Origin of the sequence: Erwinia sp. V90_4 (assembly GCF_029967685.1) — a bacterium.
GTDB classification, from domain to species: Bacteria; Pseudomonadota; Gammaproteobacteria; order Enterobacterales; family Enterobacteriaceae; genus Erwinia; species Erwinia aphidicola.
In genome coordinates this window covers 1-55849 of the sequence record NZ_JASCAQ010000037.1, presented here as the reverse complement: position 1 = coordinate 55849, position 55849 = coordinate 1, and the positions used below count along the sequence as shown (strand labels likewise).

At 57.1% G+C, this 55849-nt stretch carries 56 protein-coding genes (1 of these 56 cut by a window edge); 26 read left to right on the top strand and 30 right to left on the bottom strand.

Annotation, left to right across the window (positions count from 1 at the left end):
* Positions 1 to 63, bottom strand: partial view of a hypothetical protein gene (locus QLG07_RS05775; protein ID WP_048915856.1) — the beginning only. 231 nt of this gene lie to the left of the window's left edge; only the first 63 of its 294 coding nucleotides appear in the window; it begins with the start codon at positions 61 to 63; its stop codon lies beyond the left edge, outside the window.
* Between the two features lie 200 nt (positions 64 to 263).
* Here QLG07_RS05775 and QLG07_RS05770 point away from each other — a divergent pair, with 200 nt between their 5' ends.
* Together QLG07_RS05770 and QLG07_RS05765 are read left to right on the top strand one after the other, a co-directional pair.
* Entirely contained in the window at positions 264 to 1058 is a 795-nt protein-coding gene (locus tag QLG07_RS05770) for a spermidine synthase (RefSeq protein WP_282468728.1), read from the top strand.
* Between the two features lie 102 nt (positions 1059 to 1160).
* Positions 1161 to 2279: an AI-2E family transporter gene (locus QLG07_RS05765; protein WP_048915854.1), complete on the top strand. Its 1119-nt coding sequence runs from the start codon at positions 1161 to 1163 to the stop codon at positions 2277 to 2279.
* A 102-nt stretch (positions 2280 to 2381) separates the two neighbouring features.
* On the opposite strand, the gene QLG07_RS05760 is transcribed toward QLG07_RS05765, so the two are convergent.
* On the bottom strand, positions 2382 to 2624 hold the full coding sequence (locus QLG07_RS05760; protein WP_282468727.1) for a hypothetical protein: 243 nt from the start codon (positions 2622 to 2624) through the stop codon (positions 2382 to 2384).
* A gap of 287 nt (positions 2625 to 2911) precedes the next feature.
* Between QLG07_RS05760 and QLG07_RS05755 the strand changes: the two genes are divergently transcribed.
* The 3 genes from QLG07_RS05755 (at position 2912) to QLG07_RS05745 (ending at position 3937) form a co-directional block, all read left to right on the top strand.
* Positions 2912 to 3064: a Hok/Gef family protein gene (locus QLG07_RS05755; RefSeq protein WP_187498869.1), complete on the top strand. Its 153-nt coding sequence runs from the start codon at positions 2912 to 2914 to the stop codon at positions 3062 to 3064.
* A gap of 221 nt (positions 3065 to 3285) precedes the next feature.
* Entirely contained in the window at positions 3286 to 3636 is a 351-nt protein-coding gene (locus QLG07_RS05750) for a type II toxin-antitoxin system RelE/ParE family toxin (protein ID WP_282468726.1), read from the top strand.
* A 1-nt stretch (position 3637) separates the two neighbouring features.
* Entirely contained in the window at positions 3638 to 3937 is a 300-nt protein-coding gene (locus QLG07_RS05745) for a helix-turn-helix domain-containing protein (RefSeq protein ID WP_048915850.1), read from the top strand.
* Positions 3938 to 4255: 318 nt separating this feature from the next.
* On the opposite strand, the gene QLG07_RS05740 is transcribed toward QLG07_RS05745, so the two are convergent.
* The 3 genes from QLG07_RS05740 to copC are packed head-to-tail and all read right to left on the bottom strand — an operon-like array spanning position 4256 to position 5890.
* The gene (locus QLG07_RS05740) at positions 4256 to 4591 is read right to left on the bottom strand and encodes a YebY family protein (RefSeq protein WP_133623790.1); all 336 of its coding nucleotides are present in this window, start codon (positions 4589 to 4591) and stop codon (positions 4256 to 4258) included.
* 52 nt (positions 4592 to 4643) lie between these two features.
* Entirely contained in the window at positions 4644 to 5525 is an 882-nt protein-coding gene (gene copD, locus QLG07_RS05735; protein ID WP_282468725.1) for a copper homeostasis membrane protein CopD, read from the bottom strand.
* The gene (copC, locus tag QLG07_RS05730; protein WP_048915848.1) at positions 5525 to 5890 is read right to left on the bottom strand and encodes a copper homeostasis periplasmic binding protein CopC; all 366 of its coding nucleotides are present in this window, start codon (positions 5888 to 5890) and stop codon (positions 5525 to 5527) included. Before copC ends, copD begins: the two co-directional genes overlap by 1 nt.
* A 166-nt stretch (positions 5891 to 6056) precedes the next feature.
* Between copC and QLG07_RS05725 the strand changes: the two genes are divergently transcribed.
* The 3 genes from QLG07_RS05725 (at position 6057) to exoX (ending at position 7791) form a co-directional block, all read left to right on the top strand.
* On the top strand, positions 6057 to 6287 hold the full coding sequence (locus QLG07_RS05725; RefSeq protein WP_048915847.1) for a DNA polymerase III subunit theta: 231 nt from the start codon (positions 6057 to 6059) through the stop codon (positions 6285 to 6287).
* A 67-nt stretch (positions 6288 to 6354) separates the two neighbouring features.
* Positions 6355 to 7113, top strand: a complete 759-nt coding sequence (locus QLG07_RS05720; RefSeq protein WP_048915846.1) for a carbon-nitrogen hydrolase family protein — start codon at positions 6355 to 6357, stop codon at positions 7111 to 7113.
* Positions 7114 to 7125: 12 nt separating this feature from the next.
* Positions 7126 to 7791, top strand: coding sequence for an exodeoxyribonuclease X (exoX, locus tag QLG07_RS05715; RefSeq protein ID WP_099755032.1), 666 nt, complete (start codon positions 7126 to 7128; stop codon positions 7789 to 7791).
* Here exoX and QLG07_RS05710 read toward each other — a convergent pair.
* Positions 7788 to 9848 (bottom strand): prolyl oligopeptidase family serine peptidase, encoded by a 2061-nt coding sequence (locus tag QLG07_RS05710; protein ID WP_282468724.1) that lies wholly within the window; start codon positions 9846 to 9848, stop codon positions 7788 to 7790. The two genes, exoX and QLG07_RS05710, sit on opposite strands and share 4 nt — an antisense overlap.
* Positions 9849 to 9981: 133 nt before the next feature.
* On the bottom strand, positions 9982 to 10632 hold the full coding sequence (locus QLG07_RS05705; protein ID WP_048915843.1) for a DUF533 domain-containing protein: 651 nt from the start codon (positions 10630 to 10632) through the stop codon (positions 9982 to 9984).
* A 170-nt stretch (positions 10633 to 10802) separates the two neighbouring features.
* On the opposite strand from QLG07_RS05705, the gene QLG07_RS05700 reads away from it, so the two are divergent.
* Positions 10803 to 11615 (top strand): sugar phosphate isomerase/epimerase family protein, encoded by an 813-nt coding sequence (locus tag QLG07_RS05700; RefSeq protein WP_282468723.1) that lies wholly within the window; start codon positions 10803 to 10805, stop codon positions 11613 to 11615.
* Positions 11616 to 11695: 80 nt separating this feature from the next.
* Here the strand turns inward: QLG07_RS05700 and QLG07_RS05695 are convergent, their stop codons facing one another.
* A complete protein-coding gene (locus tag QLG07_RS05695; protein ID WP_099755035.1) occupies positions 11696 to 11992 on the bottom strand; it encodes a YebG family protein in 297 nt (98 codons plus the stop codon).
* Positions 11993 to 12130: 138 nt separating this feature from the next.
* Here QLG07_RS05695 and purT point away from each other — a divergent pair, with 138 nt between their 5' ends.
* Positions 12131 to 13309, top strand: a complete 1179-nt coding sequence (purT, locus tag QLG07_RS05690) for a formate-dependent phosphoribosylglycinamide formyltransferase (RefSeq protein WP_282468722.1) — start codon at positions 12131 to 12133, stop codon at positions 13307 to 13309.
* A gap of 59 nt (positions 13310 to 13368) precedes the next feature.
* On the opposite strand, the gene QLG07_RS05685 is transcribed toward purT, so the two are convergent.
* Together QLG07_RS05685 and zwf are read right to left on the bottom strand one after the other, a co-directional pair.
* Positions 13369 to 14007: a bifunctional 4-hydroxy-2-oxoglutarate aldolase/2-dehydro-3-deoxy-phosphogluconate aldolase gene (locus QLG07_RS05685; RefSeq protein WP_048915839.1), complete on the bottom strand. Its 639-nt coding sequence runs from the start codon at positions 14005 to 14007 to the stop codon at positions 13369 to 13371.
* A gap of 225 nt (positions 14008 to 14232) precedes the next feature.
* Positions 14233 to 15708 carry a glucose-6-phosphate dehydrogenase gene (gene zwf / locus QLG07_RS05680; RefSeq protein WP_048915838.1) on the bottom strand — a complete coding sequence of 492 codons (1476 nt, stop codon included), beginning with the start codon at positions 15706 to 15708 and terminating at the stop codon, positions 14233 to 14235.
* Positions 15709 to 16094: 386 nt separating this feature from the next.
* Between zwf and QLG07_RS05675 the strand changes: the two genes are divergently transcribed.
* From QLG07_RS05675 to QLG07_RS05650, 6 genes are all read left to right on the top strand, one after another.
* The gene (locus QLG07_RS05675) at positions 16095 to 16967 is read left to right on the top strand and encodes a MurR/RpiR family transcriptional regulator (protein ID WP_282468721.1); all 873 of its coding nucleotides are present in this window, start codon (positions 16095 to 16097) and stop codon (positions 16965 to 16967) included.
* 128 nt (positions 16968 to 17095) lie between these two features.
* On the top strand, positions 17096 to 18538 hold the full coding sequence (gene pyk / locus QLG07_RS05670) for a pyruvate kinase (RefSeq protein WP_048915836.1): 1443 nt from the start codon (positions 17096 to 17098) through the stop codon (positions 18536 to 18538).
* Positions 18539 to 18972: 434 nt separating this feature from the next.
* Complete coding sequence (locus QLG07_RS05665; protein ID WP_048915835.1) at positions 18973 to 20514, top strand: aspartate aminotransferase family protein; 1542 nt, start codon at positions 18973 to 18975, stop codon at positions 20512 to 20514.
* Positions 20504 to 21796, top strand: coding sequence for a lysine N(6)-hydroxylase/L-ornithine N(5)-oxygenase family protein (locus QLG07_RS05660; RefSeq protein WP_282468741.1), 1293 nt, complete (start codon positions 20504 to 20506; stop codon positions 21794 to 21796). Before QLG07_RS05665 ends, QLG07_RS05660 begins: the two co-directional genes overlap by 11 nt.
* A 1-nt stretch (position 21797) precedes the next feature.
* Positions 21798 to 24152, top strand: a complete 2355-nt coding sequence (locus tag QLG07_RS05655) for a GNAT family N-acetyltransferase (RefSeq protein ID WP_282468720.1) — start codon at positions 21798 to 21800, stop codon at positions 24150 to 24152.
* 104 nt (positions 24153 to 24256) lie between these two features.
* Complete coding sequence (locus tag QLG07_RS05650) at positions 24257 to 25483, top strand: MFS transporter (RefSeq protein ID WP_048915831.1); 1227 nt, start codon at positions 24257 to 24259, stop codon at positions 25481 to 25483.
* A gap of 76 nt (positions 25484 to 25559) precedes the next feature.
* Here the strand turns inward: QLG07_RS05650 and lpxM are convergent, their stop codons facing one another.
* The 3 genes from lpxM to znuA all read right to left on the bottom strand — a co-directional run bounded on the left by lpxM (position 25560) and on the right by znuA (position 28952).
* The gene (lpxM, locus tag QLG07_RS05645; protein WP_282468719.1) at positions 25560 to 26531 is read right to left on the bottom strand and encodes a lauroyl-Kdo(2)-lipid IV(A) myristoyltransferase; all 972 of its coding nucleotides are present in this window, start codon (positions 26529 to 26531) and stop codon (positions 25560 to 25562) included.
* 136 nt (positions 26532 to 26667) lie between these two features.
* Positions 26668 to 27993 (bottom strand): murein DD-endopeptidase MepM, encoded by a 1326-nt coding sequence (mepM, locus tag QLG07_RS05640; protein WP_048915829.1) that lies wholly within the window; start codon positions 27991 to 27993, stop codon positions 26668 to 26670.
* A gap of 11 nt (positions 27994 to 28004) precedes the next feature.
* On the bottom strand, positions 28005 to 28952 hold the full coding sequence (gene znuA / locus QLG07_RS05635) for a zinc ABC transporter substrate-binding protein ZnuA (protein ID WP_048915828.1): 948 nt from the start codon (positions 28950 to 28952) through the stop codon (positions 28005 to 28007).
* Between the two features lie 77 nt (positions 28953 to 29029).
* On the opposite strand from znuA, the gene znuC reads away from it, so the two are divergent.
* Positions 29030 to 29788: a zinc ABC transporter ATP-binding protein ZnuC gene (gene znuC, locus QLG07_RS05630; RefSeq protein ID WP_048915827.1), complete on the top strand. Its 759-nt coding sequence runs from the start codon at positions 29030 to 29032 to the stop codon at positions 29786 to 29788.
* On the top strand, positions 29781 to 30566 hold the full coding sequence (gene znuB, locus QLG07_RS05625; RefSeq protein WP_187497920.1) for a zinc ABC transporter permease subunit ZnuB: 786 nt from the start codon (positions 29781 to 29783) through the stop codon (positions 30564 to 30566). The genes znuC and znuB overlap by 8 nt, the downstream gene beginning before the upstream one ends.
* A 67-nt stretch (positions 30567 to 30633) precedes the next feature.
* Here the strand turns inward: znuB and ruvB are convergent, their stop codons facing one another.
* The 6 genes from ruvB to aspS all read right to left on the bottom strand — a co-directional run bounded on the left by ruvB (position 30634) and on the right by aspS (position 35970).
* On the bottom strand, positions 30634 to 31644 hold the full coding sequence (gene ruvB / locus QLG07_RS05620; protein ID WP_048915825.1) for a Holliday junction branch migration DNA helicase RuvB: 1011 nt from the start codon (positions 31642 to 31644) through the stop codon (positions 30634 to 30636).
* Between the two features lie 9 nt (positions 31645 to 31653).
* Positions 31654 to 32268 carry a Holliday junction branch migration protein RuvA gene (gene ruvA, locus QLG07_RS05615; protein WP_048915824.1) on the bottom strand — a complete coding sequence of 205 codons (615 nt, stop codon included), beginning with the start codon at positions 32266 to 32268 and terminating at the stop codon, positions 31654 to 31656.
* Between the two features lie 92 nt (positions 32269 to 32360).
* Positions 32361 to 32882, bottom strand: coding sequence for a crossover junction endodeoxyribonuclease RuvC (gene ruvC, locus QLG07_RS05610; RefSeq protein WP_048915823.1), 522 nt, complete (start codon positions 32880 to 32882; stop codon positions 32361 to 32363).
* Between the two features lie 31 nt (positions 32883 to 32913).
* The gene (locus tag QLG07_RS05605) at positions 32914 to 33657 is read right to left on the bottom strand and encodes a YebC/PmpR family DNA-binding transcriptional regulator (RefSeq protein WP_048915822.1); all 744 of its coding nucleotides are present in this window, start codon (positions 33655 to 33657) and stop codon (positions 32914 to 32916) included.
* A 91-nt stretch (positions 33658 to 33748) separates the two neighbouring features.
* Positions 33749 to 34183, bottom strand: a complete 435-nt coding sequence (nudB, locus tag QLG07_RS05600) for a dihydroneopterin triphosphate diphosphatase (protein WP_282468718.1) — start codon at positions 34181 to 34183, stop codon at positions 33749 to 33751.
* A complete protein-coding gene (gene aspS / locus QLG07_RS05595; RefSeq protein WP_282468717.1) occupies positions 34183 to 35970 on the bottom strand; it encodes an aspartate--tRNA ligase in 1788 nt (595 codons plus the stop codon). The genes nudB and aspS overlap by 1 nt, the downstream gene beginning before the upstream one ends.
* Positions 35971 to 36236: 266 nt before the next feature.
* On the opposite strand from aspS, the gene QLG07_RS05590 reads away from it, so the two are divergent.
* The 6 genes from QLG07_RS05590 (at position 36237) to cmoB (ending at position 40790) form a co-directional block, all read left to right on the top strand.
* Positions 36237 to 36830 (top strand): hypothetical protein, encoded by a 594-nt coding sequence (locus tag QLG07_RS05590; RefSeq protein ID WP_099753929.1) that lies wholly within the window; start codon positions 36237 to 36239, stop codon positions 36828 to 36830.
* Between the two features lie 207 nt (positions 36831 to 37037).
* Positions 37038 to 37604 carry a hydrolase gene (locus tag QLG07_RS05585; protein WP_282468716.1) on the top strand — a complete coding sequence of 189 codons (567 nt, stop codon included), beginning with the start codon at positions 37038 to 37040 and terminating at the stop codon, positions 37602 to 37604.
* A 101-nt stretch (positions 37605 to 37705) separates the two neighbouring features.
* Positions 37706 to 38530, top strand: coding sequence for a DUF72 domain-containing protein (locus QLG07_RS05580; RefSeq protein ID WP_099753931.1), 825 nt, complete (start codon positions 37706 to 37708; stop codon positions 38528 to 38530).
* Positions 38531 to 38597: 67 nt separating this feature from the next.
* Positions 38598 to 38993 (top strand): MAPEG family protein, encoded by a 396-nt coding sequence (locus QLG07_RS05575; RefSeq protein ID WP_048915816.1) that lies wholly within the window; start codon positions 38598 to 38600, stop codon positions 38991 to 38993.
* Positions 38994 to 39084: 91 nt separating this feature from the next.
* Positions 39085 to 39825 (top strand): carboxy-S-adenosyl-L-methionine synthase CmoA, encoded by a 741-nt coding sequence (cmoA, locus tag QLG07_RS05570; RefSeq protein ID WP_133623809.1) that lies wholly within the window; start codon positions 39085 to 39087, stop codon positions 39823 to 39825.
* Entirely contained in the window at positions 39822 to 40790 is a 969-nt protein-coding gene (gene cmoB, locus QLG07_RS05565; protein WP_282468740.1) for a tRNA 5-methoxyuridine(34)/uridine 5-oxyacetic acid(34) synthase CmoB, read from the top strand. Before cmoA ends, cmoB begins: the two co-directional genes overlap by 4 nt.
* Before the next feature lie 123 nt (positions 40791 to 40913).
* Here the strand turns inward: cmoB and QLG07_RS05560 are convergent, their stop codons facing one another.
* Together QLG07_RS05560 and cutC are read right to left on the bottom strand one after the other, a co-directional pair.
* On the bottom strand, positions 40914 to 41744 hold the full coding sequence (locus QLG07_RS05560; protein ID WP_282468715.1) for a hypothetical protein: 831 nt from the start codon (positions 41742 to 41744) through the stop codon (positions 40914 to 40916).
* A gap of 172 nt (positions 41745 to 41916) precedes the next feature.
* Positions 41917 to 42672 (bottom strand): copper homeostasis protein CutC, encoded by a 756-nt coding sequence (gene cutC, locus QLG07_RS05555; RefSeq protein ID WP_133623812.1) that lies wholly within the window; start codon positions 42670 to 42672, stop codon positions 41917 to 41919.
* 103 nt (positions 42673 to 42775) lie between these two features.
* On the opposite strand from cutC, the gene QLG07_RS05550 reads away from it, so the two are divergent.
* Positions 42776 to 43921, top strand: a complete 1146-nt coding sequence (locus QLG07_RS05550; protein WP_282468714.1) for a PatB family C-S lyase — start codon at positions 42776 to 42778, stop codon at positions 43919 to 43921.
* On the opposite strand, the gene QLG07_RS05545 is transcribed toward QLG07_RS05550, so the two are convergent.
* On the bottom strand, positions 43918 to 44484 hold the full coding sequence (locus QLG07_RS05545) for a VOC family protein (protein WP_282468713.1): 567 nt from the start codon (positions 44482 to 44484) through the stop codon (positions 43918 to 43920). The genes QLG07_RS05550 and QLG07_RS05545 overlap by 4 nt on opposite strands.
* A 656-nt stretch (positions 44485 to 45140) precedes the next feature.
* Between QLG07_RS05545 and argS the strand changes: the two genes are divergently transcribed.
* Positions 45141 to 46871, top strand: coding sequence for an arginine--tRNA ligase (gene argS / locus QLG07_RS05540; RefSeq protein ID WP_282468712.1), 1731 nt, complete (start codon positions 45141 to 45143; stop codon positions 46869 to 46871).
* Positions 46872 to 47049: 178 nt separating this feature from the next.
* Here the strand turns inward: argS and QLG07_RS05535 are convergent, their stop codons facing one another.
* The 8 genes from QLG07_RS05535 to QLG07_RS05500 form a co-directional block, all read right to left on the bottom strand.
* Positions 47050 to 47439: a flagellar protein FlhE gene (locus QLG07_RS05535; protein ID WP_048915809.1), complete on the bottom strand. Its 390-nt coding sequence runs from the start codon at positions 47437 to 47439 to the stop codon at positions 47050 to 47052.
* On the bottom strand, positions 47439 to 49526 hold the full coding sequence (gene flhA / locus QLG07_RS05530) for a flagellar biosynthesis protein FlhA (protein ID WP_048915808.1): 2088 nt from the start codon (positions 49524 to 49526) through the stop codon (positions 47439 to 47441). The genes QLG07_RS05535 and flhA overlap by 1 nt, the downstream gene beginning before the upstream one ends.
* Positions 49519 to 50670: a flagellar biosynthesis protein FlhB gene (flhB, locus tag QLG07_RS05525; RefSeq protein ID WP_133623817.1), complete on the bottom strand. Its 1152-nt coding sequence runs from the start codon at positions 50668 to 50670 to the stop codon at positions 49519 to 49521. Before flhB ends, flhA begins: the two co-directional genes overlap by 8 nt.
* Positions 50671 to 50817: 147 nt before the next feature.
* Positions 50818 to 51462: a protein phosphatase CheZ gene (gene cheZ, locus QLG07_RS05520; protein ID WP_048915806.1), complete on the bottom strand. Its 645-nt coding sequence runs from the start codon at positions 51460 to 51462 to the stop codon at positions 50818 to 50820.
* Positions 51463 to 51471: 9 nt separating this feature from the next.
* A complete protein-coding gene (gene cheY, locus QLG07_RS05515) occupies positions 51472 to 51861 on the bottom strand; it encodes a chemotaxis response regulator CheY (protein ID WP_048915805.1) in 390 nt (129 codons plus the stop codon).
* Positions 51862 to 51900: 39 nt separating this feature from the next.
* A complete protein-coding gene (locus tag QLG07_RS05510) occupies positions 51901 to 52950 on the bottom strand; it encodes a chemotaxis response regulator protein-glutamate methylesterase (protein ID WP_048915804.1) in 1050 nt (349 codons plus the stop codon).
* Positions 52950 to 53822: a protein-glutamate O-methyltransferase CheR gene (gene cheR / locus QLG07_RS05505; protein ID WP_048915803.1), complete on the bottom strand. Its 873-nt coding sequence runs from the start codon at positions 53820 to 53822 to the stop codon at positions 52950 to 52952. The genes QLG07_RS05510 and cheR overlap by 1 nt, the downstream gene beginning before the upstream one ends.
* A gap of 149 nt (positions 53823 to 53971) precedes the next feature.
* A complete protein-coding gene (locus tag QLG07_RS05500; protein WP_282468711.1) occupies positions 53972 to 55651 on the bottom strand; it encodes a methyl-accepting chemotaxis protein in 1680 nt (559 codons plus the stop codon).
* Between the last annotated feature and the right edge of the window lie 198 nt (positions 55652 to 55849).

The following is a 55849-nucleotide window of genomic DNA, read 5'->3' as shown; positions in this document are numbered from 1 at the left end:
CTCCACCAACCCTTTCTCTTCTTCGGTAAACTGATCGATGGATATCTCTTTCTCGCTTTTCATGCAACAGGCTCCCGGCCAGTATTCAGCGCTGCGGGTATCCGCGGCGCCGGGCCACCTGACATCGTAAAGTGCTGCGTGACGATCTACAAGCAGTGATGTCATTTGTAGTGCGAATTTGACTAAGGTTGCCCATTTACCCGCAAAAATGTGAAGATGTGGCGGCATAATCAGGAAAGATGTGCATTTAAGGAGTGATTAAAATGTCAGATGCCCAACTCTATAACTCATCCCCGCTGTTTCGCATTCGTGGAGAGCTGGTCGCCAGCGTTGAAGATGAGCAGGGAGAAGTTTCGGTGATCGATAATAAGATTTATCGACTGATGAGCTTTGACCGGGTCTTTGAGCAAAGCAAGATGCAGAAGAGCCGCCCTGAGCTGCCGGTGCATAAATATATCAGCGCGATGCTGATGGCGGCAGCGCTCACGCCGCTGGATAAGGTTCTGCTGCTCGGGCTGGGCGGCGGCTGTCTGGTGCGCGCGCTGCATGCGCACAATCCCGCCATAGCTATCGATGTGGTCGAGCTGCGCCAGGCCGTGGTTGACGTGGCGAAGAGCTACTTCTGTTTGCCGCTGAGCAACGATATTCGCTATCAGGTAGACGATGCTGCACTGTTCATCGCCAACGCGCTGAAAGGCCACTACTCGCTTATCTGTTCCGATCTTTACTCCGCCAGCGCAGCGGTTCCCCTGCAGTCGACGCGCGCCTTTTTGCGCCACTGCGCCCAGGCCCTGCAGCCGCAGGGTTGGCTGGTACTTAATCACCAAACGGCCCCCGATGAGGATTCTGCCTTTTCCGATGCGCTAACCTCCCTGTTCAGCACCGTGCTGTACTGCTCGACTCCCAGCGGGAATGTGGTGATTTATGCCAGCCGTGAGCACTGTCCTTCACCATTGTCTGAGCTGCGCGACCGGATGAAGAAAAGTGGTGCGCTGTTTCAGAGTGACTTTTCCCTGCTGGCGCAAAAGGTTTACCGCTGGCCAGGCTCCGGACCGTAACGACTCTTTTCGTTTTATGTTGCGCACGTTATTGCCGTAAACCCGCCGCTGGTCTACTTTTAGCGCGTAACCAGATAGCATTTTAATAACAGAGACCAATCAATGATCATTAAGGGCTTAAGTAAGGGATTTTTCATCTTCATACTGGCGATCACCACGTTCGCTTTTTTACACATCCTGGGACCCTATTTCTCCGCCATTCTGTGGGCCGCCATCCTGGCGATTATCTTCCACCCGCTGAAAACGAAAATCAGGAAGCATTTGGGTGACCGTAACGGCCTCGCTTCACTGATTTCAATGTTAATTATCTGCCTGATTGTCTTCATTCCGCTGGCCATCGTCGCCTCATCGCTGGCGCTTGAATTCAATGCGTTATACAACCGCATCCAAAATAACCAGAGCGAACTGACCTCTGCCGCGGCCGGGGTGATCAACCATCTTCCCGACTGGCTGCGTCACTTCCTTGCCGAAAACAATCTGAACGACGCCGGTGCTATTCAGGAAAAACTCTCCGGCGTGGCGATGAAGGGCGGGCAGTTCTTTGCGGGTAGCCTGATGATGATCGGTAAAAGCACCTTCAGCTTTACCGTTGGCTTCGGCATCATGTTGTACCTGCTGTTCTTCCTGCTGAAGGATGGTGCTTACCTGGTTAGCCTGGCGCTGGACGCGATCCCACTTTCACAATATGTGAAGCAGCATCTGTTTGTGAAGTTTGCCGCCGTATCCCGCGCGACGGTAAAAGGTACGGTGGTGGTTGCCGCCGTACAGGGTGCGCTTGGCGGTATCGCCTTCTTCTTTGCCGGGATTCAGGGCAGTATTTTATGGGGCTCACTGATGGCCTTCCTGTCGATTATTCCGGCGGTCGGCTCCGCTATTATCTGGCTGCCGGTAGTCCTGTACTTCTTCTTTACCGGTGCAATCGTTAAAGGGGTGATCCTGACCTTCTTCTTCGTGGTTGTGATTGGTCTTATTGATAATATTCTGCGCCCGCTGCTGGTCGGCAAAGATACCAAGATGCCCGACTACCTGATACTGATCACCACGCTGGGTGGTATGGAGATTTACGGTATTAACGGTTTTGTTATCGGACCGCTGATCGCCGCGCTGTTTATCTCCTGCTGGAATCTGCTTTCAGGCCGCGACCATAGAGGTAATACCGACGAAATCGATCGCGACTTTATGGAAGAGGGTCAAAACCATCCGGAAAAAGAGAGCGAATAATAAGTCACGGGGCTGAATAAGGCCCCGTTTTTTATTTCGCTTTTCGCTGCCGGTTTATGAGCCGCTACGCAATTTCTGTTTTTAAATTAGGGCTATTAGCACTTAGGCCCCCTTCTTTGCTGCCCAGTTTGAATAGAGCATCACGGCGGCCCCCACCAGCAGCATGACTATCGCCGTTGGGAACATCTTCTCATTCGTCCCCCCCAATCCGCCTGCCCCCAGAAAGTAAACTGCCGCGAAGAGCGCTTTACAGGCTTTCAATACATTATTTTGCTGCTTCATGCAGATGCTGCGTACCGCCCATGCACCCAAAATTAATCCCATAAAACCTAATACTGTTCCCATTGCACGAACCTTATAAGGTTAATTAAATAACCTGTTTACGTTAATTTCACAGGTAATATTACCTGCCATATTTACGAGGCGCTACGCAAATTTGTTTGATGAATGAGATTAATTAGCCAGACGGGAGTATTTTATCGGCGGGTGCTTGAGGCTTTCTGCCTTAAGCATGTTGCAGACGGCAGAAAGAGAAAAGCCCCACTTTGACTCTTAATCAAAATGAGGCCATCTCTAATGCTCAACAACATTAGGTTAGCTTCTTGCGTGCCGAAAGGCAAGGAGACGCAACCATGAAGCAGCAACGGGTGATTACGGTCACCGCTCTGATTATCATCGCGGCTATTGCAGTCGTGCTGGTCAGCAGGAAAGACCTCTGTGAGGTACGCATCCGAACCGACCATACGGAGGTTGCCGTCTTTATGGCTTACGAATCCAAATCGTGATGGCAACCGGCGGGGAGCAATCCCCGCCACTTTGTTGTTGGGCTGTTAGCGCTTAAGCACCCTTCTCATTTCAACATCGTTTTGAGGTCTAAATATTAAAGTCATATCTGGACACGCTGTTATCAGAGTGGAAACCAAAAAATACTTTGGACGGTAAATTGACATCATAGCCCTTGGGCTATATATTAACTCTATAGCCTTTAGGCTATAAGGAGCACAGGATGTGGGAAGTTAATACTTCGGACCTCTTTGATAAGTGGTTTGATAGTCAGACGGAAGAACTACAGGAAGATATACTCGCGGGGTTAGGGCTGATTGAGGCCGGAGGGCCAAATCTTGGACGGCCATTTGTTGATACTGTACGTGACTCTAAATTTAAGAATATGAAAGAGTTGCGAGTACAACATAAAGGCGACCCCATAAGAGCATTTTTTGCATTTGACCCTGAACGAAATGCCATCGCGTTGTGTGCTGGTGATAAGACAGGGGTCAATGAGGCTAAGTTTTATGCTGATATGATAAAAGTAGCCGATAGAACGTATCAAAAACATCTAGATAGTCTGGAGAAATAAGATGGCAAATTTAAAAGAACTGATGGCTAAACGCTCTCCAGAAAGCCAGCAGCGCATCATAGAGAGAACAAACGAGTTATTGATAGTTACAAGACTAGACCAGCTGAGAGAGGCGGCAGAAGCGTCTCAAACCGGCGTAGGTAAAGCTATGGGTATCGCACAGCCGACAGTGGCGGCGATGGAACAGCGTGGCGCAGAGATTAAAGTTTCGACCCTTAAGCGATATGTTGAAGCTATCGGTGGGACTCTCAATGTTTCTATTGTTCTCCCTAACGGAAAACATCTGGAACTCACCATGTAAGGCAGCAAAAGACTATTTATATTGTTAAATTTCAATGCGTTAAAAAAAGACCGAAGACGATTCCTGTCTTCGGTCCAGGGAAATGGCTCTTTTCAGAGCCGTGCGCTAAAAGTTGGCATTTATGCAGGCGGTTACGCCTTGCACTTTAAAAGGTAGACCAGAAGTGGGGGATTTCCAGCCAGTTGTCAACAGCCCGGCAACTGATTGTTAGCGCTGTGATCCCGGCTGCATATAACCAGAGGGTTTTGCTGCGCGGCACGAGTTAACCGCTCAGAAATCCAGGCTGGCGAACCGCGACGGGTGCGCCAGCGCTGAGGATCAGCGACAGAGTTTTTCGGCGCGGGCGATGATAGGCGCCAGGCTTTTCTTCTCGCCGGGATGAGTGGGATCGTCTGCCAGAATCTTGTCGATAGGGAAGCCTTTTGACTGGCCGGATTTCACCTTCGCCTCGGCCTCGGCGTTGAGCGGATACTGCACCAGCGTGCCGTCATTGATGGCAAACAGCACGTTGCCCTTTTCGCAGCTCAGCATGATCTCTTCGCGGGTAAACGGCCAGTTGTCTTTGCCCATCTCAAAGCGGCTGACGGTTTCAATTCCGGCCATTGCGCTGCTGCTAACGCCCAGTGCTACCAATAACAGTGCCAACTTTTTCATCTCTATACCTCAAACAATAAAACTTAATCTGCCATGTGAATAATCATCGGGCTTATGACGGTTCCAGCGTGGCAAACACGCTGACCGTCAGCACGACCGCCGCCGCCAGCGCTATCTCAGCCAGCGTGGTGGTCATAAAATGTTGCTGCGCCCCTTCTCCGCTGCGCTGAAAGCGCGGCACCAGCCAGTAGCGATTAAACAGGGCGATGGCTATCATCGCCGCCACCAGCAGGGTTTTTAACAGCAGCAGCTGACTATAGAGGCGGAAACTGCCGGGCGGCCAGCCAAGGATCAGCAGCGCGTTGACCATGCCGCTTATCAGCACCAGCGCAACCGCCAGATGGCCATAGCGCGAGAAGCGCATCATGGTACGAATCGCTTCATACTGCGGCTTATCCTGGCGTGCTAAGCGTATCAGCAGCACCACCGGCACCAGTCCTCCCGCCCAGAATGCGGCAGCAATCAGATGCACCATCTGGTTAGTGCGCTGCAGCACGCCCATCCAGCCCTCAAGCATTGCCGCGTGCCCGACAAACGCCAGGCCGGCGAGCTGTGCCAGCGCCATGAGCAACAGGGCCGTCTGGCGCACACTGCCGCGCAGCCAAAGTGCGAGGCAGCCCAGCAGCGCGCAGGCTAACTGGCCCTGCCAGACCAGGCCGAACCGGGTTTGCAGCACGGCAAGCCAGGTTTCCCCATTGAGAATATCCTGCCAGCCATCGCCCATTAGCCCGGTCTGCGCGGCCAGCAGTAGCAGCGCGCTCAGGAACGTCAGCCAGCTGGCAGCGCGCATCAGCGGCATCAGCCGCTGGCTGAGTGGCTGGCGATAGTGCTCCGGGGCCAGCATAACCGTCATGGCACCCGCCCCCGCCAGCGACATCAGCGCGCTGAAGTGCACAAAACGGCACAGGATGTAGACGCCTGCCAGTGAGATCATTACGGCACGCTAAAGGTGTAGTTCCCTTTTGTCTTATGACCATCTACTGACAATACGTGCCAGCTGACCTTATACTCCTCACCCCTTTTCAGCGGCTGCTTGAACTGCACGCGCAGCGTGTCGCGCTGGCCTGGAACGCGTTTCGCCTTTAGCTGCGGCAACGGCGAGTTATCCATATGGGTCACGACGATGCCGCTAAATGCCGGCTCGACATTTTCAGTAAACTGGATGGTCAGCGCATTGGGATATTGGCTGCCCGCCGGATTTAACGAGGTGTATTCACTTTTAAGATGTGCATGAGCAGAAGCCTGCTGGGCAAAAAGAGCGGCAGTAAGTAAGCCGGAGATCTTGAAGAAGTTACGCATGAATCGCAATTATCCTTAACAATGCGCAGCGCCTTGCTGCCTGAGGCCGAAAGAATACTCCGCTTAAAAAGCAGTGTCGAGGTGATAGCAGCTATCAATCCACGCTGAAACTTGCTAATCCGTGCCTTCTGCATTACTTTCTGCCACAAACCATCGGGAGGACATTATGAGTTACAATCTGGCCACGCTGCCGCAGGATGAGAAAGACAAGGTTAACGTTGATCTGGCCGCCGCAGGCGTGGCGTTTAAAGAGCGTTATAACATGCCGGTCATCGCCGAAATGGTTGAGCGCGAGCAGCCAGAAGCGCTGCGTGACTGGTTTCGCCAGCGTCTGATGCATTATCGTCAGGCCTCGCTTTCACTCTCCCGCCTGCCCTGGGAACCTAAGCAAAAATAGCGGCTTGCGTTTTGCTCCCGCTTCGGTTGAGATAAGACACCTACTTTCTCGTCTCGGGGGAGCACCTATGTCCAGTTGGACTATCGCTGCAGCACAGTCAGGTTCACGTCCAGGGGATATAGCCTGGAACCTTCAGCACCACCTCGAATTTGTCCGCTACGCCGCTGTACACCATGTTGATCTGCTGATGTTTCCTGAACTCTCCCTGACGGGCTATGAGCTGCCGCTGATGGCGAAACTGGCGATGAGCACTGACGATCCGCGTCTGCAAGCCTTCGCCGATGCCGCGCAGGAGCATCAGATGGGGATTAGCATCGGCCTGCCGCTGCAAAGTGGTAAAAACGTGCGCCTTTCGGCACTGACCTTCCTGCCGGACGGCACCCGTCTCGCCTACAGTAAACGCAATCTCTTTGGCCCGGAGCAGCAGATATTCACCCGGGGCGAAGCCCTGCCGCTGTTTGGCTATCAGCATCACCATGTCGCCATCGCCATCTGCGCCGATATCAGCGTGGAGGAGTATGCCCGTGATGCCGCTCATCGCGGTGCCGATCTCTATGCCACCAGCGTGCTGGTGTCAGAGAACGGCTACGAGACCGATTGCGAGTACCTTGCCCGCTGGTCGCGCGAGTATAAAATGGCGATCGTTATGGCCAACCATGCGTGGCCGAGCGGGGGGTATATCTGCGCCGGGAAAAGCGCTTTCTGGGATCAGAGCGGTCGTCAGGTAGTGCGCGGCGGCGAGGGTGAGCAGCTGATTGTTGCCCGGCGCAACGCCAGCCATTGGCAGGGAGAGGCACATCCGTTACCCTGCCCGTCAAATCTGTAAACGGGAGAAGTTATGTTACGCGTGATAGACACGGAAACCTGCGGGCTGCAGGGTGGCATCGTCGAAGTGGCATCAGTCGATGTGGTGGACGGGCAGATCGTCAATCCGATGAGCGACCTGATCTCCCCCGACCGCCCTATCAGCCACCAGGCGATGGCGATCCACAGAATTACCCCAGCGATGGTGCACGGTAAACCGACCATCGAACAGGCTATCGGTCGCTATCACGGCAGCAGCCATTACGTGGCGCATAACGCCAGCTTTGACCGCCGTATGCTGCCGGAGATGCACGGTGAGTGGATCTGCACCATGACGCTGTCTCGCCGCCTGTGGCCCGGCCTCAAATACAGTAACCAGGCGCTGCGCGAGACGCTGCAGCTGGACGTCGAGCCACCTGCCGATCTGCACGCCCACCGCGCGCTGTACGACTGCTACGTCACTGCCGCTTTATTGATCCGCATTATGTCGTTTAGCGGCTGGGATGCCGCCGAGATGGTGCGCCGAATGCAGGTGCAGGGCTCGGTAAATACCTTCCCGTTCGGCAAATATCGTGGGCAGAAAGTGGATGATGTCGCGAAGAAAGATCCGGGATATTTAAAATGGATGCTAAAAAATATCACGGATCTAAAGCCCGACTTACGCAGCGCTATGCAGCGGGCGCTGAGCGCGGTTGATTAAGCGTTCTGACCGGGCAGCAGTCCGGTCGCCAGCGCGATAAGAAACGCATATTCCAGCGCCACGCCTTCATACGCTTTAAAACGTCCTGATTTACCGCCGTGGCCGGAATCCATATCGGTGTCCAGCAACAGCAGGTTGTCATCGGTCTTCAGCTCGCGCAGTTTTGCCACCCATTTTGCCGGTTCCCAGTACTGCACCTGGGAGTCATGCAGCCCGGTCGTCACCAGCAGGTGCGGATAGGCCTGGGCGCTGACGTTGTCATACGGGCTGTACTGTTTGATGTAGTGGTAATACTTTTCGTCGTTGGGGTTGCCCCACTCATCATACTCACCGGTGGTCAACGGGATAGTCTCATCCAGCATGGTGGTGACGACGTCAACAAACGGCACCTGCGCGACGACACCGTGGAAACGCTCCGGCACACTATTGATTACGCTCCCCATCAGCAGGCCACCGGCGCTTCCGCCCATGGCGTAAAGTTTTGCCGGGTCGCCATAACTTTTTTCCACCAGCGCATTGGTGATGTCGATAAAGTCGTGAAAAGTGTTGAGCTTATTCAGCAGACGCCCATCGTCGTACCACTGCTGGCCCATCTCGCCACCGCCGCGAATATGCGTCAGGGCAAAGACAAAACCACGGTCAAGCAGGCTGAGACGGCTGGCGCTGAAGTCGGCATCCATGCTGCTGCCGTAAGAACCATAGCCGTACACTAACAGTGGATTGCTGCCTGGCGTAAAGCTGTCCTTGCGGTAAACCAGCGAAACCGGTACTTCAACGCCGTCACGCACGCTGATCCACAGACGCTCGCTGAGGTACTCACCGGCATCAAACCCCTTCACTTCGGTCTGCTTCAGCACTTCGCGCTCGCCGCTGTCGAGATCCAGCTCAAACAGCGTATCGGGTGTGGTCATTGAGGAGTAGCCATAGCGCAGCTTGCTGCTGTCCGGGCTGGGGTTGTAGCCGATCCAGGTGACGTAGGCCGGGTCATCGAAAGCAATGGCGCTGCTCTCCCCGCTCTGCCAGTTGATCTGCCGCAGGCTGGTCAACCCACGCTCGCGCTCCTCCACCACCAGCCAGTCGCGAAACAGCGCATAACCCTCCAGCACAATGTTGTTACGCGGAGCAATCAACGTCTGCCAGTGCTGCTCATCGAAACGGTCACTGCGGTATAAGCCGAAATTTTTGCCTTCGCGGTTGGAACGTATATAGAACTGTTGCTGGTAGTGATCCACGCTGTATTCGTGATCCTTGCGGCGCGGGATGAAAACCTGCGGCTGCGCATCCGGCTGCTCAGCATCCAGCAGCAGGATCTCACTGGTGGTGCTGCTGCCAAGCGCAATAGCCACAAACTGCTCAGAGGTGGTCTTATAAACGCTGACGTAGAACGTATCGTCCAGCTCTTCATACACCAGCTGGTCCTGAGACTGCGGCGTCCCAAGCGTATGGCGCCAGACCTGATAAGGCAGCAGCGTCTTTTTGTCTTTCAACACATAGTAGAGCGTGCGCGAGTCGGCCGCCCAGGTCATGCTGGAAGCCACGCCTTCCAGCACCTCCGGATACCACTCCCCGCTGCGTAAATTGCGCAGGCGGATGCCATACACCCGGCGCGAGAGGAAATCTTCCGCCACCGCCATCACTTGGTTATCCGGGCTGATCGCCACGCCGCCTAAAGTATAGAACTCGCTGTCTGCGGCACGCTCGTTGCCGTCCAGCAGCGTGTCCCAGACGTCCGGGGTTGTGGTCTCAGCAGGCTGGCGGGTATAGAGGGTGTACTCATTGCCCTCTTCATAGCGGCTCTGATAGCGGTAGCCTTTTTTCACATAGGGCACTGAGTGGTCACGCTGGGGGATGCGCTCGACAATTTCCTTCAGCAGCTGTTCCTGTAGCGCCTGCTGCGGCAGTAATGCCGCTTTGCAGTAATCATTTTCAGCGCGCAGATGCGCCAGCACCTGCGGGTTTTCACGCTCATCGTCGCGCAGCCAGTAGTAGTTATCGGTGCGCGTATCGCCGTGCAGCGACATCACATGAGGGATTTTTTGTGCTTTAGGAGGTGTCATATTATCTTCGCGGTTGCTGTGTCTGTCTGTAAGGTTGGCAGCAACCCGGCTGATTGCCAAGGGGTTATGGCGAACAATCTGGCAATCAGCACGGGGGATGAGCTGAAAGGCGATAACTTCACCGCCTTCAGGTTCAGGCAGGAAGTTTTTGTTTTTCGGCGCGGATATCCGTTTCAATCGACTGCCGCACGTCGGCGGGGATTTTCAACGCATCGCCCAGCGCCTGCAGGTAGCTGCGCTCCATAAAGTGGTCGACGTCGATCACCAGATTGCTGAGGAAATAGACTTCCAGCGCTTCCTCTTCATTTTTCACATCCGCAGCCAGCGTATTCGGGTCCAGTGGCCGGTCGATGGCGCGCTGAACAATCTGCTCGGCCTGCGTGCCCAATCCCGACTGGTGAATATGCTGATCGATGGCTTTGCGCTCTTCTGCATCAATATGCCCGTCGCTTTTTGCCGCGAACACCAGCGCTTCAATCAGTCGTTCAGCGCGGCGATCGACCGGCGTGCTCTGCTGGCCGAACTGCGGCTCATCCTGATGCGTTTCGCTGACGCGCTGCTTATATTTATTCCACAGCACGGCACCTGCGGCGGCGCTGCCGCCAATGATTAGCGCATTTTTACCGTATTTAGCCAGCAATCCACGCGATGACTTACTGGCAATCAGTAATCCAGCCAGCCCGCCGAGTGCCCCGGGCGCCAGCATCTTGCTCAGGCCTTCACCACCGGACGATTTACCCGCTTTGCCTAATACCGTCTGAATCTGTTGCAGCCAGTTGCTCATACTCACTCCTTCATTGCCAGAAAACACCACAATAGGTGACCCCGCGTCAGGAAACGTCAAAGCATGAAAAGGCGCTAAAATTTTCACTGTTTGTTACCGTTCCCCTGCTGGTGGAGACGGTAATTTGTTCCTATTTTAAAAGGCCAGGGGAAAACAGCTTAAGGAGCCACATGAGATTTTCAACCAATCCACTCTTTATCAATACCGTACTGTTAGGGGGCAACCCGCAGGAAAAGCTTGCAGCCGCTGCCCGGGCAGGTTTCGCTCAGGTTGAATTGTGGCAGCAGGATGTTGAGGCAGCAGAAGGTGGCGTGGAAAGTCTGACGGCGTTATGCCGTTCGCGCTCGCTTGGTCTGACCGATTACCAGGTTCTGCTGGACTTTGACGGCGCGCCGGACGATCTGCGCGACAGCAAGCGCCAGGAAGCCCTGCGGATGATGACCACGGCACAGCAGCTGGGGGCATCTACCGTACTGGTTCCCGCCTCAACCCATGCGCGCTGCCAGGCTGAACGGGTGGAAGACGATCTGCGCTGGCTGGTGGCGCAGGCCGCCGGGCGGGGATTACGCGTGGCATATGAAGCGATGGCCTGGAGCCAGCAGATCAATAACACCGCCGCCGCCTGGCAGCTGGTGAAGCGCATCGATGCGCCCAACCTGGGGCTGGTCGTTGATGCCTTTCATATATTTGTGCGCCAGCGCAGCGTTGAAGATTTGGCGGGTATTCCGGCAGACAAAATTTATCTGGTGCAGCTCTCCGACCTCGACAAGCAGCCGGAAGATGGCAGTCTGGTTGATGTCGCCCGTCATCAGCGCCTGCTGCCGGGAGAGGGCCATTATCCGCTGGAGGATTTACTGGGCCATTTGCAGAAGATTGACTACCGCGGGCCAATAGGACTGGAGGTGTTTAACGATCGGCGTAAGGCGGCCGATCCGTTTGCTACGGCAGCAGCGGCAATGAATGCCCTGCGTGGCGTACTGTAGGGTTGAAGCATGCGTCCCCAGGGGTCAGGGGCCAGGGGCCAGGGGCCAGGGTCAGGCATGCCTGACCCCTACAGGGCAGGTTAAACCGCGCGCAGTTTGCCTTCGGCGGCGTCTTCGCTGCCGTCGGCCGCGCTGCTCTCTTCCGGCAGCTTGCCGGTGCGCAGGATCTGCTGCAGCGCATCTTTATTCTCGGCCAGGTAGAGGCCAAGCGCCTCGCCCTGCTGCTCGTCTATCTCCAGCGGGCTGGCGCTCAGCCAGTCAGAGAACACTTCCGCCATGTCGAGCATCTTGTCGTAGGCATCGGCTTCTTTCTTGCTGGCAAATGTCATCTTTTCCTCACCTTTTCTGACGACAACGTATTTGATCTCAACAGCCATGATTTTCGTCCCGTTTAACTGTATTTTTATACAGTATAGCAGCGGCGCTTTTTTGACTCAAGTGCAAACTGCCGGATGAATACGCAAACGTTTTCGTTTATACTGCGCGCGTTTTTTTAATCCATTCAGGTAGAGATTATGACGACTCTTGGAACCGCGCTGCGCCCTGCAGCAACCCGCGTAATGCTGTTAGGATCTGGTGAACTGGGCAAAGAGGTGGCGCTGGAGTGCCAGCGTCTGGGCGTGGAAGTTATCGCCGTTGACCGTTACGCAGATGCCCCGGCAATGCACGTTGCGCACCGCAGTCATGTTATCAACATGCTGGACGGCGCCGCGCTGGCTGCGCTGGTCGCCCAGGAGAAACCGGACTTTGTGGTGCCGGAAATCGAAGCGATTGCCACCGATATGCTGATCGAGCTGGAAAAACAGGGCCAGCACGTGGTGCCCACCGCCCGCGCGGCGAAGCTGACCATGAATCGCGAAGGTATCCGCCGCCTGGCGGCAGAAGAGCTGGCGCTGCCTACCTCAACCTACCAGTTCGCCGACAGCCGTGAAGCCTTTCTCGCAGCGGCTGATGAGATTGGCTTCCCGTGCATCGTCAAGCCCGTCATGAGCTCATCCGGCAAAGGTCAAAGCTTTATTCGCACAGCCTCGCAGCTGGATGCCGCCTGGGAATATGCCCAGCAGGGTGGCCGTGCCGGCGCGGGCCGCGTCATCGTTGAAGGCGTGGTGAAGTTTGATTTTGAAATTACGCTGCTGACCATTAATGCGGTTGACGGTATCCACTTCTGTGCGCCCATCGGCCACCGTCAGGAAGATGGCGACTACCGCGAATCCTGGCAGCCGCAGCAGATGAGCGAACTGGCTCTGCAGCGCGCGCAGGATATTGCGCAGAAAGTGGTTACCGCCCTTGGCGGTCGCGGCCTGTTTGGCGTGGAGCTGTTTGTCTGTGGTGATGAGGTGGTGTTTAGCGAAGTCTCCCCGCGCCCGCACGATACCGGAATGGTCACGCTGATTTCGCAGGATGTTTCCGAGTTCGCGCTGCACGTGCGTGCCTTCCTTGGCCTGCCCGTTGGCGGCATTCGTCAGTACGGCCCGGCGGCATCGGCAGTGATCCTGCCAGAACTGGACAGCACTAACGTGCAGTTTGGCAATCTGTCAGCAGCACTCGGGGCGGGTTTACAGCTGCGCCTGTTTGGCAAGCCGGAAATTCAGGGTAAGCGTCGGCTGGGCGTGGCGCTGGCCACCGGTCATGATATTGATGATGCGGTACAGCGTGCCGTCGCAGCGGCTGCTCAGGTTAAAGTCAGCGGGTAATTGGCAGGCGGTAAAACTCAGGGCGCTGATATCAGCGCCCTTTTTTCATCTTCGCTCGCTTAACGTGCGCCCGCCACCGCTTCGCGCGCCAGCTGGGTAATACGCTCATAATCCCCTGCTTCCAGCGCGTCGGCGGGCACCAGCCAGGAACCACCGATGCAGAGCACGCTTTTCAGCGCCAGATAGTCGCGATAGTTTGCCGGGGAGATCCCGCCCGTCGGGCAGAAACGCACCTGCGGGAACGGGCCGCCAATCGCCTGCAGGGCTTTCACGCCGCCGTTAGCTTCCGCCGGGAAGAACTTAAATTCGCGCAGGCCATAATCAAGACCGGTCATCAGCTCAGACACGGTACTGATGCCGGGGATCAGCGGCACAGAGCCGGCAACGGCCGCCTTCAGCAGCGGTTCAGTCAGCCCCGGGCTGATAATAAACTGCGCGCCAGCATCGGTCACTTCCTGCAGCTGCTGAGCGTTTAACACCGTCCCTGCACCGACAATCGCCTCCGGCACTTCACGCACCATCGCTTTCAGGGCATCCATCGCACAGGGAGTACGCAGCGTCACTTCCAGCACGCGCACGCCGCCCGCCACCAGCGCTTTCGCCATCGGTACCGCGTGCTCCAGCTTGTTGACTACGATAACCGGAACGACCGGGCCGGTGGTGAGGATCTGTTCTGCGCTTGTTTTCCAGTGACTCATCTGTGACCTTCTCCTGTCGGGCCTGCCTTCCGTCCTGGCGGAGCGTTGCAGGCAAAAGTGACGCCTACAGCGTCAGGAATATGATTGCGTGCTCTACCATACAGGAGAAAGCCCGCAGGCGTCTATGCCACCTGATCATTTTTAAAATGGAGGTTCATTTTTAATGAATCTGAATTTTGACCATAAAAAAACCCGCCGTAGCGGGTTTTACTGTTCGGGCATGAACTACTCGAATTCATTCCATGAGCGACCATCGCGGGTGATCATCGCGACGGAAGCCACCGGCCCCCAGGTGCCCGCCTGATAAGGCTTAGGCGCTTCTTTATCGGCAGCCCAGGCATCCATAATCGAGTCGACCCACTTCCACGCCTCTTCCACTTCATCACGGCGCACGAACAGTGCCTGAATACCGCGCATGGTTTCCAGCAGCAGGCGTTCATAGGCATCTGCCAGGTGCGACTGGTTGAAGGTTTCTGAGAAGCTCAGATCCAGCTTGGTAGTCTGCAGGTTGTGCTTGTGGTCCAGGCCTGGCACTTTATTCAGGATCTGAATATCCATGCCTTCATCCGGCTGCAGGCGAATGGTCAGTTTGTTCTGCGGCAGCTCCTGCCAGGTATCTTTGAACAGGTTCAGCGCCGGATTCTTGAAGTAGACCACCACTTCAGAACATTTGGTCGGCAGACGCTTACCGGTACGCAGGTAGAACGGCACGCCCGCCCAGCGCCAGTCGTCGATATCCACGCGGATAGAGACGAAGCTTTCCGTGGTGCTGGTTTTGTTCGCTCCCTCTTCTTCCAGGTAGCCAGGCACTTTTTTGCCCTGCACGAAGCCGGACGTGTATTGGCCACGCACGGTTTTTTCACGCACGTTGGTGTGGTCAATACGGCGCAGGGAGCGCAGCACTTTCACTTTTTCATCGCGGATACGGTCGGCAGAGAGGTCCGCCGGCGGTGACATCGCCACCATGGTCAGAACCTGCAGCAGGTGGTTCTGGATCATATCGCGCATCTGGCCAGCCTGGTCAAAGTAACCCCAGCGGCCTTCGATTCCCACTTCTTCGGCCACGGTAATCTGCACGTGGTCGATGGTGCGGTTATCCCAGTTGGAAGCAAACAGCGAGTTAGCAAAACGCAGCGCCAGCAGGTTAAGCACCGTCTCTTTACCGAGGTAGTGGTCGATACGGAAAACCTGGCTCTCGTCGAAGTACTCACCGACCTGATCGTTAATTTCCTGCGAGGTCGCCAGCGAAGTGCCCAGCGGTTTTTCCATCACTACGCGCGCCGGGTGCGCATTCAGCTTGGCAGTGCCCAGCCCTTTACAGATCGCGCCGAAAGTGCTTGGTGGCATAGCGAAATAGTTGATAGTGACGCGTTTTTTCTGGTCCAGCATCTTACCGAGGCGGGGGAAATGACTGCTGTCGTTCACATCCAGGTTGCAGAAATCGAGGCGGTTGCTGAGCTTATCCCACAGCGCTTCGTCGATTTTCTCCTTCATGAAGGTTTCCAGCGCTTCACGCACCACCTTGGTATAGGCTGCTTTATCCCACTCAGCGCGGCCAACGCCGATGATGCGGGAGTCCTCATGGATCTGACCGGCTTTTTCTAATTGGTACAGTGAGGGCAACAGTTTCCGGCGTGCAAGGTCGCCTTTGGCACCGAAAATGACCAGATCGCATGCCTGGGCTGTTTGTGTAACCGCCATTTCATTCTCCTCGTTGCAGGATTAGCCTGTCCCTAAAATTCCGTAGTCAGACAGACTCTTATTGTAATTTTGTTTCAATACAATGTACTGCTTTTGCCCGGTCCGCGTAAACCAGCCGGACGCACTCAGGCACAATGTATTCAACCAATGCCTAATTTAGTGACAAACCTCAGGGGGTGGCACTCAGTTTGTGCGTAATTTTTCGACATTTTTGTTACTGTTATTACAGTTGTGAAAATCAGACACAGCTCAAACTCTGGCAAAAAATGTAAAGTATTGTCGTTATGCTACTGCCACCGGGCCTGTAGCGCATTGTATATTCTCTACAAAATGACATCGATTTCTCCTTTGATTGAAATCGTCAGAATGTATGAGCGGGTAGCAATATGAATATGCTGGAAAAAATTCAGTTACAACTGGAAAATTTGAGCAAATCCGAACGCAAGGTGGCAGAAGTGATCCTCGCCTCCCCGGCCACCGCGATGCACTCCAGCATTGCGCTGCTGGCACGTGCTGCCGGCGTCAGCGAACCGACGGTTAATCGCTTCTGCCACCGTCTGGATGCCAACGGTTTTCCAGATTTTAAACTCCAGCTGGCTCAAAGCCTGGCAATCGGCACGCCCTATGTCAGCCGTAATGTTGAACAGGATGACAGCGTCGAGTCCTATTCCGGCAAAATTTTCGAATCGGCGATGGCCGGTCTCGACCGGGTGAAACAGAGTCTGGACGTTAATGCCGTCAATCGCGCGGTCGATCTGCTCACCCAGTCGAAGAAAATCGCCTTTTTTGGCCTGGGCGCATCCGCCGCTGTCGCGCACGATGCGATGAATAAATTTTTTCGCTTCAATGTCCCCGTCATCTATTCAGATGATATTGTGATGCAGCGCATGAGCTGTATGAACAGCGGTGAAGGCGATGTGATGGTGCTGATCTCCCATACCGGGCGCACCAAAAGTATGGTCGAACTGGCAATGCTGGCCCGTGAAAATGATGCCACCGTGCTGGCTATCACCTCTCCCGGCTCGCCACTTGCCCGCGAGGCCACACTGGCTCTGACGCTGGACGTTCCCGAAGACACCGATATCTATATGCCAATGGTTTCCAGACTGGCGCAGCTCACCCTGATTGACGTTCTGGCCACCGGTTTCACCCTGCGGCGCGGGGCGAAATTTCGCGATAACCTGAAGCGGGTGAAAGAAGCCCTCAAGGATTCACGCTTCGAGAAAGAGAGCCTGATTTCTGCTCTGACGCGCCAGTAATTAACCGTTTTTTAATCAGTAACGACGGTAAAGGGTCGAATTCATCTGGCCCATATCATATAACTAGAGATACAGCCTAAGTAGTGCTTGCTCCCGCAACACCACACTCAAAGTCAACGGAGTTATACATGTCAAGACGTCTCAGAAGAACCAAGATCGTAACCACTTTGGGGCCCGCCACCGATCGCGATAACAACCTTGAAAAAGTCATCGCGGCGGGCGCTAATGTCGTTCGTCTGAACTTCTCACATGGCACAGCAGAAGATCACCAGATGCGTGCAGATAAAGTGCGTGAAATTGCGGCTAAGCTGGGGCGGCATGTGGCGATTCTGGGTGACCTTCAGGGCCCTAAAATTCGTGTTTCAACCTTCAAAGAGGGCAAAGTGTTCCTGAATATCGGCGAACGCTTCCTGCTGGATGCCAGCCTCGGTAAAGGTGAAGGCGACCGTGAAAAAGTCGGTATTGACTATAAAGGCCTGCCGGCTGACGTGGTTCCAGGGGATATTCTGCTACTGGATGATGGTCGCGTGCAGCTGAAAGTGCTGGAAGTCCAGGGCATGAAGGTGTTTACCGAAGTGACCGTTGGCGGCCCGCTTTCTAATAATAAAGGCATCAACAAGCTCGGCGGCGGCCTGTCTGCTGAAGCGCTGACGGAAAAAGATAAGGCTGACATTCTGACCGCAGCCAAAATCGGCGTTGATTACCTTGCCGTCTCCTTCCCGCGCTGCGGAGAAGACCTGAACTATGCGCGCCGCCTGGCGCGTGAAGCGGGCTGCGAAGCGAAAATCGTCTCCAAAGTTGAGCGTGCCGAAGCCGTTGCCAGCCAGGAAGCGATGGATGACATCATTCTCGCCTCTGATGTGGTCATGGTCGCCAGGGGCGATCTGGGGGTTGAAATCGGCGATCCGGAACTGGTCGGTATTCAGAAAGCGCTGATCCGTCGTGCGCGCCAGCTCAACCGCTCCGTGATCACCGCGACCCAGATGATGGAATCGATGATCACTAACCCAATGCCTACCCGTGCAGAGGTGATGGACGTGGCGAACGCCGTACTGGACGGCACCGATGCCGTGATGCTGTCGGCCGAAACCGCAGCGGGACAGTATCCGGCGGAAACCGTTTCAGCAATGGCGAAAGTGTGCCTGGGCGCGGAGAAAATCCCCAGCATCAACGTCTCCAAGCACCGCCTTGACGTGCAGTTCGACAACATCGAAGAAGCCATTGCCATGTCGGCGATGTATGCCGCCAACCATCTGCAGGGCGTTACCGCAATTATCACTATGACCGAATCCGGTCGTACCGCACTGATGACCTCGCGTATCACCTCCGGCCTGCCGATCTTCGCCATGTCGCGCCACGAGCGCACGCTGAACCTGACCGCGCTCTATCGCGGCGTGACGCCTGTGTTCTTTGACAGCAACAATGATGGCGTAGCGGCAGCGCACGACGCCATTAACCTGCTGCGTGAAAAAGGTTTCCTGATGTCGGGCGATCTTGTCATCGTCACTCAGGGTGATGTGATGAGCACCACTGGCACCACCAATACCAGCCGCGTACTGCGCGTCGAGTAATCCGCAACAGGATTGGGCCGCTCAGGCCCAATCTTTTCTCACTTTTCTTCCGGCAATCCTGCCGCCAGCTTTCCCTTTTATCTCCTCTTGCAGAATATTTTTCACCTATAAAACCTCTTTTTTGTGATGCAGATCACACTCATGATATTAGCTTTGCTTATGCAATCTTTGTCACATTAATCCTATTGAATGATAATAATTACTATTTATAATCTCATTCACACTTTTACTACGGCATTAACAGCGATTTAAACCCTACTGAAAGGAGTTTTATTACCTCACATCGCTAAAACCCACGCTTTAACCTATTGACCGGAAAACAGTAACCGGCAAAAAACATTAAACATACTGAACTGACGCAGCGCGTCAGGCGGATCGTGCTGTCAGGAAAATATGACGGCTGGGCTTCTTACGCAAAAAATAAGGTGACGGGTATGGTCTTTCGTTCGCAAACCGCACAGTCAGAGGCGCCATCTCTGCCCGCGGAAAAATTCATTTTCAATGATGCGCAGCTGCAAGCGTACTCCCGCCAGACGGAGCGGGCAGTCGCGCTGATTGCCAGTACCTTGCACAATGTAGAAAAACCCTTTAGCGGCATCCTGCCGCATGAGCTGGCACCGGCGTTCGCCAGCGTCGACCTTGACCGGCCACTGGCTGACGAGGAGTCTGCGCTGGCTGAACTCCAGCAGCTGTGGCTTAAGGACGCCGTGTGGTTCCACCATCCCAAATACATTGCCCACCTCAACTGTCCGGTGGTGCTCCCTTCCCTGCTGGCCGAACAGCTGATGGCCGCCGTGAACAGCTCGGTGGATACCTGGGACCAGAGCGCAGGCGCCACGCTGATCGAGCAGAAGGTGATCGACTGGACGCTGAAACGCTGTGGCCTGCCCGCCAGCGCCGACGGCATCTTCACCAGCGGCGGCACGCAGTCAAACCTGATGGCGATGCTGCTGGCGCGTGACAGCGGTTACGAACGCAGCCATCCCGGGCGCACCATCAAGCAGAACGGGCTGCCTGCCGACGCCAGTAAATGGCGCATTTTCACTTCCGGCCTCAGCCACTTCAGCATTCAAAAATCCGCAGCGCTGCTGGGATTAGGCTACGACGCGGTGATCCCAGTGGCGCACGATGACAAGTTCCGTATGGATGCCGGGGAGCTGCAGCGCGAGATTGAAGCCTGTCTGCAGCAGGGATTAATCCCGATTGCCGTGGTCGCCACCAGCGGCACCACCGATTTTGGCAGTATCGATCCCCTGCCCGCCATTGCCGCACTCAGCCGCCGCTACGGGCTATGGATGCACGTCGACGCCGCCTACGGCTGCGGGCTGCTGGTGTCAAACCTGCACCGCGAGCGGCTGGAGGGCATTGAACTGGCGGACTCGGTGACGGTGGATTATCACAAATCCTTCTTCCAGACCGTCAGCTGTGGCGCCTTCATGGTGCGCGATAAACGCCATCTGCGCCACGTCACGCATCACGCCGACTACCTGAACCCGCTCAGCGCGCAGCAGGAAGGCACGCCAAATCTGGTGAATAAAAGCATTCAAACCACCCGCCGCTTCGACGCGCTGAAAATGTGGCTGACGCTGCGCATTATGGGCGCAGAAACGCTCGGCAGCGCATTTGACGGCCTGCTGGAGCGCTGTCAGCAGGCGCACCAGCTGCTGCGCGATCACCCGGTGATGGAGGTGCTGCACGCCCCCGAACTGACCACTCAGGTGTTTCGTCTGGTGCCGAAAGCAGGCTACAGCGATGCGCAGCTCGATGAGCTGAATACCGGGGTGCGCAAGGCGCTGTTCCGCTCGGGCAATGCCGTGGTCGCCGGAACCAAAGTGGATGGCCGTCAGTATCTGAAAATCACCCTGCTCAACCCCAATACCACCCTCGCTGACCTGCAGGATACCCTCGCGCTTATCGTTCATTACGGGCGCGAGCTGCTCAGCCAGCCGCGCACAGGAGGCCAGCATCATGAGTAAAATTTACGATTTTATCGGCATTGGCATCGGACCGTTCAACCTCAGCCTTGCCTGCCTGACCGAGCCGCTGGAGGATCTCGATGGCCTCTTCCTCGATCAGAATCCCGGCTTCGACTGGCACACCGGCATGATGCTGGAGAGCGCGCATCTGCAGACGCCGTTTATGGCCGACCTGGTCACGCTGGCTGACCCCACCAGCCGCTTCAGCCTGCTCAACTACATGAAGCAGCAGGGCAAGATTTACTCATTTTACATCCGCGAAGATTTCTTCCTGATGCGCAAAGAGTACAACCTGTACTGCCAGTGGGCCGCCGGTCAGCTGACTAATCTGCGCTGGAACAGCCGGGTTGATGACGTCAGCTGGGATGAGCCGCTGCAGTGCTACCGCGTGCGCAGCCACGACAGCCGCAGCGGGGAGCGCCAGCAGTGGCTGACGCGCCGCCTGGTGTTGGGCACCGGCCCGCAGGCCTGGCTACCGGAGTGCAGCAAGCCGCATCAGCAGCGCCTGACGCACTCCAGCCAGTACCTGGTGAACAAAGCCCAGCTGCAGCAGAAGCGTTCGATTACCGTACTCGGCAGCGGCCAGAGCGCGGCGGAGATCTACTATGACCTGCTTGGCGACATCGATAAATTTGGCTACCAGCTCAACTGGGTGACCCGCGCCCCGCGCTTCTACCCGCTGGAGTACAGCAAGCTGACGCTGGAGATGACCTCGCCGGAGTGGGTGGATTACTTCCACCAGCTGCCTGCGGAGAAGCGCGATAGCCTCAACGCCCAGCATAAGAACCTCTATAAAGGCATCAACAGCGAGCTGATTAACGCGATTTATGACCTGATGTACGTTAAGCAGCTGGACGGTGCGCTTGACGTCAATCTGTTTACCCACTCGGCCCTCACCGCTCTGCGCTGGCTGCCGCAGGGCGAATTTGAGCTAACGCTGCATCAGCAGGAGCAGGACCGCAGCTACACGCGCCGCAGCGAGGGCATCGTCATGGCGACTGGCTATCACTATCAGCCGCCGCAGTTTATTGAGGGGATCGCCCAGCGGCTGCGCTGGGATGATAAAGGCCGCTACGACGTGCAGCGTAACTACAGTATCGACCGCAACAATCAGGTGTTTGTGCAGAACGCAGAGCTGCATACCCACGGCTTTGTCACCCCGGACCTCGGCATGGCGTGCTACCGCAACTCGGTGCTGATCCGCGAACTGACCGGGCGGGAAGTCTATCCCGTTGAGCGCCGTATCGCCTTCCAGACCTTCCCCGCCTGCGAGGAGCAGTAATATGATGTCATCCGCTATTTTCACCACCTCACGTCCGGCGGGAGCGTTCTCGCTGCGCCCGCTGCAGCCTGAAGATGCCGCCGTAATCCACAGCTGGGTAACGCGCGACTACGCCCGCTTCTGGGGCATGCAGCAGGATACGCTGGAGCAGGTCAGCCAGTTTTATCAGCAGCTGACCGCCAGCGATCCGCACGCAGCGCTGGTTGGCTGCTGCGACGGCGAACCGGTGTTTCTCATCGAGTGCTATCAGGCGCAGCGCGATGAAGTCGGTAAATATTATCCGGCGCGCGACGGCGACTACGGGATGCACATCCTCATCGCCCCCGCTACTCAGCCGCGTCCGCAGTTCAGCTGGCAGGTGTTTACCGTGGTGATGGACTTTATGTTCAGTCGCCCTGAGGTCCAGCGCGTGGTGGTCGAACCGGATGTGAATAACGCCAGGATCCACCCGCTAAATAAGCGTGCCGGCTTCCAGTACCAGCACCAGATTGATATGGGTCACAAAACCGCGTGGCTGGCGTTTTGCCAGCGCGAAGATTACCAACAGGCACTGCAACAGGAGACCCTGACCATGACCACCCCTTCCCCGCTGCTGAGCGGCAGCCATCTGCCCGGCCCCCACTGGGAACAGGCTAACCGCCTGCTGCTGCGCAAAGCCATTGCCGAGTTCTCACACGAGCTGATTATCACGCCGCAGGCGCTGGGCGATGACCGCTATCGCCTGCCCGTTCCAGCCAGCGAGTGCGAATATCAGTTCCGCGCCCGGCGCATGGCGCTCGATCACTGGGCAATCGACGAACAGTCGCTGCAAAAGCTGAATAACGGCGCGCCGCTGCCGCTGGATGCGCTGCAGTTTATCGTCGAGTTCAATCAGCAGATCGGTATTCCCCCCAACCTGCTGGCGACCTACATGGAGGAGATCACCAGCACGCTGTGCAGCTCGGTCTTCAAGCTGCAAAAAAACAGCCTCAGCAGCGCCGAACTGGTTCGCGCCGATTTCCAGACGGTAGAAGCCGCCATGAGCGAAGGCCATCCCTGCTTTGTCGCCAACAATGGCCGCATCGGTTTTGATGCCCGGGATTACCTGGCCTATGCACCGGAAGCCGCCGCGCCGATCAATCTGATCTGGGTTGCGGTGCATCGCCGCAATGCGCACTTTGCCAGCCTGGATGAGCTGGAGTATCAGCAGCTGATGCGCGATGAGCTGGGCGATACCACCCTGGCCGCCTTCCATCAGCAGCTCGATAATCTGGGCGTGGCGCAGCAGGACTATCTGCTGATGCCGGTCCATCCGTGGCAGTGGTACAACAAGCTGCTGACGGTGTTCGCCGCCGATATTGCCGCCCGCGATATTATCTGGCTGGGAGCGGGGGATGATGTTTACCAGGCACAGCAGTCGATCCGCACCTTCTTCAACCGCAGCCAGCCGACGAAACGCTACGTCAAAACCGCGCTGTCGGTGCTGAACATGGGCTTTATGCGCGGCCTGTCGCCGTACTATATGGCGACCACCCCGGCGATCAATCACTGGCTGGCAGAGCTGGTGAAAAATGACAGCTGGCTGCAGCAGTGCGATTTCCGCATCCTGCGCGAAGTGGCGGCTATCGGCTATCACAACCGCTATTACGAGCAGGCCATCAGCGGCGACTCGGCCTACAAGAAGATGTTTGCCGCCCTGTGGCGCGATAACCCGATGGCACAGCTGCAGCCCGGCCAGCGGCTGATGACCATGGCGTCATTCCTGCACCTTGATGCCAACCAGCAGCCGCTGCTGCCTGCGCTGATTGCCGATTCAGGCCTCGACGCGGCCGACTGGGTCGCGCGCTATCTGCGCTGCTACCTCAGCCCGTTACTGCACTGCTTCTATCAGCACGACCTGGTGTTTATGCCGCACGGCGAGAACCTGATCCTGCTGCTGCAGAACAATATTCCGGTCAGCGCCTATATGAAAGATATCGGCGAAGAGATTGCGGTAATGAACCCGGATGCCGAGCTGCCGGATAACGTGCAGCGCCTGGCGGTGGACGTGCCGGAGCCGCTAAAGCTGCTGTCGATCTTCACCGACGTCTTCGACTGCATCTTCCGCTTTGTCAGCGCCATTCTCGACCAGTCCGGCACGCTACCCGAAGCGCGTTTCTGGCAGGCCGTGGCTCACTGCGTGCAGGAGTATCAGCAGGCGCATCCACAGTTTGCCCGCAAGTTTGCGCGCTACGACCTGTTTGCCGAAACGTTCCAGCGCTCCTGCCTTAACCGCCTGCAGCTGGCGAACAACCAGCAGATGATCAATCTGGCCGATCCGGCAGAGAACCTGAAGTTTTCCGGCGTATTGCACAATCCGATTGCCCGTTTTAGATAATTCATAATTGTGCAGTGTTATCAGGTAAAAATGCGGTATGTTAGCGCGGTCGCTCAGGCGGCCGCGCTTTTTTTACTTTCCATTAATTCCAGGAGGGAGCCGGAATGGCGTCATTTATCCCCATAGCAAACCTTACCCGGCGACATCTGATTTTCCCGCTGTCACTGGTGCTGTTTGAGTTTGCCACCTATATCGCCCACGATATGATCCAGCCCGGCATGCTGCTGGTGACCAGCGAGTTTAAGGTCGGCCCGGAGTGGGTATCTGCCTCGCTGACCGCCTATCTGATTGGCGGCATTGTGCTGCAGTGGCTGCTCGGGCCGCTGTCCGACAAGCTCGGCCGCCGCCCGGTGATGCTCTCAGGCGTCGCCTTCTTTATGCTGACCTGTATGGCGACCCACTGGGTGCAGAGCATTGAGCAGTTTGTCCTGCTGCGTTTCCTGCAGGGCATCAGCCTGTGCTTTATCGGCGCCGTCGGTTATGCCGCCATACAGGAAGCATTCGACGAGGCCCTGAGCGTGCGCATTATGGCGCTGATGGCGAACGTTGCCCTGCTGGCGCCGTTAGCGGGCCCGCTGGCGGGTGCGGCATTCCTTGAGTTCAGCGACTGGCGCACCATGTTCTGGCTGTTTGGCGTGGTGACCGCCGTGGCGCTGGTTGGACTGTGGCGTACCATGCCGGAAACCGCAGGCGACAGGCAGATGTCGCTGTCGCTGAAATCACTCGGCAAAGGCTACCTGGCACTGGTGAAGGACCGTCAGGTGATGAGCGGTTCGCTGGCGATCGGCCTGGTCACCATTCCCTGCCTGGCCTGGGTGGCGCTGTCGCCTGTGATCCTGATCCACGACGAGGGGCTGTCGCGCATGGACTATGCGCTGCTGCAGCTGCCGGTGTTTGTCGCGATGATTGCCGGTAACCTGACGCTGGGTAAGCTGGCTTCCCGCGTGCCGATCGACTTCCCGCTGCGCCTGGGTGCCTGGCCGATCCTTCTGGGGCTGGGAATTGCCGCCATTGCCGCGCTGATCGACGGCCACAGCTATCTGTGGCTGACTGCCGGGCTGAGCATTTATGGCTTCGGCACCGGGCTGGTCAATGCCGGGCTGTATCGTCTGACGCTGTTTTCCAGCAGCGCAGGCAAAGGCAGCGTGGCCGCGATGCTCGGTATGGTGAGTATTCTGGTGTTCGCGCTGGGGATTGAGCTGGCGAAGTTTGCTTACTTCAGCGACGGCACGCGTGCTTTCAGCCTGGCAAATCTGGCCTGCGGCCTGCTCTGGTGCTGGCTGGTGCGTGCGTTCCTGCGGGAGAGAAAGCGCCGTTCGGCGTTGGATTGATATTGGACGTAGTGGCGAGGCATGCCTCGCCCATTCGTAGCGGGTCGGGCATGCCCGACCCCTACGCGCAAACTGCTTATTTCTTCGGGTAGAGCTCTTTACGATCGTAAGGCTCAACCTCACCCGGACGACGCGTTTTGATCAGCTTGAGGATCCAGGTGTACTGCTCCGGGTTCGGCCGCACAAAGATTTCGACCTCTTCATTCATCCGCCGCGCCAGTGTCTGATCGTTCACATCCACCAAATCATCCATCGGCGGGCGCAGCCAGATATCCAGCATATGCGTTTTGCTGTCGTACACCGGGAACAGCGGCACCACTCTGGCGCGGCACACTTTCATCATGCGGCCCAGCGCGGGTAGCGTGGCTTTATAGGTGCCGAAGAAATCGACAAACTCGCTGTGCTCGGCACCGTGGTCCTGATCGGGCAGATAGTAGCCCCAGTAACCCTGACGGATAGAGCTGATAAACGGTTTGATACCATCATTACGGGCGTGCATACGGCCACCAAAACGGCGACGTACGCTGTTCCAGACATAGTCCATCACCGGATCGCTCTGGTTATGGAACATCGCCGCCATCGGCTGCCCTTCGGAAGCCAGCACCATTGCCGGAATATCGACCGCCCAGCCGTGCGGCACAAGGAAGATCACATTCTGACCCGCTGCGCGCATCGGTTCGATAATCTCACGGCCGTGCCAGCGAATGCGTTTGATTGCGCTCTTCGGGCGGATAGCCAGCTCGCCCATCATCGCCATCGACTGCGGTGCCGTGGCAAACATCTCATCGACAATCTGCTCGCGCTCGGCTTCGGTCTTCTCAGGCATGCAGTACAGCAGGTTAATCTGCGCACGACGTCGCGCGCTGCGCGCCAGCTTGCCGGCAAAACGCCCCAGCGCACCCAGCAGCGGGTCGCGCAGGCGCGGGGAAACCAGCGCCAGACCAGCAAAGGCACCTACCGCCAGCCAGCTCCCCCAGTAACGCGGTAAAAGAAAGGATTTCTGAAAGGTGGGTATAAACTCAACGTTACTTTTTTTTCTGTTTTCCATGCACTGGCCTCGAACAATAACGGGCTTATGATAGTGCTGACGGGCAAATTTGCAATGTTATTGGTCATTTAGCCTCTGCCTGCCTAAAAAAAAAGCCGACGGCAACACCCATCGGCTCATTTTTCATGCAGCTGAATTATTCAAATCGCAGCTTGGGCACCACTTCACGCACCTGCGCAAGGTAGTCGCGACGCTCTTTACCGGCCAGCCCTTCCATACGCGGCAGCTTGGCCGTTAATGGGTTGACTGCCTGATTGTTAATCCAGATTTCGTAATGCACGTGAGGCCCGGTGGAGCGCCCGGTATTGCCGGACAGCGCAATACGGTCACCGCGTTTCACCTTCTGACCTGGCTTCACCAGCAGCTTTTTCAGGTGCATATAGCGCGTCATATACTGGCGACCGTGGCGGATAGCCACATAGTTGCCCGCAGCGCCGCTGCGCTTGGAGACGATCACTTCACCATCACCCACCGCCAGCACCGGGGTACCGACCGGCACGGCAAAGTCGACGCCTTTGTGCGGCGCGATACGCCCGGTGACCGGGTTGACGCGGCGCGGATTAAAGTTAGAGGAGACGCGGTACTGTTTCACCGTGGGGAAACGCATAAAGCCGCGCGCCAGACCGGAACCACTGCGGTCATAGAACTTGCCGTCTTCAGCGCGGATAGCGTAGTAATCTTTGCCCCCGCTGCTCATACGCACGCCCTGCAGTTCGCTCTGCTCGCTTTTACCGTCCATCATTTCACGCGACATCAGCACCGCGAAGCGATCGCCTTTGCGCAGCTTGCGGAAATCCATCTGCCACTGCAGTGATTTGATCACCGCGCTGATTTCGCCGCCGGTCAGGCCTGCCGAGCGGGCGCTGCTGACGAAGCTGCCGTTAACCACGCCGCTCAGTACCTTGTTCTGCCACTCGCCCTTCTGCATCGCCGCGGACGATTTAAAGCCTTCGCCGGAACGATCGTAAGTACGGGTTTCACGGCGGGAAACTTCCCAACTGAGGCGCTGAAGCTGACCATCATCGGTGAGCGTCCACGACAGCTGCTGGCCGATCTGCAGATTACGCAGGTCTTTATCCGCCTTCACCAGCTGGCTGATATCAGACATATCAATGCCATACTGATTCAGTACGCTGCTGAGCGTGTCGCCGGTGGAAACGACATAGTCGTGCGTGCCGCTTTCATCCGGCACATCTTCATCGATTTCATCTTTAGGCACATCATCAGCGGGGGACGGCGTATCTTGATCGATAGGTTCACTGGCTTCCGGGAGCAGCGTGCGCAGCTCACTCTTTTCCAGCTCGACCGTTTTCACAATCGGGCTTTCACTGCCAGGATGATAAACGTAAGGCCGCCAGACGGTGACGGCCAGAGTTACGACGGTGAGCGACCCCAGCATGATGCGGTGAGGTCGGGGTAAATTATTGAACGCTATGGCGACAGCGCGGGCAATCTGCTGCACTTAAGTTTCCTCTATTCTCCATTCAGGCAGCTCGCATATTGGCTGGACAGCTGTGAGAGGAATGTCACATAGCTATCTTTACCTGGGGTGATGTTCGTCCCGAGTGGATCCAGCGTGCCCGAACGCACTTTGGTCCCTCTGGCAACGGCTTCAATCACGGCCGGCCTGAATTGTGGCTCAGCAAAGACGCATGCGGCCTTCTGCTCAACCAACTGTGTTCGTATTTGATGTAAACGCTGCGCGCCAGGTTGGATCTCAGGATTCACGGTAAAATGACCTAATGGAGTCAGACCGTAGTGTTTTTCAAAGTATGTGTAAGCATCATGAAAAACGAAATATCCTTTACCTTTCACCGGGGCCAGCTGATTACCGATTTTCGCATCGGCAGACGACAATTCTGCTTCAAAGTGCTGCAGATTAGCGTCTAGTTTGTCCTTGCTTTGCGGCATAAGTTCCAATAATTTTGCATGGATTGCAACAGCAGTTTTCCTGGCGATTTCAGGAGACATCCACAGGTGCATATTATATTCGCCGTGGTGGTGGTGCTCATGCTCTTCGGCACCGCCATGAGCATGCCCTTCATGCTCTTCCTCTTCGTCTTCCCCGCCCTTCAGCAGCAGCGCTTTTACACCCGGCAGGGTGTCCATTTCAACGTTCTTTTGTGCGGGAAGTGAAGCGGCCGATTTGGTCATAAAAGCTTCCATTTCTGGCCCGACCCATACCACTAAATCCGCGTCCTGCAAGCGTTTAATGTCTGATGGGCGCAGCGCGTAATCATGCTCTGAAGCACCGTCGGGCAGCAGGATTTCAACCGGGGTTACGCCATCGGCAATGGCTGAGGCGATGAAGCCCACCGGCTTAACAGAGGCGACCACGGCGGCCTGGGCAGGAAGTGCAAGCGAAGCGGCGACACTCAGGCCAGCCAGCATTGAAAAGGCACGCGTTTTTTTATGTAACATAATGATTCAATCCATCGTGATTAGCTGATGGGTTGTGATATTATAACATCCGTAAACTTCTGCAACCAGTAATCGATATGTCCCCTTTGATAGCCCTTGATAAAATATCTGTGAGTTTTGGTCAGCGCCGCGTGCTGTCTGATGTTTCACTGACGCTGCAGCCTGGCCGCATTCTGACCCTGCTCGGGCCAAACGGTGCCGGTAAATCTACGCTGGTGCGCGTGGTGCTGGGGCTGATTGCCCCTACCGCCGGTACGCTGACGCGCCCTGCCCAGCTGCGAATTGGCTACGTGCCGCAAAAAATTCATCTGGATGTCACCCTGCCGCTCACCGTCGATCGCTTTATGCGTCTGCGCCCCGGCGTGAAGCGCGCCGATATCCTACCGGCGCTGAAGCGCGTGCAGGCCGCGCAGCTGCTGGAGTATCCGCTGCAGAAATTATCCGGCGGTGAGATGCAGCGCGTGCTGCTGGCGCGGGCACTGCTCAATCAGCCACAGCTGCTGGTGCTGGATGAGCCGACTCAGGGCGTCGATGTTAATGGCCAGGTCGCACTGTACGATCTGATTGACCAGCTGCGTCGCGAGCTGAACTGCGGCGTGCTGATGGTCTCCCACGATCTGCATCTGGTGATGGCGAAAACCGACGAGGTGCTGTGCCTCAATCACCATATCTGCTGCTCCGGAACGCCGGAGGCGGTGTCGCAACATCCGGAATTTATCTCGATGTTTGGCCCACGCGGTGCCGAGCAGCTGGCCATTTATCGCCATCATCACAACCATCGTCACGATCTTCAGGGACGCATTGTTTTACGTAGAGGGACCGGACGCAATGATTGAGCTGTTATTACCCGGCTGGCTGGCCGGCATTTTACTGGCGCTGGCGGCCGGTCCACTGGGGTCATTTGTGGTCTGGCGCCGCATGTCCTACTTCGGCGACACCCTGGCGCACGCTTCTCTGCTCGGCGTGGCATTTGGCCTACTGCTCAACGTCAGCCCGTTTTATGCGGTGATCGCGGTGACCCTGCTGCTGTCGCTGGTGTTAGTGTGGCTGGAGCGCAGGCCGCATCTGGCCATTGATACCCTGCTCGGGATTATGGCGCACAGCGCGCTGTCGCTGGGTATGGTGGTGGTCAGCCTGATGTCAGACGTGCGCGTTGACCTGATGGCCTATCTGTTTGGCGACCTGCTGGCCGTCACGCCGCAGGATCTGTGGACGATTGCGGCGGGCGTGGCGGTGGTGATGCTGCTGCTGGGCTGGCAGTGGCGCGCGCTGCTGTCGATGACCATCAGCCCGGAGCTGGCGCAGGTGGATGGGGTGAACATTCAGCGTACCAAAATGATTCTGATGCTGATCACCGCGCTGACCATTGGCGTGGCCATGAAGTTTGTCGGGGCGCTGATCATCACCTCCCTGCTGATTATTCCTGCCGCCACCGCGCGCCGCTTTGCCCGTTCCCCGGAACAGATGGCGCTGCTGGCTATTGTGGTTGGCATGCTGGCCGTCACTGCCGGTCTGACCTTCTCGGCGTTTTATGACACGCCGGCAGGCCCGTCCGTGGTGCTAGGCGCTGCCGTGCTGTTTATGCTGAGTATGGTGAAGAAACCGGCAGTTTAGCATCCCTCGTAGGGGTCAGGCATGCCTGACCCTGGCTTGCTGACAGCGGGCGAGGCATGCCTCGCCCCTACGGAGAAGCCGGGCGATCGATACCAAAATGCTTGTACGCATGCCCGGTGGCAATACGCCCGCGCGGCGTGCGCTGAATAAAGCCCTGCTGGATTAAAAATGGCTCCAGCACATCCTCAATGGTTTCGCGCTCTTCGCCAATCGCCGCTGCCAGGTTATCCAGCCCGACCGGGCCACCCATAAACTTATCAATAATCGCCAGCAGCAGTTTACGGTCCATATAGTCGAAACCTTCGGTATCGACGCTCAGCATATCCAGCGCTTTCGCGGCGACATCGCCACTCATCTCCCCGGCGGCACGCACTTCCGCGAAGTCACGCACGCGCCTGAGCAGGCGGTTGGCGATACGTGGCGTACCGCGGGCGCGGCGGGCGATCTCCAGCGCGCCATCATCGGTCAGTGGCAAACCGAGGCAGGCTGCGCTGCGCCCGACGATATGCTGCAGATCTTCCACGCGATAAAACTCCAGGCGCTGCACGATGCCAAAGCGGTCGCGCAGCGGCGAGGTGAGCGACCCGGCGCGCGTGGTAGCACCAATCAGGGTAAACGGCGGCAGGTCCAGCTTGATCGAGCGGGCACCCGCCCCTTCACCGATCATAATATCCAGCTGATAATCTTCCATCGCCGGATACAGTACCTCCTCCACGACCGGTGAAAGGCGGTGGATCTCATCAATAAACAGCACGTCGTGAGGCTCAAGGTTGGTCAGCATAGCAGCCAGATCGCCCGCCTTCTCCAGAATCGGCCCGGAGGTGGTGCGCAGATTGACGCCCATCTCATTGGCGACAATGTTGGCCAGCGTGGTTTTACCGAGGCCCGGAGGACCGAAGATCAGCAGATGGTCGAGCGCATCACCGCGCATTTTGGCGGCTTTGATGAAGATCTCCATCTGCTCGCGCACCACAGGCTGGCCGACGTACTCGTCCAGCATCTTCGGACGGATCGCGCGGTCAATCACCTCTTCTTCTGTAATAACCCCGGCAGAGACCAGGCGATCGGCTTCAATCATGCTTTACCTCTAAATGGCTGCGCGCAGGGCTTCGCGAATTAACGTTTCGCAGTCGGCATCAGGTTTGCCCACTTTACTGATCATCCGGCTGGCTTCTGGCGGTTTATACCCCAGGGCGACCAGCGCAGCAACGGCTTCACTCTCGGCATCGTTACCCGTTTCCACCGGCATTTCGCTGGTCAGGGCAAACGGTGCATCGCTGGCGAACAGATCGCCGTGCATGCCTTTAAAGCGGTCTTTCATTTCGACCACCAGGCGCTCGGCGGTTTTCTTGCCCACGCCCGGCAGTTTCACCAGCACGGCGATCTCTTCACGCTCGACGGCAGTCACAAACTGCTGGGCCGACATCCCGGAGAGGATCGCCAGCGCCAGCTTCGGCCCGACGCCATTCACTTTCACCAGCTCGCGAAACAGCGCGCGCTCGGGCTTACTGTTAAAGCCGAACAGCAGCTGGGCATCTTCACGCACCACGAACTGGGTAAAGATGATCGCTTCTTGATTGAGTTCGGGAAGCTCATAAAAACAGGTCATCGGCATTTGCACCTCATAACCCACGCCGCTGGCCTCAATTAACACCACGGGCGGCTGTTTTTCCAGGATAATGCCTCTCAGACGACCTATCACATTCGCTTCCTTCCGATAACTTTAAGTGGGGAGTTTATAGCATAAAAAAGGCTGGATGAATATCCAGCCTGCCGGGAATTTCGGGATGAAAGCTAACTCAGGCGGCCGCGTGCAAGGGTCAGTTTGCCTTCGCCAATACGCGTGACGTTCTGGCTCAGATGGCAGTGGGTGATGGCAATGGCCAGCGCATCCGCCGCATCCGCCTGCGGGTTAGCAGGAAGTTTAAGCAAGGTGCGCACCATGTGCTGCACCTGGCTCTTTTCCGCACCGCCCGTGCCTGCCACGGTCAGCTTGACCTGACGCGCCGCGTATTCGAACACCGGCAGGTCCTGATTAACCGCCGCGACGATCGCCGCCCCGCGTGCCTGGCCGAGTTTCAGCGCCGAGTCCGCGTTCTTGGCCATAAATACCTGCTCGATAGCAAAATATTCTGGCTGGAACTGCGTGATAATTTCACTGACGCCCGCGTAGATCAGCTTCAGGCGGGTCGGCAGATCGGCCACGCTGGTGCGGATACAGCCGCTGCCCAGATAGGTTAACTGCCGCCCGACCTGGCGGATCACTCCGTAGCCGGTAATGCGCGAACCCGGGTCAATACCAAGAATGATCGCCATTACGCGCTCCTGCGGTGCGATGGAGCTGCTATCAAAGCGTTTCCGCCACCTCGTCAGAAATTTCACCGTTATGGTAAACTTCCTGCACGTCGTCACAATCTTCCAGCATGTCGATCAGACGCAGCAGTTTTGGCGCGGTTTCCGCATCCATATCTGCTTTGGTCGATGGGATCATGGTGACTTCCGCGCTTTCCGCTGGCAAACCTGCCGCTTCCAGAGCATCCTTCACCGCGCCCATGTTTTCCCACGGGGTGAACACGTCAATCGCGCCATCGTCATAGGTCACCACGTCATCAGCGCCGGCTTCCAGCGCCGCATCCATCACCGTATCTTCATCCAGGCCAGGTGCGTAAGAGATCACCCCTTTTTTGGTGAACAGATAGGCAACCGACCCGTCAGTCCCCAGGTTACCGCCGGTTTTGGTGAAGGCATGACGCACTTCAGACACGGTACGGTTACGGTTATCAGACAGGCACTCGATCATCACGGCGGTGCCGCCCGGGCCGTAGCCTTCATAAATGATGGTTTCCATATTGGTATCATCATCGCCGCCCACGCCGCGTGCAATCGCACGGTTCATGGTGTCACGCGTCATGTTGTTGGACAGCGCTTTATCCATCGCCGCACGCAGGCGAGGGTTAGAGCTGGCATCACCGCCGCCCAGTTTGGCAGCCGTCACCAGCTCACGGATGATTTTGGTAAAGATTTTACCGCGCTTGGAATCCTGTGCAGCCTTGCGGTGCTTGGTATTTGCCCATTTACTGTGTCCCGCCATTTCCTATTAGTCTCCAAATTGGCACCGGACAGGCTATCTTGCTGGCGATGACGCCTGACCGTTTGGCTAAGTTCAAAAGATTAAACCAAAGTTAAACTACGAATTCTTCAATTGCCTGGCGATTACTCCAGGACTTGGTGAGCGCGGCGGCGGCCGGGGCGTCCAGCCACTGATGGGCCAGATGCTCGCTCAGCGTTATGTCGCACTCCGCCGTCAGCGCCAGGGTAAACCAGTGTTCCAGGTTATGGGTGGTGCCCGGCGCATAGCGGTGGAGGAAGTGCGGAAAGATTTCGAATTCTATATGACGCTGGCAGTCCACTAATGTGAGCTGCTCCGCGCAAATATCAATACCCGTCTCTTCCAGCACCTCGCGCTGCGCGGTCCGTGCGGGGCTCTCCCCTGCTTCCTGGCTGCCGGTGACCGACTGCCAGAAATCCACATCATCGCGCCGCTGCAACATCAGCACCCGCCCCGTATTGGCGGCGTAAATCACCACCAGCACTGATACCGGATGCTTGAAGGCCATTATTCGTTCTCTAATGGCTGGTCTTTGACCTTTTTAATCACCTCAATACCCAACTCAGCCAGGGAAGCCGGGTTAGCGAAACTTGGCGCTTCGGTCATCAGACAGGCCGCAGCGGTCGTTTTCGGGAAGGCGATAACATCACGGATGTTTTCCGTGCCGGTCAGCAGCATCACCAGGCGGTCAAGGCCAAAGGCCAGGCCAGCGTGCGGCGGCGTACCGAACTTCAGGGCATCCAGCAGGAAGCCAAACTTCTCGCGCTGCTCGTGCTCCGCAATACCCAGAATGCCGAATACGGTCTGCTGCATCTGGCCATTGTGGATACGCACAGAACCGCCGCCCACTTCATAACCGTTGATCACCATATCGTAGGCATTGGCAATCGCCGTTTCCGGCGCGCTGTTCAGCTCGCCTGGTGACATATCTTTCGGCGCGGTGAACGGGTGGTGCATCGCCGTCAGGCCGCCTTCGCCATTGTCTTCAAACATCGGGAAGTCGATCACCCACAGCGGTTTCCATGCGGCTTCGTCGGTGATTTTCAGGTCACGTCCCAGCTTCAGGCGCAGTGCACCCAGCGCATCGGCCACCACTTTGGCACTGTCAGCGCCGAAGAAGATCATATCGCCATCGGCGGCAGCGGTGCGCGCCAGAATAGCTTCAACAATTTCCGCGCTCAGGAATTTAGCCACCGGGCTGGTGATCCCTTCCAGGCCTTTCGCACGCTCGTTCACCTTGATATACGCCAGGCCACGGGCACCGTAAATTTCAATGAATTTGCCGTAATCGTCAATCTGCTTGCGGCTAAGCTGCGCGCCACCCGGCACGCGCAGTGCGGCAACGCGTCCTTTAGCATCGTTCGCCGGGCCGGAGAAGACTTTAAACTCTACGTCTTTCAGCAGGTCAGCAACGTCCACCAGCTCCATCGGGTTACGCAGGTCCGGCTTATCAGAGCCGTAACGGCGCATCGCCTCGGCAAAGGTCATCTGCGGGAAGTCGCCGAGATCGACAGACTTCACGTCGAGCCACAGCTCGCGCACCAGACGTTCCATGATTTCACGCACCTGTGGCGCCGTCATAAACGAGGTTTCAACATCGATCTGGGTAAATTCTGGCTGGCGATCGGCGCGCAGGTCTTCGTCACGGAAGCATTTGACGATCTGATAGTAGCGGTCAAACCCGGACATCATCAGCAGCTGTTTGAACAGCTGTGGCGACTGCGGCAGCGCATAGAATTTGCCTTTGTGCACGCGGCTTGGCACCAGATAGTCACGGGCACCTTCCGGCGTCGCCTTAGTCAGCATCGGGGTTTCGATATCGAGGAAACCGTGCTCATCCATAAAGCGGCGCACAAAGCTGGTGATTTTGGCACGCGCTTTCAGGCGGTTGGCCATATCCGGGCGGCGCAGGTCGAGGTAGCGATATTTCAGACGCGCTTCTTCGCTGTTCGCCATGTTGGAGTCCAACGGCAGCGGCTCAGAGCGGTTGATGATGGTCAGGTCGGTGGCAAACACCTCGATCTCACCGGTCGCCATATCACTGTTTTTGTTTTTCTCATCACGCGCACGCACGGTGCCGGTGATCTGAATGCAAAACTCGTTACGCAGCTCAGAAGCCAGCTTGAAAGCTTCCTGACGGTCCGGGTCAAAGAACACCTGCACGATGCCTTCACGGTCGCGCATATCAATAAAGATCAGGCTGCCGAGGTCGCGGCGGCGATTAACCCAACCGCACAGTGTTACCTGCTGGCCTACATGAGACAGGTTGATCTGTCCACAATACTCAGTACGCATAACGATATCCTTTTAACTACAGCGCTGCGGGTGCAGCATTTTTAATCAATACCCTGCTCTGAGAAGCGCTGCTGCCGCGAAAAATGGCGGCCATTATAATGGAAAACGCCTCACAGGATAAGTGCTGTCATCAGTGCAACAGCGCAGAAAAAACGCGAGCAGCATTCCAGTCCCTTCAAGCGGTCAATAAAGCAACTGGCGGCGTGGCTCTGCCAGCGCTAGTGTCGCTGCTCAGTACCGGGAAATGAACGCAGCACAGGGAACGTATGATGAGAATACAAGGCAGCAAAATGACACCTACGCCGCGGTGTCGGCATCACTATTTACTTAACGTCCACAAGAGTGACTGGCTCAGAAGTGAATACCACGTTGAGTTCCTAGCCGACTACGGGCTGATGCTGGCTGACTGGTACAGCCCTGAGCAGCTCCGCACCGCCTGGATGGTTAATTTTTTTGACCGGCAGGCGCTGTATGCCCTGCATCCACGCGCGCGTTATGACACTTATAGCGCGATGCACTACAGCCGGGAAGAGCTTGAAGCCCTGTTCATCCAGGGGATTGGCTCTGTGATGCGCAATTTTGCGCAACGCGGGCAGTGCAGCATCCTTTTCTGGCTGTCCGCCCGCCCTGCTCTGGGCCGTTATTACAATTATCTGTTGAAAAAACAATCAGTGGAGTTAGACTACCGCTACCGCATGGATATTCAAAGGGAGGCAGGAATCTATGTTATTGAAACAGGAAAGTACCACAGAGCGCAGGAGCCTGAGCAAAGCCGAACAGGCCGAGCGAAATCGCCGTATTTATCAGGAGCGGTGGCAATCCTTACGCGAAGAGCTCCAGCGTTACGGCACGCTGGGTGAGCCGCAGGAAACCCTTTTTGACATCGAAGTTTAGCCCGCAAATACCTGAGTCTCTGTCATGGGGAACAATGATTCCCCATGTAGCTATTCGCAGGCTAAGAAATACCCGCTAACAAATCTCCCCCGCTTTATCGCCATAATTTGTCGCACAAATAGCCGGTTCCTTTGTATTCTCGCTGTTTTTCACCTGCTGAACCGGAGAAAGTCATGTTTAAACTGAACCCAAAAACCACTGCCCTGGTATTGATCGACCTGCAGGATGGCATCCTGCCTTTCGGTAATGCCCCGCACGCTGCCAGCGATGTGGTCGCGCGTTCTGCCAAACTGGCCGCAAAATTCCGTGCCGTCAATGCACCGGTAGTGCTGGTGCGCGTGGGCTGGTCGGCTGATTTCGCCGAAGCGCTGAAACAGCCGGTGGACGCTGAGCATACGGGCGGCGCGCTGCCAGAAAACTGGTGGACTTACCCACAGGCGCTTAACGTGCAGGCCAGCGATCTGGAAGTGACCAAACGCCAGTGGGGCGCATTTTACGGCACCGACCTGGAGCTTCAGCTGCGTCGCCGCGGCATCGACACGATTGTTCTGGGCGGCATTGCCACCAACATCGGTGTGGAATCTACCGCGCGTAACGCCTGGGAGCTGGGCTTCAACCTGGTGATTGCGGAAGATATCTGCAGCACGGCGACGGCAGAGCAGCACCAGGCCAGCTTCGAGTGGATTTTCCCGCGCATTGCCCGCGTTCGCCAGTCTGAAGAGGTGATCGCCGCACTGTAATCCGCGTGGCGCGGACCGGAGGGAACCGGTCCTTTTCTCCCTTGCACACCATCATCCCCCCGCGTTACAGTCGCCCGCAGTCAACACTCACAGGAAACGTGATGAAGCCGTTTTATCTCGGCCTGCCGCAGTGGCAGCACCCGCAATGGAAGAAACTGGGGATGAGCACCCTGGAGGATTATGCCCGCTACTTTAACTGCGTTGAGGGCAACACCACGCTCTATGCCCTGCCGCGCCCGGAAGTGGTGCAGCGCTGGCGGGCGATGACCCATGATGATTTCCGCTTCTGTTTTAAATTTCCGGCCACCATTAGCCACCAGGCGGCGCTGCGCCAGTGCAGCGATCTGTGTAACGAATTTTTCTCGCTGCTGGCGCCGCTGGCCGATCGTCTTGGGCAGTATTGGCTGCAGCTCCCTTCCGCCTTTTCCCCGGCCGACCTGCCCGTGCTGTGGGGCTTTCTCGATAGCCTGCCCGCGCAGTTTCGCTACGGTGTTGAAGTGCGCCACCCGGAGTTTTTTGCCAAAGGGGAAGCGGAGCGCGCCCTGAACCGCGGCCTGCACCAGCGCCGGGTTAACCGGGTCATTCTTGATACGCGAGGCGTACACAGCGCCGTGCCTTCTACTGCCGAAATTATCGAAGCCCAGCGCAAGAAGCCAAAGCTACCGGTCCATGCGCTGATGACGGCAGATGCCCCGATGATTCGCTTCATCGGCGGGGACGACCCGGCTGCTAATCTCGGCTGGTTTAACGCCTGGCTGGAACGCCTGCCGCAGTGGTACGATGCGGGCCAGCCGTGGCTGTTTATTCATACCCCGGACGTGGGCTTTGCCCCAGAACTGGTGCGATATCTGTGGCCTGCTCTCCAGCAGGCATTGCCGCAGGTAGGGGATGCTCCCGACTGGCCACGGCAGGAGTTACTGTTCTGATAGCGACAGAGAGCGGTTTGTCCGCTACCCTGTCGCACAAGAAATTTCTTACAACATGGAGTGAGAGATGGTCAGTGCTCTCTACGTAGTTCTTGGCGCGATTTTTATTATTAAATTTTCTCTGGATGTGGTGAAGCTGCGGCGTCAGTACCGGGTCTCCATTGGCGATGGCGGCGTCTCTGATTTACAGCTTGCCATCCGGGTGCACGGCAATGCGGTAGAAAATATTCCGATTGCCGTGATGCTGCTGGTGATGATGGAGATGAACGGCGCTGACATGGTCCTGCTGCATCTGCTCGGCGTGCTGTTTTTCCTCGGTCGCCTGATGCACTTTCACGGCTTACGCAGCCGGACCCTGCTGTGGCGCCGCAATGGCATGATCCTCACGCTGCTCTCCCTGTTTGGCATGGTTGTCACCAATCTGGTGTTCCTGCCGTGGGACCTGGTTTTCACCCTGCATTAATCCGCAGACTGGCAGCTGGCAGAAAAGGTGCAGCCCGCGCCGCTTTCTGCCAGAATATGCCCTTTCCGTTAGCCTCTCCGGACTTACCATTATGTCTAACCGCGATACGCTGTTTTCCGCGCCAATTGCCAAACTTGGCGACTGGACGTTTGACGAGCGCGTGGCTGAAGTCTTTCCCGATATGATTCAGCGCTCCGTGCCCGGCTATTCCAACATTATTTCGATGATTGGCATGTTAGCCGAGCGTTTTGTACAGCCGGACTCAACCGTCTATGACCTTGGCTGTTCACTGGGCGCCGCTACCCTGTCGGTACGCCGCAACATCAAAGCCGCAGGCTGCAATATTATCGCCGTGGATAACTCCCCCGCGATGGTCGAGCGCTGCCGCCGCCATATTGACGCCTTCCGTGCCGACACGCCGGTAGAGGTCATTGAAGCCGATATCCGCCAGATCCCGATTAAAAATGCTTCGATGGTGGTGCTCAACTTCACGCTGCAGTTTCTTGAACCGCAGGAGCGCCAGCAGCTGCTGAATACCATTTATCAGGGCCTGAAGCCCGGTGGCGCGCTGGTGCTGTCTGAGAAATTCAGCTTTGCCGATGCCGATGTGGGTGAACTGCTGTTTAACATGCACCACGACTTCAAACGCGCTAACGGCTATAGCGAGCTGGAGATCAGCCAGAAGCGCAGCATGCTGGAAAACGTGATGCTGACCGACAGCGTGGAAACCCACAAATCGCGCCTGCACAGCGCCGGTTTCGAACATGCCGAGCTGTGGTTCCAGTGCTTTAACTTTGGATCTTTAATTGCTTTAAAAGCGGGTCACGCCTGATGGATTTCGGAAACTTTTACCAACTGATTGCCAAAAGCCCGCTGTCACACTGGCTGGAAACGCTGCCGGGGCAGATCGCCGCCTGGCAGCGCGAGTCGCTGCACGGCCACTTCAAGAACTGGGACCGCTCCGTCGAGCACCTGCCGGATCTCACCCCGGAAACCCTCGACCTGCTGCACGGCGTCAGCGCCGACAGCCCCCATCTGACCGCCCGCCAGCGTGACGGTATAGAGAAATTGCTGCGCAATCTGATGCCGTGGCGCAAAGGGCCCTTCTCGCTGTATGGCGTCAATATCGATACCGAATGGCGCTCCGACTGGAAATGGGAGCGCGTCCTGCCGCATATCTCTTCCCTGGCCGGGCGTACCGTGCTGGATGTCGGCTGCGGCAGCGGCTACCACATGTGGCGCATGCTGGGCGCAGGTGCCAGGCTGGTGGTGGGCATCGACCCGATGCAGCTGTTCCTGTGCCAGTTCGAAGCCGTGCGCAAGCTGCTGGGTAACGATCAGCGCGCCCACCTGCTGCCGCTCGGCATTGAGCAACTGCCGGAGCTGAAGGCATTCGACACGGTGTTTTCCATGGGCGTGCTGTACCATCGCCGCTCACCGCTGGATCACCTGTTCCAGTTGAAAAACCAGCTGGTTTCCGGTGGAGAACTGGTGCTGGAGACATTAGTGGTGGAAGGCGACGACCAGCAGGTGCTGGTGCCGGGCGAACGCTACGCACAAATGCGCAACGTCTACTTTATCCCCTCTACCGGGGCGTTAAAAAACTGGCTGGAAAAGTGTGGTTTCGTCGATGTGAAGATTGCGGACTACTCCGTGACCAGCACCGAGGAACAGCGCCGGACCGACTGGATGACCAGCGAATCCCTCGCCGAGTTCCTCGACCCGAACGACCCGGGCAAAACGGTAGAAGGCTATCCGGCCCCGCTGCGTGCGGTGCTGGTCGCCACTAAGCCCTGAATCAGGGTACAAGTGGCGCGAGCCTGGCATCTGCGTAGGGGACGGGCATGCCCGTCCCGTTCTCATTCCCAAAGTGGCGCGAGCCTGACATCTGCGTAGAGGACGGGCATGCCCGTCCCGTTCTCATTCCCAATACTCAAATCGGTAGGCAGCGGTAATATTGCGCCGCACTATACCACTGGGAAAAACTTCCATCTCGCGCGAGTAGCTCAGGGTACAGTTACCGCGATCGTCCCACAGCTGGCACTCGTCGACGCAGGTCATACTGCTGAGCGGATTGTCGGATTTGGTCGTCAGGCTCAGCTCGCGCTCCTGCTTATCGTAACGCCACTGCATGGTGCTACGTTCCGATTTTGAAGAGAGCAGCTGATTGTTATTATTCCAGCGGTAGTCGAAAGCCCCGTTGCTATTTTGGTCTGAGCCGCGCGACACGCTGCGCACCAGGCGCTGTTTGTCGTCGAAGCGATTAGTGGTTTCCGTAAAACCTTCCTCACCCTGCAGCAAAAATTTATCGGTTGAACTGGTGATGCTGCCGCGCTTACCGGTGTGATAGTCGATGGTGCCCTGCTTATGGTTGACCTCAACCGGCTGGCCGTCCTTTAGCTGAAACACCACCAGATCATATCCCGAGCGCCAGCCCTGCCCGACGCGCTCGATATTCTGTACCAGCTTGATCTGCATATTCCCTTCCTGCTTCTCATAGCTGATATCGGCGCGCAGCAGTGCTCCGCAGCGGTCAAACTGGCCGAGCATGCGCTTTTGCTGGTCGACATCTTTGCCAAACTCCCCCACCACAAACTGTTTGATCGGGCCTTTTGCCGTGCCGCCCAGCATCATCAGGCTGTTGTTATTGTTCACCTGCTGAGAGCCGGGTGCGCAGGCTGCTGCGGCATATCCCGCCGGGGCCACCAGTAAAGTCATCAGCGCCGCTAACGTACAAGCGAAAATCTTCATCAAGGCTCTCATCACGGGTTATGGATAGAGTGAGTGTAAAAGTTTTTTGCGTAATCCGGCATCATCTGCGTGCGTTGAGAACAAAAAAAACCCCAACAAAGGGGTTGGGGTCTGGTACTTGCAAACATCACGTCAGAGTGCGGCGTGCTGCGCGGCAAAATCGGCTGCTGTCTCAGGCCACTCTTTCGGGAGCGCCAAACGACATTACGCTTTTCATTGCCGCTACCACGTCGCCATCAACGCAGCTGCGGCTGAATTCATCTATTTCCGTTTCAGAACACATCGACACGCCGGCTTTGCGGTAGCGCATCGGGGAAGAGACTCGCTGACTGGCCGAGCTGTGAAGCTCAGTCAGACCGGCATCAATAAATTTTTGCAGATTGCTCAGGCGCACGCCGGCACCCGCCATAATAATCGGACCGCAGGTCATGCGGCTAAGTTCCCTTAACAGCGGTAATCCGCTTTCTGCACTCTGCTGCTGGCCTGAAGTCAGAATGCGCGCCACGCCGAGATCCGTCAACTGTTCCAGCGCGCTGCGTGGGTTGTGGCACAGGTCGAACGCCCGATGAAAGGTCACGCTCATGCCCTCACACAGCCGCATGACCTGCTGCATGCGCGCCAGATCGATATGCCCGTCTTCATCCAGCAGGCCGATCACCAGCCCGGGGAAGCCGCGTTCGCGGATAAAAGCGATGTCCGACTTCATCAACTCAAATTCAATCTCGCTATAGCAGAAGTCGCCGCCGCGCGGGCGTACGATCGGGTGAACCGGAATCGATACGCGCTGGCGTGCGGCAATCAGTGCGCCTGCTGACGGAGTCAGTCCCCCTTCGCCGGGGGCTGCGCACAGCTCAATCCGGTCGGCTCCCGCCCGTTCTGCCGTCACTGCGCACTCCACCCCGTAGCAGCATATTTCCAGTTTTCGCATCCTATCCTCCGGTTAATCACTGCTGGCTGTTTGTTTATGTATACTCTGATGATTAGTCTGAACTTATCTTGCACTGGTACTTATTTTAACGGGAAACATGATCATGGCATTCAGTTTTGACCAACGGATAGACCGCCGTCACAGCGATAGCCTGAAATGGCGAAAATATGGTGACCGGGATATCCTTCCGCTGTGGGTAGCGGATACGGATTTTCGCTCTGCCGACTGCATTATCGACGCGTTACAGCAGCGGGTGGCTCACGGAATATTTGGTTATGGCTTCCCGCAGGAAGAGCTGATTGACGTGATTATCGCGCGTATGAGCAGCCGCTATGGCTGGCAAATCCAGCCGGAATGGTTAGTGTTTCTTCCCGGCGTAGTGACCGGGCTTAATCTATGCGTGCGTGCCTTTACCGAAGCCCATCAGGGCACCGTGGCCCCTACCCCAATCTATCCGCCGTTTCGTTCCGCGGCTTCGCTCGCCGCCAGAGATCAGATCAATGCCCCGCTGGTGCTGCAAGAGCAGCGCTGGGTAGTGGATTTTGACGCGCTGGACGCGCAGCTGACCGGCAACGAGAAGCTGCTGATGCTGTGCAACCCACAAAACCCCGGCGGCACCGTCTATCGCCGCGCTGAGCTGGAAGCCCAGCTGCGGTTTGCCCAGCGCCACGACCTGCTGGTCTGTTCGGATGAAATCCACTGTGACCTGCTGCTGGAACCGGGGGTAGAGCATATTCCGTTCGCCAGCCTGAGCGAAGACGCCGCGCAGCGCTCAGTAACCCTGCTGTCGCCGTCAAAAAGCTTCAATATCGCCGGGCTGGGCGCATCGCTGGCCATTATCCCCAACCGTGAACTGCGTGAACGTTTTAATCAGCAGCGCAAAGGCATTGTGCCGGACGTCGACGTGCTGGCGCTGGTCGCGGCCACCGCGGCCTGGCGCGACGGTCAGCCGTGGCTGGAGGCGCAGCTGGCGTATCTGCGCAGCAACCGCGATGCGCTGGTGCAGCACGTTAACACACTGCCGGGCCTGAACATGGTCGCGCCGGAAGGCAGTTACCTCGGCTGGATTGACGCCAGCCAGCTCAACGTAGCCAGCCCGGCGCTGTTCTTTGAAAAACATGGGCTGGGTTTCTCGGCCGGGCGCGACTTCGGCGATGACAAGTTTGTGCGCTTCAACTTTGGCTGTCAGCGCGACCTGTTAAACGAAGCCCTGCGCCGCATGACGCTGGCGCTGGCTATTGGTCGCTAAGCTTCGCGTTCGCTCTCCACAATCTCCTTCAGGCTCCACGGATGGAACTTGATGGTCACCTGGCCGTCAGTCACCGCCAGCGTCGGGTTGGGCAGCCGCTCACCTTCCCCCTGCGGCGCGCTGCTTTTCACTGAAATGCCCTGTTGGATCAAGCCTTCATCGGCCATCAGCGCCAGCGCACGCGTCCCCAGCGTCTCGGCATCGCCGCGCAGCACCACTTCGATATGCTCCCACCCCTCGTGGCGATAGAGCCGCTGACCGGGCCACGGTAGTTCAATGATGCTTATCGGCCACGGCCCCACCTGTAACGGTTGCGTTAATTCGAATAATGCAATTGGCCTGCCCGCAATCTGCTTCTCGGAAAACAGCGTCCCCAGACGTAAAAGGCCCGCTTTCCAACGCTCTGCGGTGGTGTTCTGATTGCACCTCAGCGCTATGTGGTCAACTTCCAGCACGGCGAGATCGAGCCCCAGACGCTGCGCCAAATGGTAAAGAGAGTGTAAAAAACGGGGTAAATCATTAGCCAGATCGTTTAATTCTGCTGCTTCAAAGCGCTCAGACATCACTGTTTCCTTCATTTACAGTAGCCAGGCTTACCTTTCATACTTAAGGCAACCTGAATTGCGTACCATCTCAATCAATAGAAATTTATCGTTTTAAGGCAATTATTCCTACAATTCGACTGTTTATCCGGCTTTTCATCCAGCTTCAGCTGGTTTAGTACCAGCTTTTCTTTTAGAAAATAGCCTTTAACTTTCTGTTTTAGTTTAGTTAAATTTATACAATGCGACAATTCCTAAATCCAAAGGGGTGGATTGTAGGCTATTCTGCTTTCTTATAGATTTGTCCCGACCATCACACAAGGAAAAGCTCTATGCTTATGTTATTGCTTGTCGCCGTGCTGATCGCGATGATGGGGTTTGCTCTGGTACGCCACTGGAAGGTACAGAACGGAAAAAATACTGTCGCTAGCCCGCACCGCCCCCATCGCCGTCGTTAATATCTTTTTTTGTGGATGACAGCCTCACAGCACTGTTTTCCCCACCTGCTCTGCACAAGTTATCCAGGAACGCAGGTTCCTGGATAACTTGTTATCAAATGCAGTATACTTTTCCCCTTCTTTTTTAGCGCTGCCATTCCCGGTCATTTTCCCGGCGGGCGGCGTCGTGACAACGGCCAGCGCGCAAGCGTTGACCTTTCAGCAAATTAAGGTAACTCGGTGAATATTCAGGCCCTTCTCTCAGATAAAGTCAGTCAGGCGATGATCGCAGTGGGTGCTCCGGCTAATTGTGAGCCTCAGGTGCGCCAGTCGGCTAAAGCACAGTTTGGTGATTACCAGGCCAACGGCATGATGGCCGTGGCTAAATCGCTGGGCATGCCGCCGCGACAGCTGGCAGAAAAGGTTCTGGAACAGCTGGACCTCACCGGAATTGCGCAGAAAGTGGAGATTGCCGGTCCGGGCTTCATTAATATCTTCCTTGACCCGGCATGGGTTGCCAGCCAGATCGACAACGTGCTGGCGGCACCGAAGCTCGGCGTGGCGCATGTCACTCCGCAGACCGTGGTGATCGACTACTCTGCCCCTAACGTCGCTAAAGAGATGCACGTGGGTCACGTTCGCTCCACCATCATTGGTGACGCCGCCGCGCGCACGCTGGAGTTTCTCGGCCATAACGTGATCCGCGCCAACCACGTCGGCGACTGGGGCACCCAGTTCGGCATGCTGATCGCCTTCCTCGAAAAGCAGCAGAACGAGAACCACGAAGAGATCGCGCTGGCCGATCTCGAAGTGTTCTACCGCGAAGCCAAGCGCACCTACGATGAAGACCCGGCCTTTGCCGAGCGCGCGCGTAGCTACGTGGTAAAACTGCAGGGCGGTGACGAATACTGCCGCAAGATGTGGAAACGCCTGGTTGACATCACCATGTCGCAGAACCAGAAAATTTATGACCGCATGAACGTCACCCTGACGCGCAATGACGTGATGGGTGAAAGCCTGTACAACGACATGCTGCCAGGCATTGTCGCCGATCTGAAAGCCAAAGGGCTGGCGGTTGAAAGCGAAGGCGCCACCGTGGTGTTCCTCGACGAGTACAAAAATAAAGATGGCGAGCCGATGGGTGTGATCATCCAGAAAAAGGATGGCGGCTATCTTTACACCACCACCGATATCGCCTGCGCCAAATATCGTTACGAGACGCTGAAAGCCGATCGCGTGCTCTATTACATCGACTCACGCCAGCACCAGCATCTGATGCAGGCGTGGACCATCGTGCGTAAAGCCGGTTATATCCCGGATTCACTGCCGCTGGAGCACCACATGTTCGGCATGATGCTGGGCAAAGACGGTAAGCCATTTAAAACCCGCGCGGGCGGCACCATTAAGCTCTCCGACCTGCTGGATGAAGCGGTTGACCGCGCCACCAGGCTGATTGGTGAGAAGAACCCGGATATGCCAGCGGACGAGCTGCAGCAGCTGGCGGAGATCGTCGGGATCGGCGCGGTGAAATACGCAGATCTGTCAAAAAGCCGTACCACTGACTACATCTTTGACTGGGACAATATGCTGGCGTTCGAAGGCAACACCGCGCCGTATATGCAGTATGCCTATACCCGCGTGCTGTCGGTGTTCCGTAAAGCCGGGATTGATGAACACGGCATCAGCGGCGAAACGCGCATCAGCGAAGAGCGCGAAGCGGCCCTTGCCGTGCGTTTGCTGCAGTTTGAAGAGGTGATTACTCAGGTTGCGCGCGACGGGATGCCGCATGTGATGTGTGCTTACCTGTACGATTTGGCGGGCCTGTTCTCCGGTTTCTACGAGCACTGCCCGATCCTGAATGCCGAAGATGACGCCACTAAGCAGAGCCGTCTGCGCCTGGCGCTGTTGACCGCCAAAACCCTGAAGCAGGGTCTGGACACGCTGGGCATTCAGACGGTAGAACGGATGTAACACTTGTAGGGGTCGACCCTTTTTTTCGGTCGACCCGTGCTGGGGTGTTGCAGCGCCGGGCTGACCGAAACAGAGGGTCAGCCCCTACGAAAAATCGGGGTTCAACCGTAGGGGTCGACCCTTTTTTTAGGTCGACCCGTGCCCGCATTCCGGGTCGACCGGAAAAGAAGGTCGACCTCTACTGGTAATTCACCATCACTTCATTACTCACCACGCGCACTACCGGAAATACCCGCCCTTTCCCTTCTACATGATAAATAAAGCGTAATGTTTCCCCTGCCGCCACGTTGCTTAAGCCACGTGTTGACCCGCTGCCGCCCTCAATCGGCACGCAGCGATTTTCCGCACAGAGCCTGACCTGCAAACCCGCCGGAGCCGGCGTGCTCAGCACGTAACGCCAGGCGACCTCGGTCATTGCGCCGCTCACCGCTTCAGACGGTGCCAGCGGGCGCGACGACGCCTGCACGCCGCGATTCTGCAGGCCCGGGCCGGTGGCACTGGCATGCCAGGCACCGCCCGCCGCCAGGCTGATGCCCGGCAGCAGCAGTAACAGCCATAACGCCCTCATTAATGCCCCCCGATGGTGGAAGTCATGCGGATATTGCGGTTGTCGGTGAGCTCCATATTGGAGATCACCATCAGCTGCGGCAGCGTGCGGCGCAGGAAGCGGGCCAGCAGCGCACGCAGCGGATGATTGACCAGCAGCACCGGCGGCGCCCCCAGCCCTTCCTGATGCTGCAGCGCGCTCTGCGCCTGCGCCAGCAGGCGGTCAGCCAGACCCGGCTCCAGCCCACCGCCGCCCTGCAACGCCTGTAACAGCAGACGTTCCAGCGTTGAGTCCAGCCCGATAACCTGCACTTCGCCATTGCCCGGGAACCACTGCTGGGTGATGGCGCGGCCCAGCGCCACGCGCACCACCGAGGTCAGCTCCTGCGGATCGGTCTGCACCGCAGCGTGTTCCGCCAGGGTTTCAATAATGGTGCGCATATCGCGGATCGACACGCGCTCGGCCAGCAGGTTCTGCAGCACTTTATGCAGCGTAGTCAGGGTGATCACGCCCGGGATCAGATCCTCAGTCAGCTTCGGCATCTCCTGAGTCACGCGGTCCAGCAGCTGCTGCGCCTCCTGGCGGCCAAACAGTTCGCTGGCGTACTGGCCAATCAGATGGTTGAGGTGAGTTGCCACCACGGTGCTGGCCTCCACCACGGTAAAGCCCTGTATCTGCGCCTGCTCTTTCAGCGCGCTATCAATCCAGATCGCCGCCAGGCCAAAGGCCGGGTCAACGGTGGCTTCACCCGGTAATGTTCCGGCAGCCGTGCCCGGGTTAATCGCCATCCAGCGGCCGGGATACGCATCCCCGCTGCCAATTTCAACGCCCTTCATCAGAATGCGGTAGCGCGCCGGCGTCAGATCCATGTTGTCACGGATATGCACCACCGGCGGCAGGAAGCCCATCTCCTGGGCGAATTTCTTACGGATACTGCGGATGCGTCCGAGCAGCTCGCCGTCCTGCGCGCTGTCGACCATCGGGATTAGGCGGTAGCCCACTTCCATCCCCAGCGAATCTTCCAGCTGCACGTCGCCCCAGGTGGCTTCGACCGAGGCCGCGCTCTCCTGCGGGGCTTTGGCCATCTGCGGCGTCGCGGCGGCTTTTGGCTGCATCTCTTTACCGCGGATCCACCAGGCCAGCCCCAGCAGCGCGGCGGTAAACAGCAGGAACACCAGGTTTGGCATGCCCGGCACCAGGCCAAGCAGGCCGAGCACCCCGGCGCTCAGCATCATGACGCGCGGGTTGTTGAACAGCTGGCCGACCATCTGCTCGCCCACGTCCTGATCGGTGCCCACGCGCGTCACTATCACACCGGCGGCGGTGGAGATCACCAGCGCCGGGATCTGTGCGACCAGGCCGTCACCGATGGTCAGCAGGGTATAGGTTTCCGCCGCATGTCCGGCATCCATCCCGTGCTGCACCACCCCGACCAGCAGGCCGCCGATCACGTTGATCACCATAATCATGATCCCCGCCACCGCATCGCCGCGCACGAACTTACTGGCACCGTCCATTGAACCGTAAAAATCGGCTTCCTGCGTCACATCAGAACGGCGCTTTTTGGCTTCCTCTTCGCCGATCAGTCCGGCATTGAGGTCGGCGTCAATCGCCATCTGCTTACCCGGCATCCCGTCGAGCACAAAGCGCGCGCCCACTTCGGCAATACGCCCGGCCCCCTTGGTAATGACCATAAAGTTGATGATGACCAGTATGATAAACACCACGATACCGATGGCGAAGTTACCGCCCACCAGGAAGTGACCAAAGGCTTCCACCACCTGTCCGGCAGCCGCCGCCCCGGTGTGGCCTTCCATCAGGATAATACGCGTGGAGGCCACGTTGAGCGCCAGGCGTAATAAGGTGGAGAACAGCAGAATGGTCGGGAAAGCGGCGAACTCCAGCGTTTTCTGGGTGAACATCGCCACCAGCAACACCATAATCGACAGCGCGATGTTGAAGGTAAACAGCAGGTCAAGGATGAACGGCGGCAGCGGCAGCACCATCATCGACAGGATAAGCAGGATCAGTATTGGCCCGGCCAACACCTTCCACTGCGTATCTTTCATGTTGGCAGGTAACCGTAATTTAGCGGCCAGATTAGACATCAGGTTTTTCTTCTCCAGCAAAGTCCAGCGCTTCCGGCACCGGTAATTTAACAGGTCGTTTTGGGATCAGCCCCCCTTCCACTTTCCAGCGGCGGAGTTGCCATACCCAGGCGAGAACTTCTGCCACGGCGGCGTACAGCTGCCCCGGGATATGCTGGCCAATTTCACTGTGGCGATACAGCGCACGCGCCAGCGGCGGGGCTTCGAGGATCGGGATACGATTCTCTTTCGCCAGCTCACGAATGCGCAGAGCAATATCCCCTGCGCCCTTCGCCAGCACCTTTGGCGCACTCATTTTCTTCTCGTCGTACTGCAACGCGACCGAATAGTGGGTCGGGTTAGTCACAATCACGTCCGCCTTCGGCACATCGGCCATCATGCGGCGGCGGGCGGCGGCACGCATTTGCTGGCGGATACGCCCCTTCACGTGCGGGTCACCTTCCTGCTGCTTGTACTCATCGCGAATATCCTGACGCGACATGCGTAAATTCTTGAAGTAGCTGTACAGCTGGAAGAACACGTCGAAACCCACCATCGGCGACAGCCCGAGCACCACCAGAATGCTGCACATCGCAATCATGTTCAGCGCCCCGGCCAGCGCGGTCACCGGCGACTCACTCACCAGGCGCAGCATCTCCGCCCAGTGGTGCCAGATATATAGCCCGGTAACGATGCCAACCAGCGTGGCCTTAAGCACTGCTTTCAGCAGCTCCGCTGCCGACTGGGCGGAGACCAGCTTCGCCAGCCCTTTGATCGGGTTCATCTTGCCGGGGTCGAACTTAATTGATTTTCCGCTGAAGACCAGGCCACCGAGCAGCATCGGCGCGGCGATTGCCACCACCACCAGGCCAAACATCATCGGCAAGATAGCCATCACCGCCTGCATCAGCAGGTTGGCAATCTGGCGCAGCATCTGGCTGGTATCACTGACCACCGAGTGGTTAAACACCAGACCATCCGCCACCAGCGCACCGAGTTTGCGCCCCATCCATTCACCGCCAGCCCAGAGAATACTTAGCCCGGCCACCAGCATCAGGATCGACGTCAGCTCACGCGATCGCGGAATCTGCCCATCTTCTCGGGCTTTTTCCAATCGGTGAGCCGTAGCGGACTCTGTTTTTTCCTCATCGCTATCCTGAGACACAGCGGCGAACCTTCAGTACGGATTGACTGAGGCTAGAATGCCAAATTCGCGCAGGGGTAATGCCACGAGTAAACGTGTAATTAGGGGGTTATTTACGGAATGGGAAAAACAGTCAATAGAGGGGCGGTAGGGTACCGCCCCTGGATATCAGAAGCCGAGGCTGTCCAGCAGGTCATCGACCTGGTCCTGGCTGGCTACCACGTTTGGTGCCGCAGCATTAATCTGCGGACCATTGAGCAGGCTGTCGGTATCTTTTTTCGCCCGCATACTCTGGTCTGGAATGTTCTCCATCAGGACCGTCAGCAGCTGACGTTCAATCTCCTGGATCACATCCATCATACGTTTTATCACCTGCCCGGTCAGATCCTGGAAATCCTGAGCCATCATGATTTCCATCAGCTGGGCGTTGGTGAAGCTGGTATGCTGCGGCACTTCGTCGAGATAACCACGAGTATCCGAAACCAGCGAGCGGGCATCTGCCAGTTCGATAGGATTTTCAAACCACTCATCCCAGCGCCCTTTCAGCGTTTTCGCTCCATCTTCCAACACCGTCTGACGCGGCTGTGCAGCCTCCACGCAGTTAAGCGCGCGCTCTGCCGCCTGCGCGGTCATCTGTACCACATAATCAAGGCGATCGCGGGCATCTGGGATCGCTTCTGCCGCTTCGGCAATAGCATGATCCAGACCCAGCTCTCGCAGACTGTCGCGCAGCATCCGCGTCAGTGAACCAATTTTGGAGATAATGTCCTGTGCCGAAGCAGCATCAACATTTGGTTTCGGAATTGCGTTCATGTTGGCTCCTTACATACCCAGTTTTTCGAAGATCTTGCCTAATTTCTCTTCCAGGGTAGCCGCAGTGAAGGGTTTAACCACGTAGCCGCTGGCGCCCGCCTGAGCCGCAGCAATGATGTTCTCTTTCTTCGCTTCCGCCGTCACCATCAGGACCGGCAGTTTGCTCATCGTGGCGTCCGCACGAATGGTTTGCAGCAGCTGCAGACCGTCCATATTGGGCATGTTCCAGTCAGAGACCACGAAGTCAAAACCCCCGGCGCGCAGCTTATTCAGCGCATCAACGCCGTCTTCTGCTTCTTCAACGTTGTTGAAACCCAGCTCTTTTAACAGGTTACGGACGATACGACGCATCGTGTTGAAGTCGTCTACCACCAGAAACCGCATATTTTTATCGACCATACTTACTCCCGTTTTTTGTCGCTCGCGAGGACCGCGTTGTTAGATACGCAACGCCTGTCCGGCGCTAATTTTTGCCAGCATGTGCTGACTGATTTGGTGAAGATCCACCACTTCACTGGCTCCCCCGAGGGCGATTGCCTCTCGCGGCATACCAAATACCACACAGCTCGCTTCGTTCTGGGCGATGGTCCAGGCACCGGCTTTATTCATCGCCAGCAGCCCGGCAGCCCCATCGTTACCCATTCCGGTCAGGATCACGCCAACGGCATTCCGACCGGCGTACTGCGCCACTGAGTTAAACAGCACATCGACCGACGGCTTGTGACGATTCACCGGCGGGCCTTCATTCAGTTTGACCTGGTAGTTTGCGCCACTGCGCGCCAGCTCCAGGTGCATCGCGCCCGGGGCAATATAGGCATGGCCGGGCAGAATACGTTCGCCATCTTCCGCCTCTTTCACCGTGATCTGACACAGCTTGTTCAGACGTTCGGCAAACGAGCGGGTGAAGCCTGGCGGCATATGCTGGGTGATCAGCAGCGCCGGGCTGGTGGCCGGTAACGGCTGCAGCACGTGGCGGATCGCCTCGGTACCGCCGGTCGACGCGCCAATCGCAATCAGCTTTTCACTACTCAGCAGCGGACCCGCTTTCAGCATCACCGGCGCGGGCGTTGGGCCACGGGTGTGCAGACGTGCGCGGGAAGCGGCACGCACCTTATCGGCAATCATCTGGCTGTAGGCCAGCATCCCTTCGCGGATCCCCAGCGACGGTTTGGTGACAAAATCCACCGCCCCCAGCTCCAGCGCGCGCAGCGTGATCTCAGAGCCTTTCCCGGTCAGGGAGGAGACCATCACCACCGGCATCGGACGCAGGCGCATCAGTTTTTCAAGAAAATCGAGGCCATCCATTCGCGGCATTTCAACATCCAGCGTTAACACATCCGGGTTGAACTGCTTGATTAAATCCCGCGCCACTAACGGGTCCGGCGCGGATGCCACCATCTCCATATCGGCATGGCTGTTGATAATCTCGGTCATCAGCTGACGCATCAGGGCAGAATCATCAACGCACAACACTCTGATTTTACTCATTATCTTTCCTTAGTCAGTCCATAGACCGTCTGGCCACGCAGATAGAACTCTTTACTGATCTGGCTGAAGTTTTCTGAGTGTCCGGCAAACAGCAGGCCGCCTGGTTTCAGTAACGGAACAAAACGCCGTAAAATTTTCTCCTGCGTCTCTTTATCAAAGTAGATCATCACGTTACGGCAAAAAATCACATCAAATGGGCCGGAGAGCGCCCAGTCGTTAGCCAGCAGGTTAAGCTGGGCAAAGCTCACCATATTTGCCAGCTCCGGACGCGCGCGCACCATGCCCTCATGCGGGCCGGTGCCGCGCAGGAAGAAGCGCTGCATCTGCTGCGGTGACAGCGTGCGCAGCTCTTCCTGGCGGTAGACGCCGGACTGCGCCTTCTCCAGCACCTGAGTGTCGATATCCGTGGCATGGATCTGGAATTTACCCGGACCGGTGCCCAGCGTTTCGGCCAGCGTCATGGCGATGGAGTAAGGCTCCTCACCGGTGGAGGCCGCCGCACACCAGACGTTGTAACTGCCGGGGCGACGCTTCGCGTGCTCCGCCAGGATAGGAAAGTGGTGCGCCTCGCGGAAAAAGGCCGTCAGGTTGGTGGTCAGGGCATTGATAAATGCCTGCCACTCCGCGCTGTTCGGGTCAGTTTCCAGTAGCGCCATATAGCGACCAAAATCGTCGATATTTAACGTACGTAACCGGCGCACAAGGCGGTTATAAACCATCTCCCGCTTGTGGTCGGCGAGGACGATGCCAGCTCGCTGATAAATCAACTGACTGATACGCTTAAAGTGCGTATCGGATAACGGCAGACGCTGCACCATCTGTGACAGCAGCGTTGCGGTTTCCGGTGGAGCTAACAACGTCGTTTTCTTCATGTAGCCATCCTGCCAACTTCAACCCAACGTTTCTGCGTGGGCGGACCACAACAGCGCTCCGCCCCTACTGTAGGGGTCGACCCTCTTTTTCAGTCGCCCCGTTAACTGGCAGACCGGCTATTTCGGCCGACCGACCTTATTGTGACGTATTAAAATGTTTCCCAATGCTCGTCTGAACTGGCTGCCGGTAACGCTTTACGCGCCGCCGCGGGTGCTGCCAGCACCGGGGAAACGTTGCCCCTGTTGTTATTAACGGCCGCGATGACATTTTCTTTACGAATTCGGAACACGGCGACCGCCTGAGTCAGTCGGCTGGCCTGATCTTCGAGCGAGGCCGCCGCCGAAGCGGACTCTTCCACCAGCGAGGCGTTCTGCTGCGTAACGCGGTCCATCTCGGTGACGGCGGTGCCGACCTGGTCGATGCCCTTGCTCTGCTCGTCAGAGGCAGAGGCGATTTCGCCCATGATGTCGGTGACGCGGGTCACCGCATTGACGATATCGGTCATTGTCTCTCCGGCGCTCTCCACCAGCACCGAGCCGGTATTGACGCGAGATACCGAGTCTTCAATCAGCCCTTTGATCTCCTTCGCCGCCTGCGCGCTGCGCTGGGCGAGGTTACGCACTTCGCCCGCCACCACGGCAAAGCCACGCCCCTGCTCCCCGGCACGCGCCGCTTCTACCGCGGCATTGAGGGCCAGAATGTTGGTCTGGAAGGCGATGCCGTCGATGACGCTGGTGATATCGGCAATTTTCTTCGAACTGCCGGCGATGTCGTTCATGGTTTTCACCACGCCATCCACCACTTTGCCGCCCTTCTGTGCGGTTTCAGAGGCGCTCAACGCCAGCTGTGACGCCTGGCGGGCGTTCTCGGCGTTCTGCTTCACCGTCGCGGTCAGCTGCTCCATGCTGGCAGCGGTCTGCTCCAGCGAGGCGGCCTGCTCTTCGGTACGCGCAGAGAGGTCGTTGTTGCCGGCGGCGATTTCGCTGGCGCCGGTAAAGATGGCATCGGAACCATCGCGCACGTCGCTAACGGTTTTTACCAGCTCCTGCTGCATGTGATGCAGGCTGGAGGCCAGCTGCGCCATCTCGTTGCGCCCTGTCACCTCAATACTCTGCGTCAGGTCGCCGCTGGCGATACAGCGGATATGCTCGATGCTCTGTTTCAGCGGACGCAGCAGAATGTGGTGGATACCGCTCCACACCAGCGCGATGGTGGCGACGGAGACCAGCAGAATAATCAGCAGCACCCAGATAGCCTGGTGATAAGCGCGCTCGTTCTGCTCGGCACCCGCCGACAGCAGGGCATCGGTATTTTTCAGCCAGTTGTCATAGGCCGCTTCAAAACCGTTCTGGAAACCGGTAGTAGGCTGGTCGACAAACCCTTTGAAGTCACCTTTGGCCAGCATGTCGCTCAGCTCAACCAGCGCGTCATGCAGGATTTTATAGTGCTCGCTCACGGCCTGAACGTGCGGCAGTGCCACGACATCCGGCGGTAACTCTTTGGTGTACTCAGCAAACTGCGTTTCTGCGGTGGTCAGCTGGCTTTTCGCCAGCGCAACCAGTTCCGGGATCGTGGCGCCGCTGCCGTTATTGCTGGCATCCAGCTGATAGCGGATCCCGGCGCGGTTAAGCGTATTACGTGTCTGAACCAGTGCTATCCATGCGGCGGTAAGATTGGCCTGCTCCAGGCGAATCTGCTGAGTCAGCGCGAAGTTTTCCTTATCTCCTTTCAGAGACTGGAAAAACAGCCCGCCCGAAATCAACTGTAAAGAACCAAACAAAACCAAAACCAGCACCAGGCTGGTTACCACTTTCATACTCTTGAACATACCTTTCCCCAGTTGGATAGCTACTGCTGTGTTTTATCGGCAATCGCGGGGGGATCTTTATGGCGCTCGGATGGATTAAGGTCGAGGCATGCCTCGACCCTACATATTACGTGCAGAGGTCGGGCATGCCTCGTCCCTACATAGACCCTACATATTACGTGCAGAGGTCGGGCATGCCTCGTCCCTACATAGACCCTA

What these genes read in the sequence shown, in the direction of transcription:
- QLG07_RS05770 (WP_282468728.1), top strand. Translation starts at nt 264, where the DNA reads ATGTCAGATGCCCAACTCTATAACTCATCCCCGCTGTTTCGCATTCGT.
- QLG07_RS05765 (WP_048915854.1), top strand. Translation starts at nt 1,161, where the DNA reads ATGATCATTAAGGGCTTAAGTAAGGGATTTTTCATCTTCATACTGGCG.
- QLG07_RS05760 (WP_282468727.1), bottom strand. Translation starts at nt 2,624, where the DNA reads ATGGGAACAGTATTAGGTTTTATGGGATTAATTTTGGGTGCATGGGCG.
- QLG07_RS05755 (WP_187498869.1), top strand. Translation starts at nt 2,912, where the DNA reads ATGAAGCAGCAACGGGTGATTACGGTCACCGCTCTGATTATCATCGCG.
- QLG07_RS05750 (WP_282468726.1), top strand. Translation starts at nt 3,286, where the DNA reads ATGTGGGAAGTTAATACTTCGGACCTCTTTGATAAGTGGTTTGATAGT.
- QLG07_RS05745 (WP_048915850.1), top strand. Translation starts at nt 3,638, where the DNA reads ATGGCAAATTTAAAAGAACTGATGGCTAAACGCTCTCCAGAAAGCCAG.
- QLG07_RS05740 (WP_133623790.1), bottom strand. Translation starts at nt 4,591, where the DNA reads ATGAAAAAGTTGGCACTGTTATTGGTAGCACTGGGCGTTAGCAGCAGC.
- copD (WP_282468725.1), bottom strand. Translation starts at nt 5,525, where the DNA reads ATGATCTCACTGGCAGGCGTCTACATCCTGTGCCGTTTTGTGCACTTC.
- copC (WP_048915848.1), bottom strand. Translation starts at nt 5,890, where the DNA reads ATGCGTAACTTCTTCAAGATCTCCGGCTTACTTACTGCCGCTCTTTTT.
- QLG07_RS05725 (WP_048915847.1), top strand. Translation starts at nt 6,057, where the DNA reads ATGAGTTACAATCTGGCCACGCTGCCGCAGGATGAGAAAGACAAGGTT.
- QLG07_RS05720 (WP_048915846.1), top strand. Translation starts at nt 6,355, where the DNA reads ATGTCCAGTTGGACTATCGCTGCAGCACAGTCAGGTTCACGTCCAGGG.
- exoX (WP_099755032.1), top strand. Translation starts at nt 7,126, where the DNA reads ATGTTACGCGTGATAGACACGGAAACCTGCGGGCTGCAGGGTGGCATC.
- QLG07_RS05710 (WP_282468724.1), bottom strand. Translation starts at nt 9,848, where the DNA reads ATGACACCTCCTAAAGCACAAAAAATCCCTCATGTGATGTCGCTGCAC.
- QLG07_RS05705 (WP_048915843.1), bottom strand. Translation starts at nt 10,632, where the DNA reads ATGAGCAACTGGCTGCAACAGATTCAGACGGTATTAGGCAAAGCGGGT.
- QLG07_RS05700 (WP_282468723.1), top strand. Translation starts at nt 10,803, where the DNA reads ATGAGATTTTCAACCAATCCACTCTTTATCAATACCGTACTGTTAGGG.
- QLG07_RS05695 (WP_099755035.1), bottom strand. Translation starts at nt 11,992, where the DNA reads ATGGCTGTTGAGATCAAATACGTTGTCGTCAGAAAAGGTGAGGAAAAG.
- purT (WP_282468722.1), top strand. Translation starts at nt 12,131, where the DNA reads ATGACGACTCTTGGAACCGCGCTGCGCCCTGCAGCAACCCGCGTAATG.
- QLG07_RS05685 (WP_048915839.1), bottom strand. Translation starts at nt 14,007, where the DNA reads ATGAGTCACTGGAAAACAAGCGCAGAACAGATCCTCACCACCGGCCCG.
- zwf (WP_048915838.1), bottom strand. Translation starts at nt 15,708, where the DNA reads ATGGCGGTTACACAAACAGCCCAGGCATGCGATCTGGTCATTTTCGGT.
- QLG07_RS05675 (WP_282468721.1), top strand. Translation starts at nt 16,095, where the DNA reads ATGAATATGCTGGAAAAAATTCAGTTACAACTGGAAAATTTGAGCAAA.
- pyk (WP_048915836.1), top strand. Translation starts at nt 17,096, where the DNA reads ATGTCAAGACGTCTCAGAAGAACCAAGATCGTAACCACTTTGGGGCCC.
- QLG07_RS05665 (WP_048915835.1), top strand. Translation starts at nt 18,973, where the DNA reads ATGGTCTTTCGTTCGCAAACCGCACAGTCAGAGGCGCCATCTCTGCCC.
- QLG07_RS05655 (WP_282468720.1), top strand. Translation starts at nt 21,798, where the DNA reads ATGATGTCATCCGCTATTTTCACCACCTCACGTCCGGCGGGAGCGTTC.
- QLG07_RS05650 (WP_048915831.1), top strand. Translation starts at nt 24,257, where the DNA reads ATGGCGTCATTTATCCCCATAGCAAACCTTACCCGGCGACATCTGATT.
- lpxM (WP_282468719.1), bottom strand. Translation starts at nt 26,531, where the DNA reads ATGGAAAACAGAAAAAAAAGTAACGTTGAGTTTATACCCACCTTTCAG.
- znuA (WP_048915828.1), bottom strand. Translation starts at nt 28,952, where the DNA reads ATGTTACATAAAAAAACGCGTGCCTTTTCAATGCTGGCTGGCCTGAGT.
- znuC (WP_048915827.1), top strand. Translation starts at nt 29,030, where the DNA reads ATGTCCCCTTTGATAGCCCTTGATAAAATATCTGTGAGTTTTGGTCAG.
- znuB (WP_187497920.1), top strand. Translation starts at nt 29,781, where the DNA reads ATGATTGAGCTGTTATTACCCGGCTGGCTGGCCGGCATTTTACTGGCG.
- ruvB (WP_048915825.1), bottom strand. Translation starts at nt 31,644, where the DNA reads ATGATTGAAGCCGATCGCCTGGTCTCTGCCGGGGTTATTACAGAAGAA.
- ruvC (WP_048915823.1), bottom strand. Translation starts at nt 32,882, where the DNA reads ATGGCGATCATTCTTGGTATTGACCCGGGTTCGCGCATTACCGGCTAC.
- QLG07_RS05605 (WP_048915822.1), bottom strand. Translation starts at nt 33,657, where the DNA reads ATGGCGGGACACAGTAAATGGGCAAATACCAAGCACCGCAAGGCTGCA.
- nudB (WP_282468718.1), bottom strand. Translation starts at nt 34,183, where the DNA reads ATGGCCTTCAAGCATCCGGTATCAGTGCTGGTGGTGATTTACGCCGCC.
- aspS (WP_282468717.1), bottom strand. Translation starts at nt 35,970, where the DNA reads ATGCGTACTGAGTATTGTGGACAGATCAACCTGTCTCATGTAGGCCAG.
- QLG07_RS05590 (WP_099753929.1), top strand. Translation starts at nt 36,237, where the DNA reads ATGATGAGAATACAAGGCAGCAAAATGACACCTACGCCGCGGTGTCGG.
- QLG07_RS05585 (WP_282468716.1), top strand. Translation starts at nt 37,038, where the DNA reads ATGTTTAAACTGAACCCAAAAACCACTGCCCTGGTATTGATCGACCTG.
- QLG07_RS05580 (WP_099753931.1), top strand. Translation starts at nt 37,706, where the DNA reads ATGAAGCCGTTTTATCTCGGCCTGCCGCAGTGGCAGCACCCGCAATGG.
- QLG07_RS05575 (WP_048915816.1), top strand. Translation starts at nt 38,598, where the DNA reads ATGGTCAGTGCTCTCTACGTAGTTCTTGGCGCGATTTTTATTATTAAA.
- cmoA (WP_133623809.1), top strand. Translation starts at nt 39,085, where the DNA reads ATGTCTAACCGCGATACGCTGTTTTCCGCGCCAATTGCCAAACTTGGC.
- QLG07_RS05560 (WP_282468715.1), bottom strand. Translation starts at nt 41,744, where the DNA reads ATGAAGATTTTCGCTTGTACGTTAGCGGCGCTGATGACTTTACTGGTG.
- cutC (WP_133623812.1), bottom strand. Translation starts at nt 42,672, where the DNA reads ATGCGAAAACTGGAAATATGCTGCTACGGGGTGGAGTGCGCAGTGACG.
- QLG07_RS05550 (WP_282468714.1), top strand. Translation starts at nt 42,776, where the DNA reads ATGGCATTCAGTTTTGACCAACGGATAGACCGCCGTCACAGCGATAGC.
- QLG07_RS05545 (WP_282468713.1), bottom strand. Translation starts at nt 44,484, where the DNA reads ATGTCTGAGCGCTTTGAAGCAGCAGAATTAAACGATCTGGCTAATGAT.
- QLG07_RS05535 (WP_048915809.1), bottom strand. Translation starts at nt 47,439, where the DNA reads ATGAGGGCGTTATGGCTGTTACTGCTGCTGCCGGGCATCAGCCTGGCG.
- flhA (WP_048915808.1), bottom strand. Translation starts at nt 49,526, where the DNA reads ATGTCTAATCTGGCCGCTAAATTACGGTTACCTGCCAACATGAAAGAT.
- cheZ (WP_048915806.1), bottom strand. Translation starts at nt 51,462, where the DNA reads ATGAACGCAATTCCGAAACCAAATGTTGATGCTGCTTCGGCACAGGAC.
- cheY (WP_048915805.1), bottom strand. Translation starts at nt 51,861, where the DNA reads ATGGTCGATAAAAATATGCGGTTTCTGGTGGTAGACGACTTCAACACG.
- QLG07_RS05510 (WP_048915804.1), bottom strand. Translation starts at nt 52,950, where the DNA reads ATGAGTAAAATCAGAGTGTTGTGCGTTGATGATTCTGCCCTGATGCGT.
- cheR (WP_048915803.1), bottom strand. Translation starts at nt 53,822, where the DNA reads ATGAAGAAAACGACGTTGTTAGCTCCACCGGAAACCGCAACGCTGCTG.
- QLG07_RS05500 (WP_282468711.1), bottom strand. Translation starts at nt 55,651, where the DNA reads ATGTTCAAGAGTATGAAAGTGGTAACCAGCCTGGTGCTGGTTTTGGTT.